Raw genomic sequence first — 56,551 nt, forward strand, 5'->3', positions numbered from 1 at the left:
TTAACGGGGGGTGAACGGTTGGTGTTGGCGTCGCTGGTGGGGGGTGGCGCTGCTAGCATCCGGGCTGTTGGGGCCTGTTCGGATTCGGTTGGGAGTCAAGGGAGAACCATGCTGACGATGCGCGATCACGACGTCGAGGACTACACGGTGCTGGCCGACATGGATGCCACTGATGTTGGTGTGCTCTCGGCGGAGGATCAGGCCTGTCTAGATGAGATCGGCCAGTATCTGGTGGCCACCGACACCTGGCAGCGTTTTGCGATCTGGCTGCTGCACAAGCACTTCGAACCCGCTCCCGGTGAGGTCTTCGTCGAGGCCGCTGTGCACGCCCCGCGTGGCACCCGCACCACCCCGCGTGGACGGGCCGCTGTTGCGGCGGTGCAGCCCACCTCGGTGCGGTTCGACACCGCCGGTGTGGTCGGGATGGAGTTCGCCGATCCCGGCGACTTCGGTGACACCGATCCCTTCGGCGACCAGGACGCCACCGTGCTGGCCGGTATCGCCGAACGGCTGGGCACCCACGGCAAGATCGACCGCTTCGGGGTCCGCCTGATCCGCAACCCCCTGGGCTTGACCGACGCCGAAGTCCTCCACGAAACCTGCGACACCAGCCACCGCACCCTGAACTGCACCGTCGGCAACCGCAGCGAATTTCTGGCTGACGACAACACCATTCAGACCGCATGGCGCTGGAAGGTCGTCGAGGGCAGCACCCAGCCGATGGTCATGCAGGACTGCACGGTCGTGTGCGTGCGCGCCGGCGAAGGACACGACATCCAGCACAACAACACCCCACCCGGCGGCGGGTTCTGACCTCAGGCCGCCTGCTCCAACCGCCAGCCGCCACCGCCGAGCAGTTCCAGGTGGCTCTGGTGGTGGCGGCGCAGTGCCTCATGGTGCGCGACGCTGACGACGATGGTGTCGGGTAGCTCGGCGCGCAGCAGGTTGTAGAGCGCGAGCTCCAGACCTCGGTCCAGTGCCGAGGTGGCCTCGTCGAGGAACACCGCCTTGGGCCGCATCAGCAGGATCCTGGCGAACACGATGCGCTGCTGCTCGCCGGGCGATAGCACCTTGGCCCAATCCCGGCCCTCGTCGAGGGAGTCGCAGAGGTGCGGCAGGAACACGGTGGTGAGCACCTCGCGGAGTTGATCGTCGTCGACCTCACCCGGTAAACCCGGATAGGACACCACGGTTCGCAGATCGCCGAGCGGGACGTACGGCAACTGGGAGGCGAACATCGTCTCGTGGTCTCCTCCGGGCGTCGACCATTGCCCGGCGGTCTTCGGCCACAGCTCGGCGAGGCTCCGTAGCAGCGTCGTCTTCCCGCTGCCCGACGACCCGGCGATCATCAACGAACCGCCCGGGTCCAGCCGCAGGTCCAGGCCCTCGATCAGCGGTGCACCCGACGGCGTGAGGACGTCGACGGACTCCAGGGTGATCGAACCGTCCGGGCTGGGAGCAGTGGCCAGGCTCGGTAGCGCGCGCGCTTGGTCGTTGGCCTCGACCAAGCCGTGCAACCGGATGATCGCGGCGTCGTAGGCCGCAAACTGGGTGTAGGCGTTGCGGAAGAACGAGAGCCCGCTTTGCACCCGCCCGAACGCGGTCGCCGACTGTGTCACGTCGCCGAGCCGGATGCTGCCTGCGAAAAGGCGCGGAGCCTGCAGCAGGAACGGCAACGGGAGGATCGCCTCGGTAGCGGAGTAATTCCATCCGATCAAGCCGATGGTCCGCCGGACGTAGCGGCGGTAGTTGGCGATGATCGCGTCGAACCTCTCCTTGAGCAATGCCCGCTCGGCGCGCTCGCCGCGGTAGAACGCGACGGCCTCGGCCGCATCCCGCAGCCGCACGAGCGCGTAGCGGAACGCGGCGTTGGTCTGCTCGTTGCGGAAGCTCAGCCGGATCAGTGGGTGGCCGATCCAGAACGCCGCGACGGTCGCGACAACCACGTACGCGAGCACGATCCAGAACAGTGCCTTCGGAACGGTCAGGCCGAATATCGTCAGAGTCCCCGCCAGGTTCCACAGGATCACGGTGAAGGAGCACACCGACAGGATCGAGTTCACCGCCCCGAACACCAGGATGCTCTGCGAGTAGTAGGTCGGCACATTCGGACCGGTGCCCACCCCGGTGGTCAAGACGTCGATGTCCTGCTGAATGCGTTGGTCGGGGTTGTCGATCGGATCGTTGAACCGGCACCGGTAATACGCCCGCCCTGCCAGCCAGTCACCGGTGAGGCGATCGGTCAACCAGATTCGCCAGCGGATGATGAAGCGTTGGGCCAGATAGGTGTCGAACACGATCCGCGCGATGTGCAGCGTGGCCAGTATGCAGAAGACGACCATCGCCATCCAGAACCCGTGGACACCCGAGCTGCGCTGCGCCGCATTGTGCCCACCGACGCCTTCGAACGCCATCTGCAGCGCCGAGTAGAGGTCGTTGTTGTAGTAGCTCTGCAGCACCGTGATCCGGACTTCGAGGATGACCGACAACAACATGGTCGCGAACATGCCCCAGACCGGCACGCTGGCCCTTCCGATGAAGTAGCCGCCGGTGACTCGCCAGAACCGGCCGCCCCACGCGGTATAGCGCATCAACGCGCCGCCGACGGCAAGCAGACATGACGCGCTCACCACCCACGCGATGAGGACCCAACTCGCGGATGCGGCAAGCTCATTGCCCCAGTCGATTGAAGGCCTGAACGTCTCCAATGGGCCACCCTCCTCACGCTGTGGCAGCCCACCGGGGGCGCCGTTGTCTGAGTATCGACCGAAGATGTGAACGCCCGCCAAACGTGGACGCGTCCCAGAGGCTCGCGGAATGCCCGACACCTGGGCTACCGTTCGGCTAAATGTGTCCGTCCTAGGAGACGTCGTGCCGCCTCTTCTTCGCGAACTGCTTCGTCCGCGCCGGCGGACGCTCGCGGTCATCGTGACCATGACTCTGGTGCAGATGTTGATGAGTCTGGCCGCACCCTGGCCGCTCAAAGTCATCCTGGACAACGTCGTCGGCAACCATCCACCGCCGCAATGGATTACCTGGCTCCTGCCGGTCATGGGCGGTGCCGGCAGAGTGCATCTGGCCGAGGCAGCCGGCGTTATGACGGTGCTCATCGCCTTGGTCGCCGGTGTCGCGATGTACGTCAGTAGCTACTTCACCGAGAGTTTGAGCCAGAACATCGGAAATGACCTGCGCGTGCGGCTCTATCACCATCTCCAGGAGCTGTCGCTGTCGTACTACGACTCCACCAGAGTCGGCACCATCATGAGCACTCTCACAGGCGATGTCCAGACAATTCAGGGTTTTGCGTCGACATCGACGTTGAACATCTTCACCGATGCCATCACGCTCTTCGGGATGATCGTGGTGATGTTCTGTCTGCGTTGGGATTTCGCCATCATTGCACTGGCCGTTACCCCGATGCTCGCCGTCTTCGTGTTCCGGGTCAACAAGATCATCCGGGTAGCGGTCCGGGAGGTGCGCACGCGGCAATCCGAACTGGTGTCAACGCTTCAGGAAGGCCTGCAGTCTATCGAAGTGGTGCAGGCGTTCTCGCGGGAAGACGCCCAGGAGAGGCAGTTCCGCGAGGCCAGCCTGGGTGCGGTGTACGCGTGGCTCAACGCGCGGCGGTGGTCGTCGTCGCTGGCGCCCGTGGTCAGCTTGGCGATCGCCCTGTGTACCGGGCTGGTGCTTTGGCGGGGTGCACTCCTCATTCTCACCGGGGCGATGACGGTCGGTGCGCTGACGGTGTTCCTGGCGTATCTGGCGAAGTTCTTCCAGCCGGTGCGTGATCTGGCACAGATGACCAACACGATCGCGCAGGTGTCGGTGGCGTTCGAACGGGTCATGGCGGTGTGTGACGCCGACAAGACCATCCCGGAGCGACCCATGCCCATCGATCCGCCGCCGTTTCGGGGTGAGATCGAATTCAAGAACGTCGCCTTCGGCTACGTCCCGGAAAGCCCCGTGCTGCGGGATATCACGCTGTCGATCCAGCCCGGCCAGATGGTCGGTGTCGTCGGTCCGACCGGCAGCGGTAAGTCGACCATGGCGAGCCTGATTCCGCGGTTCCGGGACCGTGACGCCGGCCTCATCACGATCGACGGTGTGGATATCAGCGACTACAAACTGCACGGCCTGCGCATGCAGATCGGGTTCGTGTTGCAGGACACCGTGCTGCTGCGCGGCAGCATCCGCGACAACATCTCCTTCGGCCGACCAGATGCCACCATGGAGGAGATCGTCAACGCCGCCCGGATGGCCAACGCTGACGAGTTCATCGTGAAGATGCCCGACGGGTACGACAGCCTGGTCGGTGATCGTGGGCTGACCTTGTCGGGCGGTCAGCGCCAGCGCATCGGAATCGCACGAGCCTTGATCCGCGACAACCCGATTCTCATCCTCGATGAGCCGACGGCCGCCCTCGACGCGCAGTCCGAGGACTTGGTCATCGAGGCCATGGAGCGGCTGATGAAGGGCCGCACGGTCATTACGATCGCCCATCGCCTGAGCACTCTGCGCCGAGCCGACAAGATCGTCGTGATCGACGACGGCGTGGTGGCCGAGGACGGCACCCATGAGGAGTTGTTGGCACTCGGCGGCATCTACGCGCACCTGCACCAGCTGCAATTCGGTAAGAAATAACCGGCGCAGGATCTTAACGGGGGGTGAACGGTTGGTGTTGGCGTCGCTGGTGGGGGGTGGCGCTGCTAGCATCCGGGCTGTTGGGGCCTGTTCGGATTCGGTTGGGAGTCAAGGGAGAACCATGCTGACGATGCGCGATCACGACGTCGAGGACTACACGGTGCTGGCCGACATGGATGCCACTGATGTTGGTGTGCTCTCGGCGGAGGATCAGGCCTGTCTAGATGAGATCGGCCAGTATCTGGTGGCCACCGACACCTGGCAGCGTTTTGCGATCTGGCTGCTGCACAAGCACTTCGAACCCGCTCCCGGTGAGGTCTTCGTCGAGGCCGCTGTGCACGCCCCGCGTGGCACCCGCACCACCCCGCGTGGACGGGCCGCTGTTGCGGCGGTGCAGCCCACCTCGGTGCGGTTCGACACCGCCGGTGTGGTCGGGATGGAGTTCGCCGATCCCGGCGACTTCGGTGACACCGATCCCTTCGGCGACCAGGACGCCACCGTGCTGGCCGGTATCGCCGAACGGCTGGGCACCCACGGCAAGATCGACCGCTTCGGGGTCCGCCTGATCCGCAACCCCCTGGGCTTGACCGACGCCGAAGTCCTCCACGAAACCTGCGACACCAGCCACCGCACCCTGAACTGCACCGTCGGCAACCGCGAGGAGCTGCTCACCGAGCACCACGCAGTTCAGACCGCATGGCGCTGGAAGCTCATCCACGGCACCACCACGCCTACCGTGATGCAAGAGTGCCAGGCGACCTGCCACAGCGCGGGTGAAGGGCACGATCTCGCCCACGACAGCATTCGTGACGACGAGTTCGGCAACGACTGAGTGTTGTCGCAGTCGGCTGCGCTGGGCCTAGGCGGCTGACTGCGCTGACCGTTTGGCCGGCGTTCGGGACTGCGCGCTGGACGCCGGTTTGATTGCGGCACTGCGAGAATTGCGCGCCATGCGGCGGTCGGCTCGCTGAATCCTGCGGTCGAGGACCCGCAGTTGGCGGTCAGTGAGGGTGAGATTCCGGCGCACCAACAGGTCGAGCTGTTCCCAGCTGAGTCCGTCGAGGTCGCCGTCGGCGTCATGGGTGGCGACGACGATGGCACCGGGCAGCAGGGGCACCGATTTCGCGGTGAATGTGGTTGTCGCCAAGAGCAGTTCGGTGGCGCGCACATTCACTCGGCTCTGGCAGCGGGCGGTGGACGGGCTGAACCAGAAGTCGAACTGCCGGTCGGTACTGGTCAGGCAGTGGAGCTGGTGGTTCTGGACGAGAAGATCGATATCGGCCTTGGTGTAGGCGCGTGTCTCATAAACGGTGCCGCGGGTGCTGAAGTAAAGGACTGTATTCATAGTGGTATTCCATCCGACTCTTTCTTCGCTGGTCAGGGAGGTGTCGACGCGTCAGCACCTGTTACCAAAGTTACCCATGTTGCAAATGGGACAAACCTAGATATCGATGTGGAAACAATGTGTCTTGGCTGACAACGGCTCTACAGCTTGGCGTCGTCGTCCCACAGCAGTAGTTGACGCACCGACTCGCGTGTTCCGTAGGGCCGCAGCATCGAGCTGGCCGGGCGCGGACGCACCCGCAGCGGCCACCAGAACCACCGGCCCAGCAGTGCGGCAATCGAGGGAGTCATGAACGATCGCACGATCAGCGTGTCGAACAGCAGACCAAGACCGATGGTGGTGCCGATCTGGCCGAGCACCAGAAGGTCGCTGAAGATGAACGACGCCATAGTGAAGGCAAAGACCAGGCCGGCAGCGGTGACGACACCGCCGGTGCTGGCCATCGCGCGGATGATGCCGGTATTGAGGCCGGCGCCGATCTCCTCTTTGAACCGCGATATCAGCAGCAGGTTGTAGTCCGATCCCACCGCGAGTAGCAGGATCACCGCCAACGCCAACACAACCCAGTACAGCGGCATGCCGAACAGGTACTGCCAGACCAACACCGACAGCCCGAATGAGGCTCCCAGCGACAGCGCCACCGTGCCGACGATGACCACTGCTGCCACGATGCTGCGCGTGATGAACATCATGATGAGCAGGATCAGGCTCAGGGCGGCGATTCCGGCAATCACCAGGTCGTACTTGGCCATGTCGGCGATGTCTTGATAGGTCGACGCGGTACCGCCGATGTAAATGCGCGACCCCGCCAGCGGTGTGCCCTTGATGGCCTCCTGTGCGGAGTGCCGGATCGCTTGAATATGCGAAAGGCCTTCTGGCGTTGCGGGATCGACGTCGTGGGTAATGATCATCCTGGCGGCTTTGCCGTCTGGGGAGAGGAACAGCTTCAGGCCGCGCTGGAATTCGGAGTTACTGAAGGCTTCCGGCGGGATATAGAACGAGTCGTCGGTCTTCGCAGCGTCGAACGCCGCGCCCAGGGCGGTCGCATTCTCCAGTGCCGCGGCAGTTTGGTCGTAGATGCCCGACTGGGTGGCGTAGTTGGTCATCGTCAGGTCGCGGTTCGTCTGCTGAGTGTCGATGTTCTGCGGGATAAGGGCCAGCAGTTTCGGCTGCAACGCATCCAGCTTGTCCAAACTTGCTGTGACATTGGCCAACTGGTCGGTCAGCGCGTCGATTCCGTCGAGCGCATCGAAGACCGACCGCAGCGCCGCACAGATCGGAATGTCGAAACAGTGCGGCTCCCAATAGAAGTAATTGCGCAGCGGCCGGAAGAAGTCATCGAAGTCGGAGATCTTGTTGCGCAGATCCCGCGCTACTTCGACGGTCTTGTGGAACGCCTCGACCTGCTCGTGAGTGGCGGCAGAGCTCTGCTGCTGCAGGGTGTACTGCTGTCGCAGGATGTTGATCGACTTGTCGATCTCGCCGACCTGCTTGATCAGGTCGGCGGCGCGCGCCTGCTGGAAGGGCAGGTTGTTGATCTGCCCGAGGCTGCCCGCGCTGATCTGGAACGGAATCGAGCTGTGGTCCAACGGGGTTCCCAGTGGGCGGGTGATGGACTGGACCATCGCGATACCCGGCGTGTGGAAGACGGCCTTGGCGACTCTTTCCAACAGGATCATGTCGGTGGGGTTCCGCAGATCGTGATTCGCCTCGATCATCAGCAGTTCGGGATTGAGCCGGGCCTTCGAGAAGTGCCGCTCGGCGGCCGTGTAGCCCACGTTGGACGGCGCATCGTCCGGCATGTAAGCGCCGACGTCGTAACTGGTCTTGTAGCCGGGCAGCGCGAGCAGACCGATCAGGGCGATCGCCAGCGAGACGACGAGAATCGGTCCGGGCCAGCGCACGATCGCCGTGCCGATGCGACGCCAGCCGCGGGTCCTCGTCCGTCGTTTGGGGTCCATCAGCCCGAAGTGGCTGGCGATCGTGAGCATGGCAGGGGCCAGGGTCACCGCGGCGATCAGCGCGATGAGCACACCGATAGCGGCCGGGATGCCGAGGCTCTGAAAGTAGGGGTTCCTGGTGAAATTCAAGCAGTAGACGGCGCCGACGATCGTCAGGCCCGAACCCAGGATGACGTGCGAGGTGCCGCGGTAGGTGTCATAGAACGCGGTCTCGCGATCCACTCCGGTCGCGCGCTCCTCGTGGTAGCGGCCGACGAGGAATATCGCATAGTCCGTGCCGGCGGCGACGACCAAAAGTGTGAGGATGTTCGTCGAGTACGTCGACAGGCCGATGAATCCGGAGTTGGCCAGCCACGCCACTATGCCTCGGGCCGCGGACATTTCGATGAGGACGGTAATCAGCATCAGGATCATGGTGACCAGCGAGCGGTAGACGATCAGCAACATGATCGCGATCACCCCGATGGTCAACAGGGTCACCTTCGTGGTGCCCTTGTCACCGGTCTCGAATTGGTCGGCAACCTGCGCTGCCCCGCCGGTGAGGTACGCCTTGACACCAGGCGGCGCCGGTGTGTGTTCGACGATGTCGCGGACGGCGTCGACGGAGGCCAGCGACAGCGCTTCGCCCTGATTGCCGGCCAGGAACACCTGAACGTAGGCCGCCTTGCCGTCTGGGCTCTGCGAGCCCGCAGCCGTCAGCGGATCGCCCCAGAAGTCCTGGACGTGCTGGACGTGCTTGTGGTCGGCGTCGAGGCGCCGGATCAGCTCGTCGTAGTACTTGTGGGCGTCGGCCCCGAGTGGTTGTTGACCCTCCAGAACGATCATCGCCGCGCTGTCGGAGTCGAACTCGCCGAAGACCTTGCCGATCCGCTGAAACGCCTGCAGCGATGGCGCGTCGGGTGAGCTCAGCCCCACGTTGTGGGCTTCACCAACGACCTCGAGCTGCGGTACCAGAGCGTTGGAGAGGACGGTGATCAGCAGCCAGAACAGCACGATCGGTATGGACAGCCGACGGCACCACCGCGCGGCGCGGTGCGTCCACGTCTCATCGGAGACCTGATGATCGCTCATCCAGACTTATCCAGGCAGTACGTGAAGGCGTTCAACGTGTTGACCGATCTTTCGTCTTTGACCACATCGTCGATCTTGATTCGGCAGCCGAGCGATTCACTGTCGCCCTGGGCGGAGACGTTAACGAAGACGGCCGGCTGGGTGGTGGTGGTGTCGTAGGACCAGGGCAGCGACACGGCGTCGGCGCGCTGCGGTTGGGCGTTGACGTCTGTGTACGTGATGGTCGCGGTGGTGCCCGGCGGTCCGAATACCTCCATGACAACCCGCTTGGGGTTGAACGGGACGATGTCGTTGGCGGAGCCGCTGGGCGTCGCGGTGACATTGTGAGAACCGAACACCCCGTGCAGCCGGAATACCGCGAAACCCGCGGCGGCCACCACTACCACGGCGACCAATATCATCCAGTTCCGCCGGGCCAGCGCTTCGACCGAAATCCTCTGCACCCGTTAGCCTTTCGATATCCGGCGACACGAACACTGGGCGGGGAGAGATCGGTGCCCGGTCAGGCAGGGCTGATCGCTCTAGCCGGTACGGTACGGTACTGGACCCTATGGAGCAAGGCGTCTCCTAACCGATCGGGCGGGTCAGGCTGGGGATGATGACGTTGTCAACGAGGGCCTGCACAGTATGTGCGGTAAGCGGGCGATTGGGGACGATCGACCGGAAGATCAGGTAGCCGGGCAGCAGATCCCACAGTTCTTCACTGACCGCGGCGGCATCGATTTCGCCCCGTTCGACCGCGTGCCGCAGGACCAGATCGATCAGGGCCTTGCGCTGGTCGAGGAACTGGTGCTGCATGGCCTCGCGTAGTGCTGCGTCGCGGGACACCTCGACCATCACTGCCCGGATGGTGGCGGAATGCCTGGTGGCGTGCTCGGTGATCGCTTCTCCGAGCCCCAGCAGATCGCCCCGCAGGCTGCCAGTGTCGGGAACGACGGCCGCCTGGCGGCAGCCCTCGATGAAGGCAGCCAGCACCAGCTCACCCTTCGACGGCCAGCGGCGGTAGACGGTCGCTTTACTCGCTTTGGCCGTGGCCGCGACGGCATCGACGGTCAGCCGCTCGTAACCGTGCTGCTGCAACAGCTGCAACGTGGCAGCGAGCAGCTCCGCTTCGCGCGGCGACCACGGCGAGGCTTCCGCCGCGAAGTCGGCAATACCGGTCACAGGGCCACCATAGAGCCGAGGTGCCGGTACGGTCCAGGACAGTACCGACTCGGCATGGGCACGGGAGGACGTCGCTGTGGAATTCCAGGGGAAGATCGCCGAGGACATCCGGGATTCGATTCCGGACTGGGGGCCCTATCGCGCCGCAACCGCGCCTGCCGACGCGCCGAACGTCCTCTACGTGTTGTGGGACGACACCGGTATCGCGACGTGGGACTGCTTCGGCGGGTTGGTCGACATGCCGAATATGAGGCGCATCGCCGAGCGCGGCATTCGGTTGACGCAGTTCCACACCACGGCGTTGTGCTCACCGACCCGGGCTGCCCTGCTCACCGGGCGCAACCCCACCACCGTCGGGGTGTCCTCGGTGGTGAACATGACCGAGGGATTCCCCGGCCAGAACGGGCGGATTCCCGCTCAGACCGCGCTGATATCCGAAGTCCTGGCCGAGCAGGGCTGGTCGACGTATGCCGTGGGCAAGTGGCACCTGGCCCCACCGGAGGACTGCCACGCCGCGGGATCCCGGCGGTATTGGCCGCTGGGCCGCGGGTTCGACCGGTACTACGGGTTTCTGGACGGCATGACCGACCAGTGGTATCCGAGCCTGGTCAGTGACAGCCGGCCCATCGATCCGCCGGCGAATCCCGAGCAGGGTTATCACCTGTCAAAAGACCTCGCCGACAACGCGATCGGCTTCCTGCGTGACCATCGGGCGTCGGCCCCCGACCGGCCGTGGTTCATGTACCTGTGCCCCGGCGCCGGGCACTCGCCCCACCAGGTCGCCGCCGAGTGGGCCGACAAGTACCGCGGCCGGTTCGATATGGGCTACGAACGCTATCGGGATATTGCGCTGGCCAACCAGAAGGAACTCGGGTTGCTGCCCGAGGACACCGAGCTGTCCCCGATGAATCCGTATGTGCGCTACACCAGCCCGGACGGATATCCGTGGCCTGAGCACGACACCGTCACCCCGTGGGATTCGCTGTCCGACGACCAGAAGCGGGTGTCCAGCCGCATGGCCGAGGTGTTCGCCGGGTTCCTCAGCTACACCGACGCGCAGATCGGCCGGGTGCTCGACTATCTGGAGGACACCGGGCAGCTGGACAACACGATCGTCGTCGCGATGTCGGACAACGGAGCCAGCGGCGAGGGCGGACCCACGGGGACCCTCGACGAGTTCACCCCCATGCGCGGCGGCGTGAACTCGGAGCCGACCATGGCCAGATACGACGAATTCGGTGACCCCGGAACGAAGATGAACTATTCCAACGGCTGGGCGATGGCCTTCAACACGCCCTACAAGCTGTTCAAGCGATACGCGTCCCATGAGGGCGGTATCGCCGACCCGTGCGTGGTGTCCTGGCCGAAGGGCCTGAACTCGCGCGGGGAGATGCGCGACCACTACGTCCATGTCAGCGATATCACTCCAACGGTGTACGACCTGCTCGGAATCGAACCACCCGCACGCGTCAAAGGCATTGTCCAGGGACCGCTGGATGGCACGAGTTGCGCTGCAGCACTGCGCAATTCGGACACCGCCAGCGTCAAGCACACCCAGTTCTACGCCATGATGGGCACCCGCGGCATCTGGCATGACGGTTGGTTCGCCAACACCGTGCATCCGCCGACGGTGGCGACATCAGGACAGCCGGGGTGGTCGAGATTCGGTGAGGATCGGTGGGAGTTGTTCCGCATCGCCGAGGACCGCAGCCAGGTCCGTGATCTCGCCGCCGAGCATCCCGACAAGCTCGACGAGCTCAAGGCGTTGTGGCATGACGAGGCGCTGCGCTGCAACGGATATCCCCTCAACGACCTGAGCGTGTCCGAGCTCATCGCCCGCGATGCGGCCAGAACAGCAGCGGCCCCGCTGCATGCGAGGTTCTATCCGGGCACACCGGCCGGCCATACCCCGATGAGCGGGTTGATCCGCGGGCGCAGCTTCGTACTTCGCGCCCCGGTGATGATCGACAGTGTCGACGCCCACGGGGTGATCTTCTCGCAGGGAAGCCGATCGGGCGGTCACGTCCTCTATATCGCCGGTGGTCGGCTGCACTATGCCGGCAATGTGGGCGGCCAGGAGCAGACCGTCACATCGGACGAGCCGATTTCGCTGGGGCGGTACGTCTTCGGTGTGCGATACACCCCGACCGGCGCAGGGGCAGGGCCACTTGACGTGCTCGGCGACGTGGCGCTGACAATCGACGATCGCGAGGTCGCAACCTATGCCGGCTTGCGGATGCCCGGCCTCGACCCCAAGCAACCCGTCTCGGCCGGCCGCAGTGTCGCGTACTCGGTGACCGCCGGCTACACATCGCCCAACCCATTCAGTGGCGGCGCCATCGACTTCGTCGAGATCGACTTCGGCGAAGCCGGTGCGCACCACCCCGATGCCGTCGTCGAGCTGGGTTTCGCGCGGGACTGACGCTGACCAGAGGCCAATTCGTTACCGGAACCGTTCACAGGTTGCGGTTACGATGAACGCGCTTTCAGCTGAGTCCAACACCCGGGGTGTGCGTGAAACCATTCAGAACAGTGGCCAGGGTCGCAGCGGTGCTGCTGTGCCTGCCGCTCGCGGCGCCCGCCTCAGCCGAACCACCGGCGCAGACCTCCCAGTGGATCGTCGTCGGCGTGCCCGCCGCCAATGCCACCACCGGCACACTGACCGCCTTCCAGCGCGTCGGTCAGGACTGGAAAGCGGTGCTGGGGCCCACGCCGGCCAAGGTGGGTGAGCTCGGCGTGGGCGCGCCCGCCGACGGGGTGTATCGGACTCCCGCTGGCACGTTCGGATTCGACCAGGCTTTCGGGCGCCAACCCGATCCGGGCACCAAGATGCCGTACTTCCAGGCGACCAACCAGGACTGGTGGGACGAGGACGGCAAGTCGGCCACGTACAACACCCATGTGCGCAGCGCGCAACAACCGTCCAGTATCGCCGAGAACCTCTACGACTCCGGCCCCGTCTACGACTACGCCGTCAACATCGCGTCGAATCCCCAACGCATTCCGGGCAAGGTCGCCGGGATCTTCCTGCATGTCACCGACGGCAAACCCACCTGGGGATGTGTGGCGGTCGGTCGCGACGAGATGCGTTCGATCCTGAATTGGCTTGACCCCGCGGCGAATCCGCAGATCACTATCGGTGTCGGGAGCCCGTCGCTCGTCACAGGCCAGTCGTGACGCCAGCCGCTTCACGGCGCGACGTCATCCGGTATGCGTTGACTGCGGCCGCCGGCGCCGCGATGCTTCCTGTTCCGAAGGCGTCCGCCGACGGATTGCGGCTGATCGACTTCGCCGTGCGACAGGTGGCGCCGGACCAGATCAAGGCCGCGGGCTACGACGGGGCGATGGTGTACGTCTCCGAGCTGCGGCCAGGCGCCACTTTCGATTTCAAGCCCGTCACCCGGGAGTACACCGACGGGCTGACCGCGGCGGGCCTGCACGTCGTGAGCTGCTACCAGTTCGGCAAGCCCGGCTGGCCCACGCCGTCGGACTTCACCCGCGGTTACGACGGCGGAGTGGTGGACGCCCAGACCGCACTTCGCCTGCACGGCGCGGCCGGCGGACCGGATTCGGCGCCGATCTTCTTCAGCGTCGATGAGGACATTTCCTCCGACACCTGGAAAAGCACGGCGATCCAATGGTTTCGGGGTATCAACTCGGTGCTCGGCGTCGAGCGCACCGGTATATACGGCGGCGCCCGGCAGTGCGGATGGGCGATCGGCGACGGCGTCGTCGGGCACTCCACGTCACCGGGGTATCGCTGGGCCTGGCAGACAAAGGCCTGGTCGGGTGGTATGCGGGAGCCCGCGGCGGTGCTATTTCAGACCGAGGTGGTCACCGCATCCGACCCGGGGGCGGTGATCGACGGCGTCAGCGTCGACGTCGACGATGTGCTGGCACCCGACTTCGGTCAGTGGGACCTCGCCCGCTGATCAGCTCGCCTTGAAGACGACGGTCTGCCCATCAAGCTGTCGGGTCATCGTTCTCAAGTTACGCTCTGGCCTCATGGACATGAAGCTCGAAGTGGTCGTTCTTCCCGTGTCCGATGTGGACCGGGCCAAGGAGTTCTACGTCTCATTGGGGTGGCGCCTCGACGCCGATATCGCCACCGGCGACGACTTTCGCGTCGTCCAGCTGACGCCGCCGGGGTCAGCGTGCTCGATCATCTTCGGTACCGGCCTCACCGTCACCGGGACCGCGCCCGTGACCGGATTGCATCTGGTGGTCAGCGATATCGATTCAGCGCGGGCCGAACTGGAAGCCGCGGGGGTGGAGGTCAGCGAGATCTTCCACGATTCCGGCGGGGTGTTCCATCATGCCGGTAACACAGCGCGGCTGAGCGGCCCCCACCCCGACCATGCCAGTTATGCATCCTTCGCGTCGTTCACCGACCCCGACGGCAACGGCTGGTGGTTACAGGAGATCACCACTCGCCTACCGGGCCGCTGAATTCGGGGCTCAGTTAGCGCGCCAACGCAGTCGTGCCCAGTACTTCGAGGACGGCATCGGTGTTGGGCGGGTGAAGCGAGCCGGTGCGGACATCGCGGTAGAGCCGCTCGAGCTCGTGCCGCCTGGACACTGCCGATGCGCCCACGACCTGGAGCGCGGAGTCGACGACGTCCCGTGCTGTCGCGGTGACGAACTCCTTCGCGGCCAAGGGGCGAAGCGCGTTCCAGTCACCTGACTGCGGCTGGGTGACGGACTCCAGAAAGGCCGCTGCCGCTTCCAGCTTGATCTCGCTCAGCGCTATCTGATGTTGTACGGCCGGCTTGTCGGCATGCCGGGCGACGTCGGCCCGCAATGAAGTCCGGTCTTGAGCGCCGAGGATGGCGAGATCCAAGGCGCGCCTGGCAACACCGAAGTACACGCCGGACAGCAGTGGGAGATACCAGGCCAGCAGCAGGCCGATGTAGTCAGGGTAAACGGGTCCGACGGGATGGCGGGCAATTGTCTTGTGCTCGTGCGCGACAGCACCGTCGAAGACGGTGTCGTGGCTGGCGGTGGCGCGTACCCCGAGCGCATCCCAGGTCTCCTCGATCCGCACGCCGGGATCGTCGCGGTCGACGAAGGTGTGCACGATCACCGGGTTGTCGGGATCGGAGTCGTCGCGGGCGTGGATTCCGATCTGGTGCCACACCGGGGTCAGTGAGGTGAACACCTTGCGGCCGGTGATCCGGTAGGAGCCGTCCGGCTGCGGGACGGCACGCACCTGAGCGTCATCGAGGCCCACGTCGTTGCCGGGCTCGCCGTGCCCGGCGGCGAATACCTGCCCAGCAGCGATGTCGGCGAGAAGCCACTCTGCATCGACGACTCCCTGCTCGACGGCGGTGGTGGCCGATCCAGCCCAATACAGGTGCATGTTGACCGCCAGTGCGGTGGCCGGTGCCCAGTATCCGAGGTGGCGCTGTTCACGGACCAGCTCGGTCAGCGACAGTCCCGCACCGCCCAGCCGTGACGGCAGGGGTGCCGTGAGGTATCCGGCAGCGACGAGCTCAGCGAAATCGTCTGCGAAGAAGCTGTTTTCGGCGTCATAGCCCGCGGCCCTGGAATGAAACCGTTGGTAGTCGTCATCCGTGAAGAACCGGCTACGGAAGCCGTCGGCTAACGGGCTCGTCCCGCTGACGAGGGTGGCGGTGCGACGTGCGTCGGTGACAGTCATGGGGTGATCCTCCCGGGGTGTTCGGTCAGTAGGACAGCAGGTTGTCCCTGAACAGCGTGTGGTCGTACTGGGTGCGGACCAACCCGCGCCGCTGCAGCTCCGGCACCAGCCCGTCGACCACCTCGATGACGTACTTGCGGGTGAGCCGCATCCCGGGGGCGGTGATCAGGAAGCCGTCGCCGCCCACTTCGGCCATCAACGCCTCCAGCTTGTCGGCGACCGTACTGGGCGATCCGACCAGAGCATCCTCGGTCGACAGGTAGGCCGCGGTGAGTTCCCGCAGTGTCTTACCGCTTCCGCGTTGGATGAAGGCTTCCAGAGATCCCTTCTCGCCGTTGGTCTCCAGGTCATCGGGCAGTGGCTTGTCGAAATCGAACTTGGTGAAGTCGATCTCGACGATCGCGGCGAGATGCGCCAGCGTTCGCTCGATGTAGTAGTCGTTGGTGACGATGCGATTGAGTTTGGCCCGAGCTTCCTCGTCGGTGTCCGCCAGATGCGGCGTGATGAGGAACAGCACCTTGATCGAGTCGGGATCGCGGCCGTATTCGACTGCGCGGGCCCGGATATCGTCGCGGTAGGCGATCATGCCCTGCGGGTCAGCCGCAGTTCCGACGACGGTATCGGCGTACTTCGCGGCGAAGTCCTTACCCTGTGGCGAACCTCCGGCCTGCGCCAGGACCGGGTGATATTGCGGTGAAGGCACGGTGTTCAACGGACCGCGACTGCGGTAGTACTCACCTTGGAAGTCGATGGTGCGCACTTTGGTGTAATCGGCGAACGTGCCCGTCTCGCGATCGCGTACCACCGCGTCGGGTTCCCAGGAGCTCCAGAGCTGCCGGACCAGGTCGACGTACTCGTGGGCACGGGCGTAGCGCTCATCGTGACGGGGCAGATGATCCAGCCCGAAGTTTTGTGCCGAGCGATCTTCTGCCGACGTCACCATGTTCCAGCCGAGGCGCCCCCCGGTCAGGTGATCCAACGTGCTACACAGCCGCGCCAGCAGGAACGGCGGATAGAACGTCGAGGACAGCGTCACGATCAGCCCGAGATGATTGGTGACGTTGCCCAGCAACGGAACCAGCGGCGCGGGGTCGTGCTTGGGGGAGTGCAACGCATGCTTGAGTTCGCGTTCGAAACTCCCGCCGTAGGCATCGGAGACCATCAACTTGTCTTCGAGCAGAAGGTAATCGAACTTCGCGCGCTCGAGATGCTGCACCAACTCGACGTAGAAGCTTCCCGACCAGTCCGCTCCGCCGGTGGAACCCCACTGGTCGTTCCATGCGTCGACACAGAAGTTGGCAAACCAGCCGAGGTGAAACTTTCTCGCATTCGCCACGTGACTGCCCTACTGTCCGTCGAGCAGGCCGTACTCGGCAGCGGGGCGGTGCGCATCCGCTGCGGGTGCCGCCGCCAGTGACTGCAAACCTACGTCGCTCTGCTCGATGGCATCTCGCTCGGCGGCGAGATCAAGATTGCGGGTGACGATGAAGTAGCTCCCCGCGGAAACCACCAGCCCGGCGAGCCAGGAGACGTCTATCCCACCCAGCCATGAGCCCAGTGGTCCAGTGAAAAACGGCAGCACCGCGAAGGGCACCATGGCCGCGAACCCGAGGAAGTAGGCCACCAGCCCACGCCACGACCACCGGCCGTAAACGCCGCTGGGAGTAAACAGTTCGGTGATGGCGTAGTGACCGCGGCGGACGAAGAAATAGTCGGTCAGGTTCACCGCGGTCCACGGCACGAGCAGGAACAGCATGAGCGACAATGCATTCGAGGCCGCATTGATCACGTGGTCGCCAAACCCGAGGCCCACGACAAGGTAGATGACGATGGCGGCAACCGTCACGCCGATGCGAAGCCCCCGCGACGGCTTGATGCGCCTGACGAGGTCGACACCCGTCAGGAATTGCAGCGTCACGCTATACGCGGCGGTGGCGATGCAGACGATCAACGTCGCCGCCGACGCCAGAGCCAGCACGGCGCCGAAACCGTGGAAGACCGCATTTCCCGCATCGTTGAGCGCTACCAGGGCATCGCTGGCGTTGTAGCGAGCGGACAGCCACGCCCCCACTGAGATAAGCCACAGTGCTGAAACACCGGCACCCACATAGACGCTCGCGACCAGCGACCGGGACGAGGTTTTCACCGGAAGGTAGCGGGTGTAGTCCGAGACCACCGGCGCCAGTGCGATGTTGTAGGCCGCCGACACAGCGAACACGGTGAAGAACGCCGACGCGACAAAGCCGCTGTCTGTTGCGGGAGCCGCCGTGCCGCCCGCCTTGCCGATCACGATGGCCACGCTGAACACCGACACCAACGGCACGGTGATGTAGAAGACCCAGCGGGAAACCCGATGCAGGTGATCGTGGCCGGCGACCGCGAACCCGCCGCCGATGACGTTGATGACCAGACCGATCACCACCGGTGACCAACCGAAGATCTGGCTGAGCCCCTGGGCCGTCAAGATGGTGTAGACCACACCGAAAGCCAGATAGCAGGTCAGCGACATGGCCACTACCACGATCACGCCGTAGAACCCGAACTGCGCGCGGGATTGGATGATCTGCGGGAGGCCAAGTCGCGGTCCCTGGGTCGCATGGAACGCCATGAAGAACGTGCCGATGATCAAGCCGAGCGCCGAACTCAGAATGGCCCAGCCGATGCTCAGACCAAGGGCGGGGCCGGTGAAGCCCAGCGCGATCGTGAAGAAACTCCAGTTCGCGATGAAAAACAACGGGCTCACCCGCCATGGGCTGCCACTTCGCTCCAAAGGTGTGATCCAGTCAATCGACCGGGACTCGATGGCGGAGAAGCGTTGCGGATCTGTGGGTTTCGTCGCTTCCCGAACGGTTGGTGCGATCTCAGTTGACACGAAGGTCAATGATCATGGTGCGGCTTTGCGGCGAGTAGCTATTGCGTCGATATGATTTTTTGGGCACTGCGTGGAGCGTTTGGGTTGATGTCGATTTTGGGCGACGCCTCCACCGATAACCCCACGCTCGGCGAAGCCGCTAGGTCATCCAGCGGTCGACCAGGTCGGCCCACCGTCGCGAGATGGCCTTGTCCATCTCATCGCGACGGCGCCGGGTGTTCACATCGTCGGGCTCGATCTCGCCGATCGTCAGCAGCGCCACCTCGTCGACCTGCTCACGCTCCAGACCGAACGTGAGCAGGACGTCGAGATCGGTTTCGGTGTCGAGCTCGTCGGGCAGCGTCGAGCGGGCCAGCAGGACGGCGGCGTTCTCCTCACCCACCTCCAGCAGCATGGCGACCAGGTTGGCCTTCTCGACCTTCACGATCCGGAGTTACACCGGCCGGCGAACCGACAGCCCGATCCCGTTGTCCCGCATGACCTTGCGGCACTGCTCCGGTGTGTAGTCGAAGTTCTCCAGGTCCTTGATGTAGGACGCCGGGTCGGCCAGGCCCTCGACGTGCGGGTAGTCCGAGCCCATGATGAGGTGCTCGACACCGATCAGCTTCAGTAGGCTCGCGAGTTCATCCTCGTAGAACGGTGACACCCAGACGTGCCGTTTGAACGTCTCGCGCGGGTCTTCCTTGTAGATGAACGGGATCTGGCCGTACGACTTCGTCAGCTTCTCGAACAGATGGAACACCCAGGTCGAACCGCTCTCGATACAAGCCATCCGCAGGTTCGGGAACCGCAGGAACAAGCCGTTGTGCAGATGGTTGGCGAAGGTGTCCTGGATTGCGTCTCCGCTGAACAGACTACGGAACCCGAGCAGGGTCTGGAACGACATCATGTAGCCCGACTCACCCCACGCCGGCATGAACTTCTCGTAGTAGGTCTCGCCCGAGTGATAGCACACGGTGACACCGGAATCGTTGGCCAATTGCCAGAATTCGTTGAACATGGGGTCGCCGGGCGGGCGCATACCGACCTCGGTGGTGATCGGTCCAGGAATCATGACGATGAAGCGGGCGTCGCGTTCCAGCGCCCACTCGAGTTCGCGGACCGCGCTCTCAGGGCGGCACAGCGTGATGTAGGGAGCGGTGAAAATCCGCTCCTGATAAGCGAAACCCCAGTCGTCGTCCAGCCAGCGGTTGAAGGCCTTGAACGTCGCCACCGTGGCGTCAAGGTCGGGCAGCAAAGCCTGCTCCATCCCGACCCCGAGAGTCGGCAGCATGATGCAGCCCTGCATCCCTTGGGCGTCCATCGCCGCCAGCCGTGCGTCGCGGTTGCGGTATTCGGGGCGAATCGGCTCCAGCTCGCCGAACAGCGAATTCAAGTCCGCGCCTCTGGGATTGCGGCCACGGAAGTACTCATCGAGCGCACCGGGCTTGCCCACCGGGTCGAACGTCGGGTTCGGAATGAAGCGGTTGACCCTTCCGCCGACCATGAGCCGCTGACGGCCGTCGAGCTGCGCCCACTGGATAGCGCGCTTCTTGAACTTCGGCTCGATGTAGCGGGTGAAGGCGTCCTCGGCCTCGTAGTAGTGGTTGTCACAGTCGAAGAACTTGAACGGAACTGAAGTGGTCATCGGTGCTGTGTCCTTTTCTGCTATTTCCGTGGCAGGCTCAGAATCATCGAGGCGATGATCGTCAGCTGAATCTCTGCCGTGCCGCCGCCGATAAGCTCGGACGGCATGTCGAAGTACGGCTTGATCACCGGGGGATCCGAAACCTCAAGCATCGCAAGGCGTCCGGTGAGACCAAGTGTCGCCGTCGAGGCACGTCGCAGGAGCAGCACCATCGCGTACTTGGCGATGCTCGACGTCGGCCCCGGGCCCTGACCTTGCACCAGGCGCAAGGTCTCCCGCAGGACCATCGCCTTGATCGCGGTGGTGTGTGCCTCGATCCCGCCGAGCGCCTGCAGGACGGAATCGTGATCCGGGCCATCGGCATCGGCCATCCGCCGAAGCGCCTGGGAGCGATCGTTGGTGACGTAATTACCGATCGCCGTGCGCTCGACAGCCATCGTTGCCACGGCGAGATCCCAACCTTGACCGGGTTCGCCGACCACCATGGAGTCGGGGACGAAGACGTCGGTGAGGAAGACTTCGTTGAAATGGGATTCGCCGCTCGCCTGCTTGATCGGGCTGATCTCGATACCGGGAGAGGTCATGTCCACCAGGAAGTAGCTGATGCCGCGGTGTTTCGGTGCATCGGGATCGGTGCGCGCCAGCATTGCCCCGAATTGCGCGGCGTGCGCCGACGATGTCCAGATCTTGTGCCCGTTGACCAGCCAGCCGCCGTCGACCCTGTGGGCCCTGGTGACGAGTGAGGCGAGGTCTGACCCAGCACCTGGCTCGCTGAACAGTTGGCACCACCGCTGTGTGCCGCGCAGGATGGGCCCCGCGAATCGTTCGCGCTGCTCGTCGGTTCCGCTGTTGAGAATCGTCGGCAGGATCCACTCGGCGATGCTGAGGGAGGGCCGAACCATCGCACGCTTGTCGAACTCCTCGGCGATGATCACTTGCTGCACCGCGGAAGCCGCGACGCCCCACGGTGCGGGCAGGTGCGGCGCCACCAGGCCGGCGTCGGCCAGTAGGTCGCGTTGGGACCCGTAGGCTAACCCGGGGGCGCGGAGGTCGTCGGTGGGTGTCTCGTTCTCCAGCTTTGACGCCTCGTCGAGCACTGTGACGATCTTGGCGCGGAATTCCGATTCGACATCGCCGAGATTGATGGCGGTGGAACGCTTCAGTGTCCGGGCCAGCTCACCGGCTTCGCGGCCCCATCGTGTCACCGGGCCCAGCGATGCCGCCAGGCTGGTGGCACGCCGCCAGAACAGGTGAATGTCGTGTTCCCAGGTGTAGCCGATGGCGCCGAACATCAGCAGCGCGTCGAGCGTCAGGTCAGGTCCGGTGCACACGGCCATCAGGGCGGCTGACGCGGCGGCCAGCCGGTGCTGTTCGATGCTTTCGTCGATGGCGCGCACGGCATCCCAGGCCGATGCCGAGGCCAGCTCAGAGTTGACCAGCAGGACCGCGGCCTTGTGCTGCAGCGCCTGGAAGGAACCGACGGGCTTGCCGAACTGCTCGCGGGTGCGGATGTAGTCCACGGCGGTCTCGACGCCCTTGCGTACCGTGCCGGCCGACGCGCAGGCCGTGAGTGCGGCAACGACGCAGCGGGCCCGCTCGGTGTCGATCCCGGATATCGCGGTATCCACCGGATGGTTCTCGAGGGTGAGCACACCGACGTCGGTGCTCAGGTCGGTGCCGCGTTGTTGCTCGACAACCATGCCCGAGCCCGCGGAGCGGGCGTCCAGCGCGAACCACACAACCGCGTCGTCTGCAGCGTGTGCGGCTAGCAAAATCTTTTGTGCGGCAAGAAGACCCAGTGTGCTGCTGATCGAGCCGGACAGCCGCCACCCCGCACCGTCGCGGGCCGCCCGTACCGCGGAGTCCTCCGGCAAGACGACTGCTGCCGTTGCGCCGCCGGCGAGCTCTCCCAGGAGCGCTGTCGCCGAACTGTCGGCGAGTACCGCCACCGCGCTGGCCGTCGCAGTGCTCAGCAGGGGACCGGGCAGTAATGCTGCGGCGGCCGCTTCGATGACGCACGCCGTGTCGGCGAGGGTGCCGCCCTGGCCGCCTGCCTCCTCGGGCAGGTGAACCGCGTGGAAGCCGTGCGCGGTGAACTCTTCCCACCAAGTCGGCAATTCACCGGATGCGATCGAGTCGAGCGCGGCTCTGGTCTTGTCGATCGGGGCGTGCCGTGCCGAGAACTGCGTGACTGCCTCGGCCAGCTGCTCCTGCTCGGTGGTGATTGCCACGCTGGATAGAGTCATGGGGCCTTAACTCTCCAGTCCTAGAATGCGAGCGGCGTTGCCGTAGAGGAACTTCGGCCAGACCTCTTCTTTGAACGGCACCTTGGGAAGGTCGCTGAAGATGCGTTCCAGCGAGAGCCCCATCGGGAAGTAGCCGGCGTAGACGATCTTGTCCGCCCCACGCGTGTTCGCGTAGTCGATGATCTCTTTGGGGTAGTACTTGGGCGCGAACGCCGATGTCGAGTAGTACAGGTTGGGCCACTTGAGCATCAGCTTCACTGCGAGGTCCTGCCACGGCTCGCAGCCGTGGCGGGTGACGAATACCAGGTCGGGGAAGTCGAACATGACGATGTCGATCCGAGACACCTCCTGCGGTGCCATCGGAATTCGAGGTCCGGGCACTCCGGCGCAGCAGAAGATCGGGATGCCGAGCTCAACGCAGGTGGCATAGACGGGGTACATCTTCGGATCGTCGATCGGCACCTGCGGGAAAGTCCCCGACGGGAAGCATGACACCGCGCGGATCCCGTAGGTCTCGTATTCGCGGCGAATGGTGTTCACCGTCCCCATCACGTCATTGGGGTCTGAGACGTTTCCCGACGGGATGAAACGGTCGGGGAACATCTTGAGCGCGAGCTCCGCCGCAGAGCCCTCGCTCACACCGATCAACGACTTCTCGATGCCGAACCGGTCCATCTGCTGCAGCAGCAGCGACACCGGATCGTCGGTGGGCAGGCCTTGGGGCACGTCCTTGAACATGTACTCGACCGGGAAGTCGAAGTCCTCTTTGGACTCGCGGTCCTTGGTCTGCTTGCGGATGAAGTCGTACTGAGCGGTCCCCTCATGGGGAAATCCGATCATTGTGTCGATCACCGGCAGACCAACCGGTCCGGCCATCATGTCCTCCCATCACAAGAGAGCGGGGGATACCGCCGCATACCCCATAGTGAAACACGGTTCTACCTGGTGTCAAGAATCGGATACCGTTTCACCTGGTATAACCCACCTGCCGTGGGGCAAGATGTCGTAGCATCGCAGAAGGACGTTCTCGAAGGAGGTGGCCAAAGTCAACACACCAGCTCCTGATTTGGCGTCCGCCGGACGCGTCTTCGCGCTGTCGGATATGACCAGCGGCCAGCTCGCCCGCCGGGCCAAGATCATCGAAGTAGTGATCGGCCTGATCGGCGAGGTGGGCGCCGATGCTGTGCAGATGCGCGATGTGGCGCAGCGCTCAGGGGTCGCGCTGGCCACCCTCTACCGCTACTTCAGTTCGAAGGAAAATCTGTTGGCCGCCGCCCTGGTGGACTGGCAGAAGCGGCTGACCCGTCGCATCCTGTCCGGCGGCGGTCCGTCGCCGGATAGTGATCCGCTACCCGGGGTCTTGGATTACCTACGGCGCGCCCAGCGTGCGTTCAACCGCAACCCCGAGATGACCGCGCTGATGCTGCAGATGATGCGGTCCACCGACCCGGAGGTGCAGTCGGCGATCGACGAGATGAACCGCACCAACGTCGAGTTGTTCAACCGACTCTTAGCCGGGGTTGCGCCCGAGGTCATCCCGAGGGTGGGTTTCGGTCTCAACGCCGCGCTGAGCGCCGCGCTTGCCGGTTTCTGTGCCCGGCGGTTGACCTTGGAGGAATCGCTGGACCACGTCGAATGGGTGGCCCGCGTTCTGCTGGCGGGGGCACATCCCGATTAGGCTCGGCGGATATGTCGTTGTCCGCTCAGCTCTGGTCCGAGAATGCCGATCTGGCAGCCGATGTGCTGGCCCATCGCTTCGTTCGTGGGATGGCGGATGCAACTCTGCCCAGAGAACGGTTCGCGGCGTACCTGGCCCAAGACGCGTTCTTTCTCGAATCTTTCGCCCGGGCTTACGCTTTGGCGCTGGCGCGGAGCCCGGATATCGCGACGGTGCTGGTACTGGCCGATCTGATCGCCGGCATCCGTGAGGAGCTGGGGCTGCACGCGTCCTACGCCGCGTCGTGGGGCATCGACATGATCGATGTGCAGCCGCTCGCGGCTACGTCGGCCTACACGGAATTTCTGCTGGCGACCGCGGCGACGCAGGACGTCGGCGTCATTTACGCGGCGATGACGCCTTGTATGCGGTTGTACGCGTGGCTCGGCCAGTCACTCGACCCTGAGCGGGCGGGGCCGTACGCGCAATGGGTGCAGACATACGCCGACCCGGACTTCGAGAACATCGCGCGTCTGCTGGAGGGCCTGCTCGACGCTCAAGCCGACGGCACCCCGGCGGTGCGCGGCGCTTACCGTCGGGCGATGCGCCTGGAGCTCGCGTTCTTCGAAGCGGCCTTCACGGCCTAGAAGTCGGCGGGGTCCGGCCGGATGATCGAGCGGGGGGTCAGGCCCAAACCCCGCACATGAAGCGCGATGTCACGTAGCGGCGCCACCCAGACGTCCGAGCAGGACACCACATGCTCGACGAGCTCTTCAAGCGCAGCCGCTCGGGAGGGCCGGCCGGACAGGAACGGGTGGTTGGTCAGCACGAAGCAGCCGCCGACCGACCGCAAACCCTCGAACTCCAGCCGCCAGATCTCGGCGGCCTTGCGGGGGCTTTCGATCAGGCCGCTGCCGGAAATCTCTGGCAGATAGCAGTATTGCTCCCAATCATCGAGCGCCCACTGCACCGGGATCTCAACGAGCTGACCGTGTTCGCCCACGCGCAGTTCGTACGGGTGATCAGCGTCCATCAGGCTGGTGTCATAGAGGAATCCGCGGTCGGCCAGCAGTGTCGGCGAATGCCAGTTGAGCTCCCACATCGGGGCGCGGTAGCCGACCGGGGCCTCGCCGGTGAGGGCGGCCAGTGCCTCGCTGCCGCGGTCCAGAATGCGAGCTTCCTCTTCGGGCGACTTGCCGGTGAGAACCTCGTGCAGATACCCGTGGTGGGCGATCTCATGACCCGCGTCGGCAATGGCCCGAACCACATCGGGATAACGAACCGCGGTGTAACCGGGCACGAAGAACGTCGACCGCACGTCGTGGCGGGCCAGTAGGGTAAGCAGCCGAGGTACGCCGACCAGCGGACCGTAGGCTTGGTGCGACATCACCGACATCCGGTCCCCGTGTGCCGCATCGACGTTCAGGATCGCCGACTCCGCGTCGACGTCGAACGTGAAGCACGCGGCGGCGCGCTTGCCCGACGGCCAGGTGACAGGTTCGGCCGGCGTTGCGTTCATACTCGGCATCGGGTGCTTCCTCCGTTGATCTGGATGGTCTGGCCGATGAGGGCGCCGAGCCGAGCCGCGACCAGAAATGCGACGGTGTCGGCGATTTCGTCCGGCCGCCCGATTCGACGAACGGGGATGTCCGCGGCGTAGCGCGAGTGCATTTCACTCAGGCTGACGCCTTCGTCGTCGGCGTCCACTTCGAGCTGAGGGGTATCGATCACGCCGGGGGCCACGGCGTTGACGACGATGTTCTCAGGCGCCAGTTCCCGGCCGAGTGTCTTGGTCAGTGCGATCAGTCCAGCCTTGGAGGCTGCGTAGGCTGTGGCCCGCGACCAGCCGGTCACTCCCCATTCCGAGGCGATGATCACGATGCGGCCTCCACCGAGCCGGCGCATTCCGGGCAGCACCGACTGGATGGTGTGGAACGTGCCGGTGAGGTTGGTATCGACCACTTTCCACCAGTCGTCGGGATCATGGTCGACGACGGTTGCCATCGACATGTATGCGGCATTGCACACCAGGACGGCGATCGGGCCGCGCTGTTCCTCTATGCCGGTGACGGCCGCGGTGACAGCGTCGGGATCAGAGATGTCCGCCGGCACCGGGAACCCGTCGACCAGCTGCACGACCTCAGCCATCTCAGGGGTCTCCGCAGGCCCGTTGACACCCACCAAATATCCGTCAGCGGCTAACCGCTCGGCGATCGCCCGGCCGATTCCCTGCGTCGCTCCGGTGACCAATGCGATCGGGGGCGTGGACATCAGATCACCGCCCCGCTGTTGGGGGACAACACTTCTCCCGTGCAGTAACCCGGGCCGTCCAGCAAAAAGTGCACCGCGTAGGCGATTTCCTCGGGTGTGCACAGCCGGCCGGCAGGCAAGGTGGCGAGGTAGCTTGGGTCGCGCCAGGGCGAGTCCGCCGCGAGCAGCGGGGTGTCGGTCGGGCCGGGCGCCACCGCATTGACCCGAACACCCTGCGCGGCGACCTCCGCGGCGAGGCTGCGCACGAAACCCACAACGGCGCCTTTGGCGGCCGCATAATGCGCGTCGCCGTCACCGCCGCCGATTGCCAGCTCCGAGGAGATCGCCACGATGGACCCGCTCCCCCGTTCGAGCATCTCGGGCAGTACCGCGTGCACGACGTTGCGCAGTCCGCCGAGGTGGACGCGCAGCATCGTTCGCCACGCCGAGGCGCTGATCTGGGATACCGGCGTCATCTCGTAGTGGCCGGCTGCGGTGACTACTGCGTGAATCGGTCCGAGCCGGCCGCGAATGGCGCGGACCGCGTCATGCACCTGATCGGAGTCCGAGACGTCGACCGCGACTGACGCGGCCAGGTGTGGTGCCGGCCGGAGATCCAGACCTCCCACCGCCCAGCCGCGGTCGGCGAGTTCAGTGCTGACGGCGGCGCCGATTCCGGATGCGGCGCCCGTGACCAACGCGACGCGAGACATTCTCCAGATCATGCGGCACAGCCGGCCCGGCCGCACACCTAGATGAGCCGGCCGTGCGATATCAGCGAGCCTGCCTGCTTGAGCCGCCGAGTCCGCACACGCACGCCGTAGCTCTCGATGTGATCGACGGTGCCGAGCTGCTCGGTGAGATAGCGGTAGAGATCGTCTACATCTCGACCAATCACGACGGCCATCAGATTGTTGGGACCGCTGACCGCGATCACCGAAGCGATTTCGCTGTGGGACAACAGTTGTCGGGCCACGTGAGGCAAGTGGCGCGGCGGCATTTTCATCCACACCATCGCGTGTAGCGGAAAGCCGAGCCGCTCGGGCAATACGTCGACGTCGTAGGTCAGGGTCGTCGAAGCCTCCAATGCGTTGATGCGTCGCTTCACTCGGGCAGGCGACCACCCGGTGCGCTCGGCGAGCTGCGCGTGGGCGGTCCGACCGTCGGCGGCCAAGGCCTCCAGGAGTGGGCGGTCCTCGCTGGCCGGTGGGACGGGATAGGCAGTCGCCGCGGCTGGCTGCTCCGCCAGTGCGGCCGCTTGGCTGCTGCCGAGGGTGTGCCCGTAACCGGTCCACACCGCGCCTGAGGACTCCCCGAACACGTGGAGGACGAGGTCGACGTCCATGCTCAGCACGGAGGATGTGCGCGGCAGGCGATGGAGCAGGCCGTCGCTGCTGTCGCCCAGCGGGGCGCGCACGATGCACACGAGTTCGGTCCAGCCCGACAGCACATTCGCGTGGGTGACCTCCGGGCGGCGCGCCAGTGTCTCGGCAACCCGTGGCAGGTCCTCGGGTTTGGTGTGTACCCGGACGACCCACTGGCACTCGCCGTACACCCGCGGATTGACCAGGCCCACGACGCGCAGCACACCGTCCCGGCGCATCGCGCGATACCGCCGCGCGACCGTCTGCTCGGGCACCCCGATCACCTCGCCGATCCGGCGAAAAGACGCACGCGGCGAGAGCTGCAGCGCGTGCAGAATCTGGCCATCTAGTGGTGCCAGCATGACGAAAACAATACGTATCGGCGACACATGGTGCTGTTTTTTGCCGCATCAGGTGCGTGAGCTCGCCGAACTGGCCAGTCGGGGTTGACGCTGGCAATGGTCAGCGCGGGCAGCGACTTGGAGGATGCGTCATGAAGATCGGCATCGGCTTACCGAACCACGTCGCAGGTGTCAGTGGATCGGCGATGGGTGCGTGGGCTCGTCGTGCCGAAGAACGAGGATTCGAGTCCGTCACCACGATCGACCGACTGATCTACCCGTGCCTGGATTCCCTGGTCGCGTTGTCGGTGGCCGCGGGCGCGACCAGTGAGCTCGGTCTGGTGACGAATGTGCTTCTGACACCGCTGTATTCAACCCCGGTACTAGCCAAGCAACTCGCCACCGTGGCCTCGTGTGCCGGTGACCGACTCACCATCGGTATCGGTGTGGGATCCCGGCCCGACGACTATGCCGCGGTGGGGGTGGACTTCGGCAAGCGGGGTCGAGTCCTCGACGATCAGATCGAGGCAATGCGTCGTGCGTGGTCGGGGCAAACAACGTTATGCTCTGCGCCAGTGCAGATTCCGTTGCTGTTCGGCGGACGGTCCGAGGCCACCATTCGACGCGCCACCACTGTCGGCGACGGATGGGTGGCAGGCGCGCTGCGCGACTTCCCGACGCAGTCGGTGTTCGCCGACCGGGTACGCGCGGGCTGGCAGGCAGCCGGGCGGCCGGGGGAGCCGCAGATTCATGCCTCCGTCAACTTCGCGTTGGGCTCCGACGAGGTGGTCCAAGCCGGTCGCGATCACCTGGCCCGCTACTACGGGTTCAAGCCGGACTACGCAAAACTGAACGTGGACGACATGATTCACTCCGCAGAAGAGGCGCGCCACACCGTCCGCGGCTACCGAGACCTGGGCTTCGATCGGCTGTTGTTCCACCCCGCCGTCGCGTCACTGGATCAGATCGATCGTCTGGCCGACGCCGTGCTCTGACGGCGTACTTCAGCGCAGGCGGGGGATCACCTCGTCACCGAGTCGCTTGACCCAGCCTGCCGGATCGGGGTTACCGGGCAGGGGCCCGGTGTTGATCAGGTCGAAGCCCAACTGGGCGTAACTGTCCAGCGCGCGCAGGTAGGTATCGACGTCAGCGAAGGGATCGTCGAAGTACCCTGCGGTGAGCCGGATTTCACCGAAGTCGCGGCCCACAGCGTCGCAGTGACGGCGCAGCACGTCCAGTTTGTGCGGGAGCTCCTCGATCGCCGATGTGCTGTTCCAGACGTCGGCGTACTGAGCCACCAGTCGCAGGGTCTTCTTCTCGCCGTCGCCGCCGAGCAGAATCGGTGGCCGACGGATCGGTTGCGGCCGGCAGAGGGTCTCGGCGAGCTGGTAGTGCCTGCCTTCGTAGGGCCCGTCATTGTCGCTCCACATCTGCAGGCAGATCTGCAAGGTCTCCTCGAGCATCTCGAATCGCTCGCGCAGCGGCGGGTAGGGGATGCCGAGGCCGTGATGTTCACGGTCGTACCAGGCCGCGCCCAGGCCAAGCATCGTGCGTCCGCCGGCCAGGACGTCCAGCGTCGTCATGGTTTTGGCCAGCACGCCGGGATAGCGATAGGTGACGCCGGTGACCAGCAGGGTCAGTGTGATCCGGTCGGTCTTGCCGGCCAGATAGCCCATCGATGTGTATCCCTCCAAGAACGGGTTCTCGGCGCCGCCCATCGGTTCCATCTGGAAGAAGTGGTCGGCGAGGGTGAACATGTCCACCCCGGCATCGTCGGCCGCCTTGGCAGTCGCCGCCATCATGGGCGCCAACCGCTCCGGCGGTCCGGGCAGGAAGTCGATGTAGTGCACTCCCAATTTCATTGCAGTACCAATCCTTTCAATCATCTAGTCGACCAAGGAGATCGAGCGCCTCGTTGATCACCCGGCGTTCGCTCTCGGTGTAGCGGTCGTGCATGGCCCGCACCAGCCATTCCTCGCTCGCCTTGCGGTCGCTCTCGGCGCGTCGGCGCCCCAGCGCGGTGAGCGTGATGAGCCGGCGTCGACCGTCATGGGGGTCGGGCGTTCGATCGATCAGCCCGTGCCGATCCAGACCTGCCACGGTGGCGGCCATGGACTGCGGGCGAACACGTTCCGCGCCGGCCAATTCGCTGGTCGACGCGGGGCCCTCCTTGAACAGGCGTAGCAGCACCGCCGTCTGCGAGGCAGTGATGTCGTCGGCGGTGGCGACCTCCCGCAGCCGGCGGCGCAACCTGCTGAACATCACCCGCAGTTCTTGGGCGGCCCGGATGGCCGACTCCTCCGATTTAGCCATATAGACAGTCTAAACTGTACAGTTGTAACTGTCGAATTAAGGACAGCACGAAATCAGAGCTCGGATGATGGGGGCCGGCGGGAAACGACATCCCGCCACTTTCAACATATAGCTCACCGGGGGGCTTGCGGCAAGACCCCCGTCATCCCGAAGAATCGCTGCCCTAAGCGAAAACTCACTGCATAAAGGGGATGCGAGTGCGTAATTGTGGACAGGATCGTGCCGTGGTCATCGCCGGGGGTGGACCGACGGGGATGATGCTCGCCGGCGAGCTGGCCCTGGCTGGGGTGGATGTCGCCGTGGTCGAGCGGCGGAAGGACCGGCAGGTGATCGGCCAGCGAGCCGGTGGCCTGCACTGCCGCACCATCGAGGTACTCGATCAGCGGGGCATCGCCGACCGGTTCCTGGCGGCCGGTCAGGCCATGCAGGTCGCCGGCTTCGCTCAGATCCGGCTGGACATCAGCGATTTTCCAACCCCGCACCCCTACGGACTTGCCTTGTGGCAGAACGATATCGAGCGGCTGCTGGCCGACTGGGTCGAGGAGCTCGCCGTACCGGTCCACCGCGCAACGGACGTCACCGGGCTTGTCCAGGACGAGGGCGGTGTGGACGTCGAACTCTCCGACGGCCGGGCGCTGCGCGCCCAGTATCTGGTCGGCTGCGACGGCGGACGCAGTAGGGTCCGCAAGGCGGCTGGTATCGACTTCCCCGGCTGGGATCCGACCACGAGTTATCTGCTCGCCCAGGTTGAGCTGCGCGACGAACCACCGTGGGGCATCCACCGCGACGCCATCGGCATCCACGGCCTGGACAGGCAGAATGACGGCGAACCGGTGCGGGTCATGGTGACTGAGCGCCAGCTCGGGCCGTCGACTGAACCCACCCTGGATGACCTGAGCGAGGCGCTGAAAGCGGTCTACGGTACCGACTTCGGAATACATTGTCCCACTTCGATTTCTCGGTTCACCGATATGACGCGCCAAGCGGCGGCTTACCGCAACCGGCGGGTACTGCTGGCCGGGGACGCCGCTCACGTCCACCATCCGGCCGGCGGCCAAGGTCTCAACACCGGTGTGCAGGACGCGGTGAACCTTGGCTGGAAGCTCGCCGAGGTGGTCAATGGGTATGCGCCTGAGACGCTTCTGGACACCTACCACACTGAACGCCACCCGGTGGCGGCCGGCGTGCTGCACACCACGATGGCACAGATCGCATTGCTGCGCACCGACGACCGTACAAAAGCATTGCACGACAACGTCTCCGACCTACTCAGCATGGACCAACCCCGCAAGCTGTACGCCGCGCGCATGTCCGGCCTGGACATCCATTACGACCTGGGCGACGGGCATCCGCTGCTCGGACGGCGCATGCCTGATCTCGAACTGGTTATCGGCACCGGACCGGTGCGAATGTTCACCCTCCTGCACGACGCCCGGCCGGTGCTGGTCACCTTTGGTGACCTGGACCACGCCGACGCGGCAGGATGGGCGGATCGACTCACGTTGGTGGCGGCCCGTTACGACGGCAACTGGGAGCTTCCGGTGATGGGCGCCGTAAGCGCGCCCAATGCGGTTTTGATTCGCCCCGACGGATATGTGGCGTGGGTGGGCCACGGATCCGCGGACGGCCTCAGAGACGCGCTCACCAGCTGGTTCGGGCCGCCCTCCTTGGCTAACCCGACAGCAAGGTGATCCACACCGCCGTGTCATAGTCTGGAAAGCGCTTCAGACACAGAAGGCGGCAATGAGCGACCACGAAGTCAAGATGATCATCCTGTCGACAGACGACCTGGATGAATCGATCCGGTTCTACGGCGACACCCTGGGTATGGCGCTGAAATTCCGCGACGGCACCCATTTCGCCGCTCTCGACGGAGGTCCGGTCACCTTGGCACTGGCCACCGAGATCGACCATCCGATCCCGGGCCAGGTCGTCGTCGGTATCAAGACCGCTGACGTCGACGCGGCGGCGAGAGCCGTGGAAGCCAGCGGCGGCGGGATCGTGAAGGGCCCGTATGACGATGCGCATGAGCGTCGCGCCGTGGTCTACGACAGCAAGGGCAACGGGCTGGTCTTCTACAGCCCGCTCGCGCCCAAATAAGTCGCAGCTGCGACGAGGTGCTTGCCGAGCGCGTTGATACGGTGCATCGGCAGGGCGACGAACGGGTGTACCCCAAGGATCAGCGCCACCTGGCCCCGGTCGTCGAACACCGGTGCACAGATCGAGGCGATGGGTTGCGGCCTTGGCGCCGAGTCGTTTTCGGGCAGTAGGCCGATAGTGGCGCATTCGACCAACAGCTGATCCAGCATCTCTCGGACGTGCGCGGGGACATCGTCGCGCAATGTGCCGACCAACTGGGTCATCTGGCCCAGCGCGGGTGTGGTCCAGTCGATGTCGAAACCCCGTTCGCGGGTGCGCACCAACACCCGCTCCAACCGTTCGGCGAGTTCGGGATTCGACGATCCGGACCGCGCGATCCACGCTCGCTGCTCCGAGGCGCTGTCCCATGCGGCGAAGGCGACTCCGAACGGGGGCGCGTACGCGATCCGCTCGCCCGGCATCGGGGTGTGGGAGACCCCCTCGCGACCTTCGAACGCGGTGATCACCAGTGCATCGCCGACGCGCTCGACCACCGAAGCCGCGTAGCCGAGCTCGCCGGACACCTGCACGGCCGCCGCGTGTGCGGCATGGGCCAACGGTCGCACCGCGTCGGTGCGTGCTGCGACGACGGCCAGCGCAGGCCCGAGGCGAAATGCCTTGCCCACCGGATCGCGGGTGACCCAGCCGCGATCGCTGAGCGTTTTGAGGATGGAGTGCGCGGTCGCCTGCGTCAGGTCGAGCTCTCGGACGATGTCCGAGAATCGCAGCTGCTCGTTACCGGGCCTGGCGAGTAACTCGATGACGTCCAGGACGCGTTCCGTCGGGGCGGACGTCGTCCCCTTCATCCTTGACTCCAGCCCTGCGTATTTCTACTGTCATTTTGAATGATCGAGATCCTATCTCGGTAATTAGAGAAAGTGAAGCACCGTGCGCGCAGCGGTATTGCGAGACGGCAGGCTCGAGGTACGCGAGACAGCCGACCCACAGCCCGGCCAAGGCGAACTACTGCTACGTACCTTGAGCACCGCGATCTGCGCGTCGGACGTGCACTTCATGGACCACCCGCAGCTGAGCGTGGACGACCCGACCGGGCGCTCCCTGTACGACCCGGAGCGCGACATCGTGCTCGGCCACGAATTCGTCGGCGAGGTGATCGCCCACGGGCCCGGATGCAGTGACGCGTTCCCGGTCGGCTCGCGCGTCACCTCGATTCCTATCCGGCTGGTCAACGGGGGAGCCGACGGGGCGCGCATCATTGGCCAGCACCCGGAGGCGCAGGGCAGTTTCGCCGAGCTCGTGGTGGTCGGCGAAGCGATCGCCAGGGTGGTGGCCGGGGATGTGTCCAGTGACGCGATCGCCGTGGTCGACGCCTTCGCGGTAGGCGAGTTTTACGTCCGGTCGGCGGCGGTGCAGCCAGGTGAGATCCCGATTGTCATCGGGGCGGGCGCGATCGGTCTGTCTGCGGTGGCCGCGCTGGCCGCTCGAGGGATCGAACCGATCGTCGTCTCCGACTACCAACAAGACCGGCGTGATCTTGCGTGCGATGCATTCGGAGCGCACGTGGTGGTCGACCCGGCGCAACATTCCCCGTTCGACGTGTGGCGGCAACTGCGCGTAGAGCGCAATCTGTGGGGGCCGTGCGTCGTCTTCGAGTGCGTCGGCGCCGCGGGGCTGATTCAGAAGCTCGTCGAATCCGCGGATATGGCCACGCGCATCTACTGTGCCGGCGGCTGGTATACCGGCGACACCCTCGACATCACCGCCGCGACACGGCAGGGCGTGACCATCCAATTCGGCGGCGGGCCCATGCCCCAGGACTGGTACGGCACGCTGGACGCGATCGCCGCCAAGCGCCTCGACCCCCTGCCCAGCGTGGGTAGGATCGTGACCCTCGACGAGGTACCCGAAGCTATCGACATGGCCCGCCGATCCGAGGGGCCGCCGCGCATCATCGTTCACCCGAACGGAGAGACTGCATGAGCGAATACCAAGACCGCCAGGATATTTCGGATCTGTTGATACGGTATGCCACCGGCATAGACCGCAGAGATTGGGATCTGTTCCGGACGGTGTTCACCCCCGATTGCCAGCTCGACTACGGCCAGATCGGGTTGTGGGACGGAGTCGACGCGGTCACCGAGTTCATGGATGTCGCGCATGCTGCCGCCGGCTATCTCATGCATCGGATCAGTAACATCGTGATCGATCTTCAGGGTGATACGGCTGTCACCCGCTGTTACGTCGATGCATGGATCATGGCTGCGGACAACAATTCTGGCGTAAATGCCAGAGGATTCTACGACGACGAAATCGTGCGCACCGACGTCGGGTGGCGAATCGCGCGCCGCACGTTCACCACGGTGCAGGTGGTGTACTGATGAGTGCCGAGTTCGCGACCAAGTATGGCCCCTGGGCGCTGATCGCCGGCGCCTCCGACGGCGTGGGTGCGGCCTTCGCCGACGCCCTGGCCGCACGCGGTCTCAACGTCGTGCTTCTCGCCCGGCGTCTCGCGGTGCTCGACGAGGTGGCGACGGGCATCCGTGATCGCCACGGCGTCCAAACCCGAACGCTGGCCGTGGATCTCGCAGGGCCCGGGGCGGCGCTCGCGGTTGCCGAGGAAACCGCGGACCTCGAAGTCGGGTTCCTGGTGTACTGCGCCGGCGCCGACCCGGACTTCAAACCGTTCCTGTCCAACTCCATCGAGTCCGCCGAGGCGATGGTGCAACGCAATTGTGTGGTGCCCATGCAGTTGTGCCATCACTTCGCCCCGCCGATGGTCGAGCGGGGAAGGGGCGGGATCGTGGTGTTCGGTTCCGGCGCAGGCTTTATCGGCGGTCCCAACATGGTCGCCTACGGCGCGACCAAGGCCTTCGACATGGTGTTCGCCGAAGCCCTGTGGAGTGAACTGCACGGCAAGGGCGTCGACGTGATCGGGTTGCTCCTCGGCAAGACCGACACCCCCGCGCTGCGCAAGCTCGAACACCAACGCGGCACTCTCGCTTCCGAAGACGAATCGCCGGCCGACGCGGTACCGGTCAGCGACGTGATCGATGAAGCCTTCGCCAATCTGACCAATGGGCCCACGGTGCTCGTCGGTGAGCAGATGCGGGGCGTCGCACAGCTGCTGGCATCGATGAACCGCAACGACGCAGCCCGGATGATGGCGGAGATGATCTCGACGGTGATGGGCTCGGACTGAGTCGAAAGTCGGCCCAGCTCAAGGCGCCGGATGTTTATCGATCGCGGATCTGGATAGCTATAGCAGTACCAGGCACATAGTTACCAAAGCACGATCGACGCACGATTGGAGCACGAAGCCATGAGGTTGACTCATATTGCTGCTGGAGCCGCTATCGCTGGTGGGTTGGCAGCCAGCGCACTGGGTTTGGGCGCCGCAACTGCGAGTGCTGACCCGGGATGGACTCCGCCCGGACCCGCCCAGCCGGCATTGCCGCCGGCCGCGCCGCAGCCCGCGAGCGCGCCCGCGTGGGCGCCGCCAAAGCCCGTTCAGCCAGCCTGGTCCAACGGCAACCCACAGGTGTGGGACGCGGGCTGGAATCACTGGGGCGTGTGGGTGAACAACGTCTTCGTTCCGACGTTCTGATTTGCGCGTGACGCCGCGGGGTGCCGTCCGATCGCCTGGATGGTGGCACCCCGCGGCGTTCGTGTGCGCGTAGTGCTTATGGTCGAACGGTGACGATCACCTATGACGACGCGTTGCGGGAGCAGATCCGTGACCACCTGGCCGGCCACAGCCGCCGTGAGGTGACCGATCCCACCAAGCGGCACGCTGCCGTCGCCATCGTCCTGGTGGATTCCCAAGCCGGCGAGGACCGGGTGGATCCCGCACCCGTCGATGACTGGATCGCGGGCCGGCCCATGGAGCCAGGCCTCGACGGACGCATGGTGGGCGTCTCTGGTGGCGCGGCGTTTTTGTTGTGCCGCAGAGCGTCCCGCCTGAGTTCTCATCCTGCGCAGTGGGCACTGCCGGGTGGCCGGCTGGATCCAGGGGAGACCGTCGTCGATGCGGCGCTGCGCGAACTCGACGAAGAGATCGGGGTCCGGCTGCCCGACTCGTCGGTGCTGGGTCTGCTCGACGACTATCCGACTCGCTCGGGCTACGTCATCACGCCGGTGGTGATCTGGGGTGGCGGACGCCTGGACCCACGCCCGGCGCCCGACGAAGTCGTCGCGGTCTACCGGGTGGGACTGCATCAGCTGCAGCGGCCGGACTCACCGCGATTCATCACCATCCCAGAAAGCCCCCGGCCGGTGGTCCAGATGCCGCTGGGCAACGACCTCATCCACGCGCCAACGGGTGCCGTGCTGCTGCAACTGCGGTGGCTGTGCCTAGAAGGCCGCCACGACCCGGTCGACGAACTCGAGCAGCCGCTGTTCGCCTGGAAGTAGCCCCCAAAACGCACGTACCGCGCGGCCCGTGGGACCGCGCGGAACGTGGAAAAAAGTTGTCAGGCGGGTGGGTAAACGCCCATGTCCTTGGCCTTCTCGGTCTTCCAGAAGATCTCGGAGATCTTGTCGATGGTCGCGAGCAGCTTCTCAGCCTCGGCGACGTCAGTCGACTTCTTGACCTCGCCGGCACCGTGGATGCCGTCCCAGAACAGCTGGTGCAGTTCTGGGAATTCCTTGAAGTGAGCCGGGCCGAAGAAGTCGGCCCACAGCACCATCAGGTGATGCTTGACCTCTTCGGCGCGCTGCTCCTTGATGATGATGGCGCGCGTCCGGAAGTGGTCATCGTCCGAGTCGTTGTACTTCTTCAGGGTCTTGAGGCAGGACAGCGCCTCGATCTTGGCCTGGGCGGGGTCGTAGACGCCGCAGTACAGGTCGCAATGGGCATGGGCAGGGGTGGCGTTGGCGAAAAGTCTTTGCAGCATGGCCATAACTTACCCTTTCACCATGCGCGGGAACCATGGGCTCTGCCAATGGCCGTTGCGCCGGTTTCTGGTGGTTGAGGACTCCATGCGCCCGACATTTCGCCCTGGTGACGGCGTGTTGTCGGTGCGCGGCGGCACTCCGCGTCGAGGCCAGATCCGGGTCTTTCCCGATCCTCGGTTGTCCTCCCGCTGGCTGGTCAAACGCGTCGGTCAGGTGCGCGGGCACGGGCGCAGCGCGACTTTCGAGGCGTGCTCGGACAATCCCGCCGCGCCGGGCGTCGTCGACTCCCGCGAATTCGGGTGGGTGCCTGCGACGGGCTCCTACCGCGTCGTGTGGACAGTCCGGGGAGCCTAACGACCTGGTGACAGGGGGTGGGGTTTCGGCTCCGCACTCCCGAGGTACCCGCCACCCATGGGTATTTCAGACAAGATCAGCAATAAGGTCGATGACGTCGCCGGAAAGGCCAAGGAGGGCCTCGGCAAGGCGACGGATGACAAGAGCACCGAGAACGAAGGCAAGATCGACCAGGCCAAGGCGAGCCTCAAGGACGCCGGCGAGAAGGTCAAGGACGCTTTCAAGCACTAAAGCGTGGAACTGAGTAACGAGCCACCACCCACCCCGGCGGACGCCAGAAAGGCGACCGAGGAACAGCGCATCCTTCAGCAGGAGTTGGATCACCAGGATGACGATCCCAACGCGCCGGGGCGGGTGGACCGGCATCAGGTCGCCGACGAGACGTAGTCCCGCATGCCACACTGCCGTGTGGCTATCGGATTGATCTGCGCTATTCCTCAGGAACTGGCCCACCTACGCACGCTGCTCGTCGACGCCGTCGCGGTGCGTGCGGCTCACACCGAATTCGTCAGCGGGACGTTGGATGGCTTCGACGTCGTGCTGGCGGGTTCGGGCATGGGGAAGGTGAACAGCGCCCTCGTCGCAACCGTGTTGGCCGATCGATTCGGTTGCGGTGCAATTGTTTTCTCGGGTGTGGCAGGTGGCCTCGACCCGCACCTGGCGGTGGGTGACGTGGTGATCGCCGATCGGGTCATCCAGCACGATGCAGGACTGATCGAAGACGACCGGTTGCAGACTTATCAGCCGGGCCACGTCCCGTTCATCAATCCCACCGAGGTATTCGGCTACCGGGTCGACGACGCTCTGTTGGCGCTAGTCGTCGACCGCCTCGCGGAGTTCACGCTGCCCACGGCGGCTATCCGATTTGGCACGGTGCTGTCCGGCGATCAGTATCTGCACTGCGAGGTGACCCGGCAGCGGCTGCAGCGCGAATTCGGCGGCCTTGCCGTGGAGATGGAGGGCGGCGCTGTGGCGCAGGTCGCCGACGCGTTCGGGGTGCCCTGGTTGGTCATCCGGGCGCTGTCGGATCTGGCCGGGCGCGATTCGCGGTTCGACTTCCTCGCCTTCGTCGACGAAGCCGCGGCGTCATCGGTGGCGATTCTGCGTTGGCTGCTCCCCGTGCTCAGTCCATTCGTCCAGCGTCGATCAACCGGATAACCGCCGCGCCTTCCTCATCAGAAGCCTCCAGGTCCACCTCGACGTCGAACCCCCAGTCGTGGTCGCCGGCCGGGTCGTCGAGGATCTGCCGTACTCGCCAGACTCCCGGCTGCCGGTCGATGATCAGACATGCCGGGCCACGGGCGTCGGCGCCGGTGCCTACGTCGTCGTGCTCGTCAAAGTAGGCGTCGATAACCGCCGCCCACCGCTCGCCAGTCCACCCGGAGCCGCCGTCCAGTACGCCAAGATCATGCCAGCGGCGCCGGGCGAACAACTCCACCCTGCGGAACAGCGCATTGCGGACCATCGAGGTGAACGCCCGCTCGTTGCCGGTCAACGGGCGGTTTGGCACCGAGACGGTGACGTCATGTGGCTGGTCCGGGTTGGTGAGCTGCTCCCATTCGTCGAGCAGACTCGAATCAACCTGGCGGACAAGCTCTCCTAGCCACTCGACGACGTCGGTGAACTCGTCGGTCCGTGCGGCAGCCGGCACGCCGGACCGCAACGCCTTGAAGGCGTCGGACAAGTAGCGGAGGACCGCTCCTTCGGAGCGGGTCAGCCCATAGACGCTGACGAACTCCCGAAAGGTGAACGCGCGCTCCCACATCTCACGCACGACGGCCTTCGGAGACAGGTGCGCGTCGGCGGCCCAGGGATTGCTCTGCAGGTATACGGCGTAGGCGTGCTGCAGCAGTTCGTCGAGCGGCTTGGGGTAGGTCACGTCATCGAGGAGCTCGATGCGTTCGTCGTACTCGATGCCGTCGGCCTTCATTGCCGCTACGGCCTCCCCCCTGGCCTTGTTAAGCTGCGCCGCCAGGATTGCGCGGGGGTCCTCGAGGGTCGCCTCGATCACCGAAACGACATCCAGCGCATAGGTTTCCGACGTCGTGTCCAGCACGTCGAGCGCGGCGAGGGCGAACGTCGACAACGGTTGGTTGAGAGCGAAGTCGGCCGGCAAGTCGACGGTCAAGCGGTAGCGGCGCCCGTCCGGCTCGGGCTGGTCGAGGCGCTCCAATACGCCGGCCTGCAGCAGCGAGCGGGCGATGCCGACCGCCTCGCGGATGTGCTGAAGTTGACGCTTACGTGGCTCGTGGTTGTCGGTGAGCAGCCGTCGCATCGCGAGAAACGGGTCGCCGGGACGGTCGACGACGTCGAGGATCATCGCGGTCGACACCCGCATGTTGCTCGTCAGGGGCTCAGGCGAAGCCAGGACCAACCTATCCAGTGTCGACTCGCTCCACGGCACCGTGCCCTCGGGCGCCTTGCGGCGCACCAGTTTTCGGAGCTTCTTCTTGTCGTCGGCGGCCTTGGCGAACTGTTTGAGGTTCTCCACCTCGTGGTCGGGTGCCTGCACGACGACGGTTCCGGCGGTGTCGTAGCCCGCCCGCCCGGCCCGGCCGGCGATTTGGTGAAACTCGCGCGCGTTGAGCAGCCGGGTGCGGGTGCCGTCGTACTTCGACAACGCCGAGAAGACGACGGTGCGGATCGGCACGTTGATCCCGACGCCCAGGGTGTCGGTGCCGCAGATGACTTTCAGCAGGCCGGCTTGCGCCAGCTGCTCCACCAGCCGCCGATACTTGGGCAGCATGCCTGCGTGGTGGACGCCGATCCCATGCCGGACCAGCCGCGACAACGTCGAACCAAACGTTGTGGAGAAGCGGAAGCCACCGATCAAGTCGGCGATCGCGGCCTTCTCTTCCTTGGTGCTCACGTTGACGCTCATCAGAGCTTGCGCCCGTTCCAGCGCCGATGCTTGGGTGAAGTGGACGACATAGATCGGGGCCTGCTTGGTGTCGAGCAGGTCGCCGATCGTCTCGTGTATCGGCGTGGTCGCGTAGCTGTAATACAGCGGCACCGGCCGTTCGGCGTTGGCGACCAGCGCCGTCGGCCGGCCGGTGCGTCGCGTCAGGTCCTCGCGGAGGAATGTGACGTCGCCGAGCGTGGCCGACATCAGGAGGAACTGGGCGTGCGGCAGCTCGAGTAGCGGCACTTGCCAGGCCCAGCCGCGGTCGGGGTCCCCGTAGTAGTGGAACTCGTCCATCACCACCAAGCCGATGTCCGCGTCGGCGCCCTCGCGCAGCGCGATGTTGGCCAGGATCTCCGCGGTGCAGGCGATGAGCGGAGCGCCGGCGTTGACAGCGGCGTCGCCGGTCAGCATGCCCACATTGGCCGCGCCGAAAATCTCGCAGAGCGCAAAGAACTTCTCGCTGACGAGAGCCTTGATCGGGGCGGTGTAGTAGCTGCGGTTCCCTACCGCCAACCCCGCATAAATCGCACCGGTGGCCACCAGCGACTTGCCTGAGCCGGTCGGCGTCGCCAGCACCACATTCGCGCCGCTGATCAGTTCGATCAGTGCTTCCTCTTGCGCCGGGTAGAGCACGGTGCCGCGGGACTGAGCCCATGCCGCGAACGAGGCGAACACCTCGTCAGGGTCGTCGCGCAGTGCGCGCAGGGCTGACAGATCGCTCGGGCTCGTGGGCATGGCTATGCCCGTCAGGCTACTGGTTGGTCAGCGCCGGATTTTCGCGCACAGCCGGTCCCAGTTGCCCGACGCGATGCTGATCTTGTCGTCGTCACTGAGGTCGGCCTCCTGAAGGAAGCGACGGGCACCGGCGTCGGCGTCGTACCGATAGGGGTAATCGGTCGCGAACATGACCCGTTCGACGCCGACCACCTCCAGAGCCCAGCGCAGATAGCGCGCGCTGAACACTCCGCCGGGTGTGACGTGCACATTGGTGCGGAAGTAGTCCGACACAGGCCGGTCCAGCTTGGCCGCCGCCGAGAGATTGTCGATGCGGTCCAGATAGAACAGCACCATCTCGCCCCAATGGCCGAGGATCACTTGAAGATCGGGAAAGCGGTCGAAGACGCCGGCCAGGATCAGCCGCAACATCTGAACCCCGGTGTCGTAGTGCCAGCCGACACCGAATCGCGCGAAGGCCGAGTCAACGGCATCGCCGAATCCGCTGTAATAGGCCGCGCGCACGGCTGACTCGGGTTCTTGCGGGTGCAGGTACAGCGGTGCGTTCAACGCCGAGGCTGCCTCGAAGATCGGCCAGAAGCGCGACTCGTCCAGGCTGTGATCGCGGGTCCGCGGAAACACCATCGCGCCGTTGAGACCGAGTTCGGTGATCGCACGTTCCAGCTCACGGGCTGCCCGCGTCGGTGCCGAGGTGGCCAATGTGGCGAAGCCCTGGAACCGATCGGGGTGCTCCCGCACCACGTCGGCGATCCGGTCGTTCGTGGCGCCCTGCAGATGGGTTGCCGCATCGGGCTGCAGATCCTGCACGCCCGGCGTGGACACCGACAGCACCTGCACGTCGAGGCCGGTTGCGTCCATCGCGGTGAGGCGGTGATCGTCGAGTTCGATGAGGCGCCGCTGCAGGTCCCGCGGCATCGTCGCTTGCTGCGGTAAATGTTCGAGGAGGTCCGTCGTGAGGAAGTGCTCCTCGAGGCCGATCGTTTTCACGCCGGTGTCCTCTCGTGGTCATGAGGTCCCTGCTGTCGTCTCTACCCCCGAATTCTGGGAGCGCTCTCAGCGACTCACTGCGGGTGGGTCGCCAGGTACTCACCGACCGGGATCGGCGCATCGGCGTCGTAGCCGATCGGCAGGACGATGTCGCCGTCGGTGGTCACGGCGTACACGTCCCAGCGGTAGTAGCCGGCGAACGACGCGGGATCGGCCAGCACGGCCGCATAGTCCTTGACTGCCGCCACGTACTGGTCGGCGTGGTTGTACCGGTAGATCGCGTGGTCGGGATCGGCGCTGAAACCGTTGGCGGCCAGGTACCGGCCGGCGGCCATGATGCTGTCGTGCGGTGAGCGGATGTCGCCGCCGTCGCCGTAGCCGGCGAACGTGGACGGCAGGAACTGCATGGGGCCGTCCGCCCCTGCGGTACTCAAGCCGACGATGCTGCCCAAGCGGGTTTCGACCAAGTTGATCGCGGCCAGGTAGTTCCAGCCGACACCGGTCGCGGCCTCGGCCTCGTGGTAGTAGCCGAGCAGTTCATCGGCCGGGGCGGGCGGCACGATGCGCCACGCCGGCAACGTGTCCCGCACGTGCGCCATGGCCGCGAGCTGCCGCCGGGCGTCGACATTCCGGTCGTAGGCCTCGGTCAGTGTCGCCGGGATCCGCGGCCGGATAACGGCGTCCCATTCAGGGTGACGGCCGATGGCGCGGTAGGCGACCTGCTGGCGGCGTGCGGCGGCCACCAGCGCGTCTTCGGGTGTCGCCGGATCACGAATGGCCAGTTCGTCGGCGACCAGATCGTCGGCCAGCTGAACCGGATCGGATGCCAGCCGGGGTTGCGCACCCGCGGGGTCTGCGGCCGGCTCTGTCGTCGAATCCATGGGGGTCGCGGGCACCGATGCCGCGGGGGAGTGAGCGGTAGACGTGCTCGCCGTGGGGCTGGATGTTGGTGCGCAGGCGGTGACGGCAATCAGGACCGTGGCGGGCACGAGGGTCCAGAGTCGGGTGCGCACCGCGCAAGTCTGTCCTACGGCGGCGGCGCGTGCACCGAATTCGGTCTGGGATGATGGGGAGATCATGCGGATGGACCCCACACTCGCCACGGCCGGAATGCTGGGCCTGGCCACGAGCGCGGCACTGGTACTCGGTGCCGCGGGAGTACCCGCCGAGGCTCCGCGAATCTTGTTGGCCGACAACACTGTCAGCGTCGAACCGCCCGCGGTCGCGCCCGGCGACGGATCGCTGGCCGACGGCCAGACCCTGACCCCGTTCGATGTGCAGAACCCCGCTGTGGGCCGCCTCGATCCGCAGCTGCTCGACGCGATCCAGCAGGCGGCCAATGCGGCAAAGGCCGACGGCATCACCCTGACCATCACCTCCGGATGGCGCTCGCCGGAATTCCAGCAGCGTCTGCTCGACAGCGCGGTGGCCCAATACGGCAGCCTGGCCGCGGCCCGGCAGTACGTGCAGACGCCGGAGGCGTCCAAGCACGTCATCGGCCAGGCGGTCGACGTCGGCGGCGTGGGTGCTGACCAGTGGCTGATCGCCAACGGCGCGCGGTTCGGGCTGTGCCGGATCTATGCCAACGAACTGTGGCATTTCGAGCTGGCCACCGATGCCGCGGGCAATTGTCCGCCGCTGTTGCCCAACGCTGCGGGCTGAGTTCGGCGGGATCGGCCCGATCAGGCCCGGCCGTGAGCCCGGCGTAGTTTGATCGGCAGCATGAGGAGTCTGGACGAGATCCGAGCCGCGCTCGAGGACTGTTACGCGGCGATTGAAGGCCTGTGCGCGGACCTGAGCGCCGCCGAGTGGAAGACGCGGTCGTTGTGCCCGGATTGGGACATGGGCGAGGTGGTGCAGCATGTCGTCAGTATCGAAGCAGTCATGGCCGGGTGGCTGCCAGAGGATGTCAGCACCCCGCCGCCGTTCGGGCGGGCGGCGGAGTTCTTGGCTGGCACCGACGATCCGGCTGTTCTGACCGAGAAAGTGCGCGCCGTCTTCGACGAGCGGCGGCGCGATCTGAGTGCGCTGACACCAGCCGACCTGGCCCGGCCGTCGTGGATGCCGGTGGGCCCGGGCACGTATGGGCGGTTTTTGGAGATCCGCGTCTTCGATTTCTGGGTGCATGTGCGTGACATAGCGATTCCGCTGGGCCGCAGCACCGATGACGGCGGGCTGGCTGCGGAGCTGGCACTGGCTGAGGTGGAGGGTTCCATCGGCTTCATCGCCGGGAAGAAGGTGGGTGTTCCCGATGGCAGCAGCATCGCTTTCCGGTTGACCGGGCCGGTGGTCCGCGAGATCGACGTCGCAGTCGACGGCCGCGCCAAACAGGTTGCGCACCTGGATAATCCGGATGCCGTCCTGACGACGGATTCCACCACGTTCATCATGCTGGCCAGCGGGCGCATCGACCCGCAGGCCCAGATCGATTCGGGTGCGGTCAGCTGGACCGGGGATGCGGAGCTCGGTGAGCGCGCGGCCCGCAATCTGAGGTTCACGATGTGAGCGGGCAGCCGGCGTTTGTCGATTTCCATTTCGATGTCATGTGCCCGTACGCGTATCAGACGTCGCGCTGGATGTGTGATGTGCGGGATCGGACCGGGTTGGTGGTGAACTGGCGGTTCTTCAGCCTCGAGGAGATCAACCGCCACGAAGGCAAAAAGCACCCGTGGGAACGGGAATGGTCCTATGGCTGGTCGATGATGCGGATCGGGGCCCTGCTGCGCCGTCGGTCGATGGCCGACGTCGAGGCCTGGTATCAGCGAGCCGGCCACGCCTTGCACGTGGACGGGCACAAACCCCACGAGCCGGCGGTGGCCCGGCATTTGTTGCAGGAGCTGGGGTTTGATCCTGCTCTGGTCGATGAGGCGATCGCCGACCCCACCACCAGTGACGAGGTGCTGGCCGATCACCGCCGGGTGGTGACCGCTGACGGCTACGGCGTGCCGACGCTGTTCTTTCCCGACGGGCAATGCTTATTCGGGCCGGTGCTCATCGACCCTCCGACCGGGGAGGCGGCGGTGCGGCTATGGGACGCCGTCGTCGCGTGGACGGAGTTCCCGCACCTCTACGAACTCCAGCGGCCCAAAACGGCCGCCGACGGGCAGCTGATCACCGAGACGTTCCGTCCGTATCTGGAAGCGCGCGACTGGGTTTCGATCAACCGCGGCGAGGTCATCAGCTTCGGGGACTAGGCGTGAATTCCGAAGGGGACCAATCTATCCCCAGTTTCGGGTTGATCCCCAGGTTGGGTTTCGAGGTCTCGTTGTGTCGGTGGGGCGGCATATGATTCGAACATGCTTTCGATCGCCGTGGGTGAGGCGTTGGACGCGATCGACGCCGCCCGGACCACCTTGGCCAAGCTGGATTTGAGCGGTTTGACGGTGGCCGAGTTGTTGGAGATCGCCGCCCGGTGTGAGAAGGACGCCCGCCACGACGACGTGATCCGCCACGACCTGAGCCACGAGTTGCATCAGCGCGACGTCAGCGAACTCGGCGGAGCGGCACACAAGGTGCTTGCCGACTGGCTGCGGATCACCCCGGCTGAGGCCAAGCGCCGGGCCCGGGTTACCGAACCGCTGGCCCCGCGGGTGACGTTGACCGGGGAACCGATGGCTCCACACCAGCCCGGTACGGCGGCCGCGTGGCGTGCAGGTGGGCTGGATCGCGAGCATGTCCGCGTCATCCAACGTTTCTTGGGTGATCTGCCGTGGGATGTGCCCGGCCCGGTGCGCGAGAAGAGCGAAGAGTTTCTAGCCGAACACGCCGTGCTGTTGCGGCCCGATCAGCTCGCGCGGTTGGCGGATCGACTGGCGTTGGAGATCAACCCCGATGGCGAGTTCTCCGACGAGGATCGCGCCCGCAAACGCAGTTTCGTGTTGAGTCGACAACGACCTGACGGGATGAGTGAAGCGCGACTGTCTGTGACCCCCGAACTCCGGAGTTATCTGGAGGTGGTGTTGGCCAAATTCGCCAAGCCCGGGATGTGCAACCCCGCCGATCAGACCGCGGTCATCGACGGTGAACCCGTTCCGGCCCAGATCGAGGGCGACACCCGCACCATGGGGCAGCGCCACCACGATGCGTTGACGGCCGTCCTGCGCAGCACGCTGGGGAATCCAAAACTGGGCCAGCACAACGGACTCCCGGTCACCGTCATCGTCTCCACCACAGTGCAGGAACTGCAGAACAAGACCGGCCACGGCATCACCGGCGGCGGCAGCATGCTGCCCATTACCGATGTCATCCGGATGGCCCGCCACAGCTACCACTACCTGGCCCTGTTCGACGGGGTCACCGGTCAAGCCCTGTGGCTGGGCCGCAGCAAACGCATCGCATCGGCGGATCAGCGAATTGTGCTGCACGCCAAAGACCGCGGCTGCACGGCACCGGGCTGCACGGTGCCCGGCTACAACGCCCAAGTCCACCACGCCGCCAAAGACTGGTCCGACGGCGGCGCCACCAACATCGACGACCTCGGCTTTGCCTGCCCCTCCGACAACCAACTCGTCGAAACCGGCGGCTGGACCACGCGCAAGCTCCCCAGCGGCGACACCGAATGGATCCCACCCCCACACCTGCCATTCCTGAGCGGCGGCGTCAACACCTACCACCACCCAGAGCGCTTCCTCCCAAAAGATCCCCAAACATGAGGAAGGCGGCTAGCTCCACACTGTGCAGGGCTGTTGGTCAGCGCGGCCAATGATGTTGGCTAGGAACAATTCTCGGTCACACGCCGGGGCCAACGACAACTACCCCTCAGTGTCGTTGTCGTCATGGTCTTTCGGCGGCTCAGCCAGTGACAGCTGGAAGATCAGCAGCATCAGCCCCATGATCATCACGGTGGAGATGATGTCGAACCATTGGAACGGATAGAAGGCGCCATCGATCGAGAGAACCAGCGTGGTTTCGACCACCCCGAACGCCGCCAGGAATGCGCCCATACGCCAGCGTGACTGGCCGCGGTGCAGTCGGGTACGCCGCAGCTCCACCGCGAGAGTGAGGAGAAGTACCGGAAGTATCTGGGCCAGCGCAGTCGCGGTCTCGGCGTCTACCAACACGATGGGGTGCGCGGCCACTGGGTCCTCCGATCACGCGCTCGGGGTTGCGCCGAGTACCCGCTGCAGATCGCCCTTCATGGCCTGCAGCTGTGCACCCCAGTAACCCCAGCTGTGGGTTCCGCTGGGCGGGAAATTGAACACGGCGTTGTGCCCGCCCGCAGCCAGATATTTGCGCTGGAACTCTTTGTTGGTGTCCAGCGTGATGTTCTCCAGGTAACCCGCGGAGAACAGGCCGCCGGCGTTGACGTCGTCGCCGTCGTCAAGATCGGACGGGGCACCGGTCCCGCAATAGATCCACACCGCGGTGCCGTTAGCCACCAGCCGCGCGATGTTGACCATCGGGTCGTTGCGCTGCCAGGCCGGATCACTGGCCGGACCCCACATGTCGGTGGAGCGATACCCTCCGCCGTCCTTCATGGCGACGCCGATCAGTGTCGGCCACAGGCCCAGTGACGGGTTGAGGAACCCGGACAGCGAAGCGGCGAAGATGAATTGGTCGGGATGCCAGATCGCCAAGGTCAAGGCGGCACTGCCCGACATCGACAAGCCGACGATCGCGTTGTTGATCGGAGTGATCGCTTTGTTGGTGGCCAGCCAGGCCGGCAGCTCCTGGGTGAGGAACGTTTCCCACTTGTAGGTCACGGTCCCGTTGGACCCTGCCGCGGGCCGGTACCAGTCGCTGTAGAAGCTCGATTGACCGCCGACCGGCATCACGATCGACAGGCCTGATTGGTAGTACCACTCGAAGGCGGCAGTGTTGATGTCCCAGCCGTTGGCATCGTCCTGGGCGCGCAGTCCGTCCAACAGGTAGACGGCGTGCGCGCCGCCGCCCTGGAACTGGATGCGGATGTTGCGCCCCATCGACGGGGACGGCACGTCCAGCTGCTCGACGGGCAGGCCCGCGCGCGAGTAACCGGCGGCAGGCGCCGTCTGGCCGGTAAGGCCGGCCATACCGGGACCCAGCAGGACGACAGTCGTGACGACCGCGGCCCGCTGCGCCCAGCGAACCGCACGTTGCACGGAGATCATCACGACCAGCAACGTAACAACGCCGGCGCTCCTGGCCTGGCCTGGCACACCTGCCGTAATGGCTTTGTGATCAAAGGAATTGGGGCCGCTCGATCAGGCGGCTCTGGCGCGCACCCCCAGCACCGGCTGGCGGCTTTCACTATCGCAGAAGTCCGCCGCCCACGGCCAGCGCCCGCGGCCGTCAGCCCAGACCAGTTGCAGTGCGCGAATGGGGCCGTACAAGGCGACCGCGAAACCCATGTGCGCGTCGGGATGGTCGACCTCGACGACCTCCAGCATGGGGCAGCCACACAGGGTGAACTGCTGGCCCGCGGTGAGCTCCACGCCGCGCAGAATGTGTTCGGCCGACCCGTTGAGCACCCGAAGGGCACGTTGCGGCGACACGTTGGTGATCAGCAGCTCGGGTACGTCGTAGTCGCTCAACCCGATCGTGTACGCAAACGGCATCCGCGGGGACTCGACGTATTGCACTGTCCAGCCCCTCCGCAAGATCTTTCCGCGCACCTCGTCGAGGTAGTCGTCGACGGTGCTGCCCGGGTGGTCGCAGATCCAGCACATGGCGCTGCCCCTTTCGGCTGTGTCTTCAGTGCCTCGACAGAAGGCTCACCGACACCATGCACCCAGCGTCCGACAAATTCTCGAACAGACGTTCGCCGACTCAGCGGGAAACCCACGCACCGCCGTGCAGAACGTCAGTCACTGCCAGGTCGTCATCGAGCGCGACCAGGTCGGCGCGCGCACCGGCGACCAGCACCGGACAGGGAAGGCCAAGGGCGCAAGCCGGATTCAGCGACGACTGCCGCACGGCCACTGACAATCCCTCGTCACGGGGCAGTCCGCTGTGGTCGACGGCGAATCGGAACACCCGGTCCATCGTCGCGGTACTACCGGCGATCGTCGACGTGCCGGCCAGAGTCGCCATGCCGCCGGCGACCTCGACGTCCATCCGCCCGATCTGATAGTGCCCATCACCGGCCCCGGCGGCAGCCATCGCGTCGGTGATCAATGACAACCGGTCGGAGCCGGCGGCCCGGCTCACATGCCGGTACAGGGCTGCGTTGACGTGCACGCCGTCGGCGATCAGTTCGACGGTCACCCGCGGGTCTTCCAGCAGGGCGATCACCGGGCCCGGCTCGCGGTGGTGGATCGGTCGCATCGCGTTGAACAGGTGTGTCCCCACCGTTGCGCCCGCTGTGATCGCCGCCCGGGTCTGCTCATAGGTCGCCTCGGTATGACCGACCGCTGCTACCGCACCGGCGTCCACTATCCGTTCGATGGCGGCCATCGAGCCCGTGCGTTCCGGTGCCAGGGTGACCATCCGGATAGTTCCGCCGCCGGCCTTCAGCACGCGGTCGACCTCACCGGCGTCCGGATCGCGCAGAAACACGGGATCGTGTGCCCCACAACGCTTGACAGCCAGCCACGGTCCCTCCAGATGAACCCCGCCGATCAAACCCTCGCGCACGTGCCCGGCCAGCACCTGGACTTGGTGCAGCAGGTCGGCCGGCCCGGCAGAGACCAGCGACGCGATGAGCGTCGTGGTGCCGTGGCGGCGATGGCAATCCACCGCTGCCACCGTGGCGGCCCTGGTTGCCGCTGAGAAATCCGAACCCCCGCCGCCGTGCACGTGGGTGTCGACGAAACCGGGTACCACCGTGCCCAGGTGCCGGTCGGCGGGTCGCGGTGGGTCCCCGGCTCCGAGGGCTGCCACCGTCGCACCGGATACCTCGATCCAGCCCGGCCGCAACAACTCTCGGCCCGTCAGCAGGGTTTCGGCGGTGAGCAGCACTCAGATGCCCTGCCACTTCGGCTTGGACAGGTAGGTCTCCCGGTAGTAGTCGGCCAGCTGCAGCCGACGGGCGGCGGCGCCGTCGAGCAGCACCGTGACGTGGGGATGGTGCTGCAGGACGGTGGCCGGCCACATCGCGCTCACCGGTCCTTCGACGAGTTGGTGCACGGCTTCGGCCTTGGAGCGGCCGGTCGCCACCAGGATCACGTGGCGGGCCGCCATGATGGTGCCCAATCCCTGCGTCAGGCAATGCGTGGGGACGAGGTCGACGTTGCCGCCGAAGAACCGCGCGTTGTCGATACGCGTCTGGCGCGTCAGCGTTTTGATCCGGGTTCGCGACGCCAGCGACGAGCCGGGCTCGTTGAAACCGATGTGGCCGTCGGTGCCGATGCCCAGGATCTGCAGGTCGACACCGCCCGACGCCTCGATCGCCTGCTCGTAGCCGGCGCACGCCGCCGGAATGTCGTCGGCCAGGCCGTCGGGACCGGCCACCGCCTCCGGTGCGAAGTCGACACGCGAGACGAACACCGCGTCGATGACGTTGCGGTAGCGCTCGGGATGGTTGGCGGGCAGCCCGACGTACTCGTCGAGGGTGAAGCCGCGGGCGTGACGAAAGGAGAGGCGCCGCGCCTCGTAGCGGTCGGCCAACTCGTCATAGATCGTCAGTGGTGACGAGCCGGTGGCCAGCCCCAGCACCGCTGTCGGCTTGCCAAGCAGCAGCGCCTCGATGGCCTCGGCGGCGATGATGCCGATCTGCTGCGTGTCCTCTCCGATGACAACTTCCATGTGCTTACTTGCTGGCCGTGAAAAGTGCTGAACCAGAAACGATTTCAGCGCCGTTGACGACGGCGTCGCCGACCACGACGTTGGCCGGTTCGCGCTCGTCCATGACGACGACGGGAACGATGGGATTCAAGCCGGCGGCTACGACTGCCGGCACGTCATAGGTGATCACCGTTTGACCGGCGGCCACGGTATCGCCTTCGGCGACATGGGCGCTGAATCCAACACCCTTCAGTGCCACCGTGTCGAGGCCGAGATGGACCAGAACGCCGACGTTCTCGCTCGTCGTGATGATGTAGGCGTGCGGCATCAGCTTCAGGATCCGACCGCCGACCGGCGCCACGGCGTCGACCACCGTATGTGGGGGATCGACCGCGGCGCCGTAACCCACCATGCCCTGGGAGAAAACGGGATCCGGCACATCGCGCAGCGCGACGGCGCGTCCGGACACCGGTGCGTGGACGGGCGTTGTGCTCACATCGACTCCTTCGGCTGGTGGCATCGAGAATAGAGAGTGGGCGCCTGCAGGCGTGGCGGAAACAGCGTCTCTCGTGCGAAGGTTTGTTTAAGCTTCGGCTGTGCTGCGACAACGGGAGGTCGACCGGCGATGAGCGCGTCCACCAAAGACTCAGGGGCACAGCAAAAGTCGAGACTGAGGATTCCGGGCTTCGCGCAGCTGCAGCGTCTCGGCAAGAGCCTGATGCTTCCGATCGCCGTGCTGCCCGCCGCGGGCATCCTGCTGCGGCTGGGCCAAGACGACCTGCTGGGCCGGATCAAGGCACCGGTGATCGGGCCGTTCTTCCAGGCGATGAGCGCCGCCGGCGGGGCGTTGTTCAACAATCTGGCCCTGCTGTTCGCCGTCGGCGTCGCGATCGGCTTCGCCCGCAAGGCCGACGGCTCGACTGCGCTGTCGGCCGTCGTCGGATATCTGGTGATGCAGGCGGTGTTCAAGACCATGTCGCCGTTCGTACTCGCGGGGCAGCTCGACAAAGCCGGCGAACAGGCACAGATCAACTACAGCGTATTCGGCGGAATCATCATCGGGCTCATCACCGCGTGGCTCTTCGACCGCTACCACACCATCCAGCTACCGGCCTATCTAGGCTTCTTCGGCGGCCGGCGCTTCGTGCCGATCGTGGTGTCGCTGGCGTCCCTGGTGGTCGCCTTCGCAATGAGCTACTTCTACCCGATCTTCGACGCCGGGCTCACCGGGCTGGGCCGCTTCATCGGCGGTGCGGGCGCCCTGGGCGCCTTCGTCTACGGGTTCGCCAACCGCATGCTGATACCACTTGGCCTGCACCACATCCTGAACTCCTACGTGTGGTTCATCTACGGCAGCTACCCGACCGGCGATGGCCACGTCGTCACCGGCGAGCTCACTCGGTTCGCTGCCGGCGACCCCAGCGCGGGCCTCCTGACGTCCGGCTTCTATCCGATCCTGATGTTCGGTCTGCCCGGCGCGGCGCTGGCGATGATCCACGTCGCGAACAAGAAGCAGCGCAAGGTCGCGTTCGGCATCCTGTCGGCCGCCGCGCTGACCGCTTTCCTCACCGGGGTGACCGAGCCGCTGGAGTTCGCCTTCATGTTCGTGGCCTTCCCGCTCTATGTCGTGCACGCCGTGCTGACCGGACTGTCCCTGGCGATCGCGTACCTGCTGGACATCCATCTGGGGTTCTCGTTCTCGGCGGGCCTCATCGACCTGCTGCTGTACGGCACCGCGCCGGCCGCCAAAAACATCCCCTTGCTCGTCGTCATGGGCCTGGTTTTCTTCGCGGTCTACTACCTGCTGTTCCGGTTCGCCATCACGAAATGGAACATGCGTACGCCGGGACGTGAGCCGGAGGCGGAGTTCGATGCCGAGGAGCGGGCCAACCTCAGCGAGGGCGCGGCACCGGCGACGGCAGTCGCTGCCGACGGTGCTGTTTTGACCGCCCAGGTCGCCGTCGACAGCAGGGCCGAGCAACTCATCGCGGCCTTCGGTGGCCGGGAGAACCTGCGCAATGTCGACGCCTGCATCACCCGGTTGCGGATGGAAGTGGCCGACCCGGGCAAGGTCGACCCGGATGGGTTGCGCGGTCTGGGCGCGGCCGGGGTGATCGAAGTGGGCAACAGCGTTCAGGCGGTATTCGGCACTCAGGCCGAGGTGCTGAAGAACGAGATCACCGACGCCCTCTGAGAGCGGCTGCAGTATCGCCGAAATCGGGAAGTGTCGCACCCGCAGCCCACAGAACACGCAGAGGAAACGCATAGGCTTCGAACCTTGATGCTTCCGTGGCCAAACTGTGACTCGAGTAAACCATTGTTACCGAAGTGACATTTGCGGCTCTTGCTACTGAGCCAATCGAGCCAGGGTAGGACCAAATGACCGTTCGCACATTCAGCGCAGAGATCCTCGCCGTCAGCGCCGGCGTGTTGATCGCCGCGACCGCTTTGCCGGCCCCTGCCCAGGCAGACCCAGGCGACCTCAGCGGTGTGCTGGGCACCGTCGGCGTCGGAAACAACGGTCCGATCACTCAGTTGATCGAGCAGATCGGACAACAGATCTGCCCGCTCATAGTGAAGCCGGGCGGCAGCCTGGTGTCCAACGCCACGACCGCGAGCGGCCACGGCGGCCTGGCCTCCCAGGTCACCGGATTCGTGGCGGAGCAAGCCATCCAGTCCCAATGCCCGGCAGTGATGACCCAGCTCGCCAACGGCAACATCACACCGCTCATGCAGATGCTGAGCACCGCCAACCAGGCGTCGAACACGCTCAACACCTTGAGCGGCACGGCGGCGCCTGCCCTGCCATCGGTGCCGTCGATCGCTTTGCCGCAGGCTGGCTAACGCCGGTGGCCGCGCCGCCGATAACGTGATTAGGTTGATGCGGGGTTGGGATCTGACTCCTCAAGGCGTAAGGCGGAACACACATGACTGTGAATCGACGGCTCTTGGTCGGAACGGGTGTGGTCTCGCTGGCCCTCGGATCGGTGGCGGTGGGCTTCGCGTCGCCGGCATCCGCCGACTGCCCCGCGGGCACGGTGCAGACCAGGTTTCCCGGGGTGTGCGTGGCCGGCCAGTCGGGTGGGCAACAGATCCCCCAGGCCATGCCCCCGTCAGACGTAACGTCCAACATCCAGCCCAACCAGATCCCCACGATGAATGGCATCCCCTGCAACCTGAACCATTCGAGCACCTGCTGGGCGATGGCTCAGAACGGCGGTTAGTCCCGCCTCAACGTTGGGCCCGCAGCGCGCTCGGCATTCACCAGCGTCGACGGAGGCTGGGCCGCAACCTGATTCAGCGTCAGCGCGCCGTGGACAAGCCGGCCGCATCCTCGAGCTGTTCGAGAGCGACGTGCAATGCCGCGGTGAACTCGTCGATGTCCGCGGCGATCTCGGGTGTCGTCGAGATCCCGAAATCCAGTGAGTCGCAATAGCTCAGGCAGGTGATGTTCAAGCCGACATCGAGCATCAGCGGGCCCAGCGGCACCAGCGTCTCGACCCGTGCGCCGGCCAGATACAGCGGAAACTCCGGCCCGGGTACGTTCGAGACCACCAGGTTGATCGGCACGACAACGTCGCCCAGGTGAGCCGCGGAGTACGCCCGCACCGCCAGACCGAGCAGCCCCGGCGGCGTGGTCTCGGTGAGGCCGACGAGCTGGTGATCGGACAGTGTCCTGGCCATCTCCTTGGCGCCACGGGAACTGTCGTAGATCGCGGTCAGCCGTTCGGTGGGATCGGCGACGTCGGTGGCCAGACGCACGGTCGTCGACGTCATCTGGTTGCCGGCAGTGGACGCCTCGGTATGGGTGGACACCGGAACCTGCGCCACCAGCGGCCGGTCCGGCAGTTCGCCGCGAGCCAGAAGATACTCCCGTATCGCACCCGAAATGATAGTCAGCACAACATCATTGATCTTCACATCGAAGGCCTGCTTCACGGCCTTGATGCGGTCGAGCGACAGCGTGGTGCAGGCTATCCGGCGCTGCATACTGAGCTTGGTGTTGAATCTGGTCGACGGCGCGTCGAAGAAGTTCGGCGGCTTGTTCGCCACTGACCGCGCGGCCAGCTGCTGGGTCACCGTCTGCTGGATCACCCGGGCCACCCGGTAGGGGGTCATGACGGCGATGTTGTACAGCGCACCCAACGCCCGCCGCTCGACCCGGGGCAGGTGCCCTTCGGAGTCTGGTACGTCGGTGGCCGGAGGTCGGGGTTCCTCGGTGACGTCGAGCAGGATCGAGCTGAGCCCCGCCCCTGACACCCCGTCGATCACGGCGTGGTGAATCTTGGTCAGGTAGGCGACCCGGCCGTCGGCCAGACCCTCGATGTACCACATCTCCCACAGCGGGCGGTCGCGGTCCAGCGAGTAGGACATCAGCCGGCCGACCAACGCCTCGAGCTCGCGCTGGCCGCCCGGTGAGGGCAGGGCCACGTGACGGATGTGGTAGTCGATGTCCAGCTCGACGTCTTCGACGAGCCACGGCCGATCCAGGCCATGGCGGGCACCGGCGACACGATGACGCAGGACGGGCAGCTCGGGCAGCCGGCTTTCGATCAACTTGCGCACCGTCTCGAAACTGAAGCCCGGCACCCCGCTGGGATCGCAGATGCCCAAGGCGCCGATGTGCATCGGGCACTCCTGGGTGTCCGCCCACCAGAACGCCGCATCCAAGCCGGAGAGGCGGTGCATGTGCGCAAGCGTAGAGCGATCCTGTTGCTGCTTCACGTTTTTGTGGCCATGGGTAGCGCACTCTCAGCTGTGCCGAACTGAATTGCGGTGGCGTCCTTGCCAAACCACGTCAACGCTGCGACGGCCACCAGCACCGGAACGATCGTCACGGCAAGCGCGAACGGGTAGCCGTGACCGGCCGCCAGGTGTTCCTGGATAGGCAGGTTGAAGGCGGCCAGCAGATTGCCCAGCTGGTAGGTGACACCTGGGTAGAACCCACGGATCGCGTCGGGCGACATCTCGGTCAGGTGGGCCGGGATGACACCCCACGCACCTTGGACCATCACCTGCATCAGGAAGGCGCCCAGGCACAGCATCGCCGCGGTCTGGGAGAACGCGAACAGCGGCACGATCGGCAGCGCGAGGATTGCGCAGAAGACGATGGTGTAGCGGCGGCCGAACCGCTGGGACAGCGTGCCGAAAACCAGGCCGCCGATGATCGCGCCGATGTTGTAGATCACCGCGATCCACCGCGCCGCCTGGGTGGACAGCCCCGCGCCACCGTTGTGCGTCGCCGACAGGAACGTCGGGTACACGTCCTGCGTGCCGTGGCTCATCCAGTTGAAGGCCGTCATCAGCAGCACGAGATAGATGAACCGGCGCACCACAACCGGGTTGAACAGGACGTCGCGAATCTTGGTGCTGCTGGTGCGCATCCGCGTCTGGGCTGCCTGCCACACCTCCGACTCGGTCAC

General features: G+C 65.4%; 58 protein-coding genes (1 of these 58 cut by a window edge). 27 read left to right on the plus strand and 31 right to left on the minus strand.

The window, feature by feature from the left end; genetic code table 11:
- The first annotated feature begins 108 nt into the window (after positions 1-108).
- Positions 109-813 (plus strand): hypothetical protein, encoded by a 705-nt coding sequence (locus tag CG716_RS24125; RefSeq protein WP_094483660.1) that lies wholly within the window; start codon positions 109-111, stop codon positions 811-813.
- A gap of 2 nt (positions 814-815) precedes the next feature.
- On the opposite strand, the gene CG716_RS24130 is transcribed toward CG716_RS24125, so the two are convergent.
- The gene (locus CG716_RS24130; protein WP_272938287.1) at positions 816-2,708 is read right to left on the minus strand and encodes an ABC transporter ATP-binding protein/permease; all 1,893 of its coding nucleotides are present in this window, start codon (positions 2,706-2,708) and stop codon (positions 816-818) included.
- Between the two features lie 163 nt (positions 2,709-2,871).
- On the opposite strand from CG716_RS24130, the gene CG716_RS24135 reads away from it, so the two are divergent.
- Together CG716_RS24135 and CG716_RS24140 are read left to right on the plus strand one after the other, a co-directional pair.
- The gene (locus CG716_RS24135) at positions 2,872-4,641 is read left to right on the plus strand and encodes an ABC transporter ATP-binding protein (RefSeq protein ID WP_094483662.1); all 1,770 of its coding nucleotides are present in this window, start codon (positions 2,872-2,874) and stop codon (positions 4,639-4,641) included.
- Positions 4,642-4,762: 121 nt separating this feature from the next.
- Positions 4,763-5,473, plus strand: a complete 711-nt coding sequence (locus CG716_RS24140) for a hypothetical protein (protein WP_094483663.1) — start codon at positions 4,763-4,765, stop codon at positions 5,471-5,473.
- 27 nt (positions 5,474-5,500) lie between these two features.
- On the opposite strand, the gene CG716_RS24145 is transcribed toward CG716_RS24140, so the two are convergent.
- The 4 genes from CG716_RS24145 to CG716_RS24160 form a co-directional block, all read right to left on the minus strand.
- A complete protein-coding gene (locus CG716_RS24145; RefSeq protein ID WP_094483664.1) occupies positions 5,501-5,986 on the minus strand; it encodes a hypothetical protein in 486 nt (161 codons plus the stop codon).
- 140 nt (positions 5,987-6,126) lie between these two features.
- Positions 6,127-9,018, minus strand: coding sequence for an MMPL/RND family transporter (locus CG716_RS24150; RefSeq protein ID WP_094483665.1), 2,892 nt, complete (start codon positions 9,016-9,018; stop codon positions 6,127-6,129).
- Positions 9,015-9,419 carry an MmpS family transport accessory protein gene (locus CG716_RS24155; protein WP_094483731.1) on the minus strand — a complete coding sequence of 135 codons (405 nt, stop codon included), beginning with the start codon at positions 9,417-9,419 and terminating at the stop codon, positions 9,015-9,017. The genes CG716_RS24150 and CG716_RS24155 overlap by 4 nt, the downstream gene beginning before the upstream one ends.
- A 166-nt stretch (positions 9,420-9,585) precedes the next feature.
- Positions 9,586-10,182: a TetR-like C-terminal domain-containing protein gene (locus tag CG716_RS24160; RefSeq protein WP_234818007.1), complete on the minus strand. Its 597-nt coding sequence runs from the start codon at positions 10,180-10,182 to the stop codon at positions 9,586-9,588.
- A 76-nt stretch (positions 10,183-10,258) separates the two neighbouring features.
- On the opposite strand from CG716_RS24160, the gene CG716_RS24165 reads away from it, so the two are divergent.
- The 4 genes from CG716_RS24165 to CG716_RS24180 all read left to right on the plus strand — a co-directional run bounded on the left by CG716_RS24165 (position 10,259) and on the right by CG716_RS24180 (position 14,631).
- On the plus strand, positions 10,259-12,604 hold the full coding sequence (locus tag CG716_RS24165; RefSeq protein ID WP_094483667.1) for an arylsulfatase: 2,346 nt from the start codon (positions 10,259-10,261) through the stop codon (positions 12,602-12,604).
- Positions 12,605-12,714: 110 nt separating this feature from the next.
- Entirely contained in the window at positions 12,715-13,359 is a 645-nt protein-coding gene (locus tag CG716_RS24170; RefSeq protein WP_420093220.1) for a L,D-transpeptidase family protein, read from the plus strand.
- Positions 13,360-13,421: 62 nt separating this feature from the next.
- Positions 13,422-14,114 carry a DUF1906 domain-containing protein gene (locus tag CG716_RS24175; protein ID WP_094483733.1) on the plus strand — a complete coding sequence of 231 codons (693 nt, stop codon included), beginning with the start codon at positions 13,422-13,424 and terminating at the stop codon, positions 14,112-14,114.
- A 73-nt stretch (positions 14,115-14,187) separates the two neighbouring features.
- Complete coding sequence (locus CG716_RS24180; protein ID WP_094483668.1) at positions 14,188-14,631, plus strand: VOC family protein; 444 nt, start codon at positions 14,188-14,190, stop codon at positions 14,629-14,631.
- 13 nt (positions 14,632-14,644) lie between these two features.
- On the opposite strand, the gene CG716_RS24185 is transcribed toward CG716_RS24180, so the two are convergent.
- The 7 genes from CG716_RS24185 to CG716_RS24215 all read right to left on the minus strand — a co-directional run bounded on the left by CG716_RS24185 (position 14,645) and on the right by CG716_RS24215 (position 23,462).
- Positions 14,645-15,841, minus strand: a complete 1,197-nt coding sequence (locus CG716_RS24185) for an acyl-CoA dehydrogenase family protein (protein WP_094483669.1) — start codon at positions 15,839-15,841, stop codon at positions 14,645-14,647.
- A 25-nt stretch (positions 15,842-15,866) separates the two neighbouring features.
- Positions 15,867-17,177, minus strand: coding sequence for an NtaA/DmoA family FMN-dependent monooxygenase (locus CG716_RS24190; protein WP_094483670.1), 1,311 nt, complete (start codon positions 17,175-17,177; stop codon positions 15,867-15,869).
- Between the two features lie 9 nt (positions 17,178-17,186).
- Positions 17,187-18,713, minus strand: coding sequence for a purine-cytosine permease family protein (locus CG716_RS24195; RefSeq protein WP_094483671.1), 1,527 nt, complete (start codon positions 18,711-18,713; stop codon positions 17,187-17,189).
- A gap of 139 nt (positions 18,714-18,852) precedes the next feature.
- Positions 18,853-19,137, minus strand: coding sequence for a hypothetical protein (locus CG716_RS24200; protein WP_094483672.1), 285 nt, complete (start codon positions 19,135-19,137; stop codon positions 18,853-18,855).
- Positions 19,138-19,146: 9 nt separating this feature from the next.
- Entirely contained in the window at positions 19,147-20,340 is a 1,194-nt protein-coding gene (locus CG716_RS24205) for an amidohydrolase family protein (RefSeq protein WP_094483673.1), read from the minus strand.
- Positions 20,341-20,360: 20 nt separating this feature from the next.
- On the minus strand, positions 20,361-22,586 hold the full coding sequence (locus tag CG716_RS24210; RefSeq protein ID WP_094483674.1) for an acyl-CoA dehydrogenase family protein: 2,226 nt from the start codon (positions 22,584-22,586) through the stop codon (positions 20,361-20,363).
- Between the two features lie 6 nt (positions 22,587-22,592).
- Entirely contained in the window at positions 22,593-23,462 is an 870-nt protein-coding gene (locus tag CG716_RS24215; protein ID WP_094483734.1) for an amidohydrolase family protein, read from the minus strand.
- 160 nt (positions 23,463-23,622) lie between these two features.
- On the opposite strand from CG716_RS24215, the gene CG716_RS24220 reads away from it, so the two are divergent.
- A complete protein-coding gene (locus CG716_RS24220; RefSeq protein ID WP_234818009.1) occupies positions 23,623-24,264 on the plus strand; it encodes a TetR family transcriptional regulator in 642 nt (213 codons plus the stop codon).
- An 11-nt stretch (positions 24,265-24,275) separates the two neighbouring features.
- Positions 24,276-24,890 carry a TenA family protein gene (locus CG716_RS24225; protein WP_094483675.1) on the plus strand — a complete coding sequence of 205 codons (615 nt, stop codon included), beginning with the start codon at positions 24,276-24,278 and terminating at the stop codon, positions 24,888-24,890.
- Here the strand turns inward: CG716_RS24225 and CG716_RS24230 are convergent.
- From CG716_RS24230 to CG716_RS24245, 4 genes are read right to left on the minus strand one after another with little or no spacing between them, the layout of a single operon-like run.
- Positions 24,887-25,771 (minus strand): polysaccharide deacetylase family protein, encoded by an 885-nt coding sequence (locus tag CG716_RS24230; RefSeq protein WP_234818010.1) that lies wholly within the window; start codon positions 25,769-25,771, stop codon positions 24,887-24,889. The genes CG716_RS24225 and CG716_RS24230 overlap by 4 nt on opposite strands.
- On the minus strand, positions 25,759-26,514 hold the full coding sequence (locus tag CG716_RS24235; protein WP_094483677.1) for an SDR family NAD(P)-dependent oxidoreductase: 756 nt from the start codon (positions 26,512-26,514) through the stop codon (positions 25,759-25,761). Before CG716_RS24235 ends, CG716_RS24230 begins: the two co-directional genes overlap by 13 nt.
- Positions 26,514-27,206 (minus strand): SDR family NAD(P)-dependent oxidoreductase, encoded by a 693-nt coding sequence (locus tag CG716_RS24240; protein WP_094483736.1) that lies wholly within the window; start codon positions 27,204-27,206, stop codon positions 26,514-26,516. Before CG716_RS24240 ends, CG716_RS24235 begins: the two co-directional genes overlap by 1 nt.
- 38 nt (positions 27,207-27,244) lie before the next feature.
- Positions 27,245-28,219 carry an Lrp/AsnC family transcriptional regulator gene (locus tag CG716_RS24245; RefSeq protein WP_094483678.1) on the minus strand — a complete coding sequence of 325 codons (975 nt, stop codon included), beginning with the start codon at positions 28,217-28,219 and terminating at the stop codon, positions 27,245-27,247.
- A 131-nt stretch (positions 28,220-28,350) separates the two neighbouring features.
- Between CG716_RS24245 and CG716_RS24250 the strand changes: the two genes are divergently transcribed.
- On the plus strand, positions 28,351-29,193 hold the full coding sequence (locus tag CG716_RS24250) for an LLM class flavin-dependent oxidoreductase (RefSeq protein ID WP_094483679.1): 843 nt from the start codon (positions 28,351-28,353) through the stop codon (positions 29,191-29,193).
- 9 nt (positions 29,194-29,202) lie between these two features.
- Here CG716_RS24250 and CG716_RS24255 read toward each other — a convergent pair whose 3' ends face one another.
- Positions 29,203-30,060: an LLM class F420-dependent oxidoreductase gene (locus CG716_RS24255; protein WP_094483680.1), complete on the minus strand. Its 858-nt coding sequence runs from the start codon at positions 30,058-30,060 to the stop codon at positions 29,203-29,205.
- 16 nt (positions 30,061-30,076) lie between these two features.
- On the minus strand, positions 30,077-30,511 hold the full coding sequence (locus CG716_RS24260) for a MarR family winged helix-turn-helix transcriptional regulator (protein WP_094483681.1): 435 nt from the start codon (positions 30,509-30,511) through the stop codon (positions 30,077-30,079).
- Positions 30,512-30,702: 191 nt separating this feature from the next.
- On the opposite strand from CG716_RS24260, the gene CG716_RS24265 reads away from it, so the two are divergent.
- Both CG716_RS24265 and CG716_RS24270 read left to right on the plus strand, forming a co-directional pair.
- Positions 30,703-32,202 (plus strand): FAD-dependent monooxygenase, encoded by a 1,500-nt coding sequence (locus CG716_RS24265; RefSeq protein WP_094483682.1) that lies wholly within the window; start codon positions 30,703-30,705, stop codon positions 32,200-32,202.
- A 52-nt stretch (positions 32,203-32,254) separates the two neighbouring features.
- Positions 32,255-32,611, plus strand: coding sequence for a VOC family protein (locus tag CG716_RS24270; protein ID WP_094483683.1), 357 nt, complete (start codon positions 32,255-32,257; stop codon positions 32,609-32,611).
- On the opposite strand, the gene CG716_RS24275 is transcribed toward CG716_RS24270, so the two are convergent.
- Entirely contained in the window at positions 32,587-33,456 is an 870-nt protein-coding gene (locus tag CG716_RS24275) for an IclR family transcriptional regulator (protein ID WP_094483684.1), read from the minus strand. The genes CG716_RS24270 and CG716_RS24275 overlap by 25 nt on opposite strands.
- A gap of 82 nt (positions 33,457-33,538) precedes the next feature.
- Between CG716_RS24275 and CG716_RS24280 the strand changes: the two genes are divergently transcribed.
- The 4 genes from CG716_RS24280 (at position 33,539) to CG716_RS24300 (ending at position 37,021) form a co-directional block, all read left to right on the plus strand.
- A complete protein-coding gene (locus CG716_RS24280) occupies positions 33,539-34,591 on the plus strand; it encodes a zinc-binding dehydrogenase (RefSeq protein WP_094483685.1) in 1,053 nt (350 codons plus the stop codon).
- The gene (locus CG716_RS24285; RefSeq protein WP_094483686.1) at positions 34,588-34,989 is read left to right on the plus strand and encodes a nuclear transport factor 2 family protein; all 402 of its coding nucleotides are present in this window, start codon (positions 34,588-34,590) and stop codon (positions 34,987-34,989) included. The genes CG716_RS24280 and CG716_RS24285 overlap by 4 nt, the downstream gene beginning before the upstream one ends.
- A complete protein-coding gene (locus CG716_RS24290; protein WP_094483687.1) occupies positions 34,989-35,810 on the plus strand; it encodes an SDR family NAD(P)-dependent oxidoreductase in 822 nt (273 codons plus the stop codon). The genes CG716_RS24285 and CG716_RS24290 overlap by 1 nt, the downstream gene beginning before the upstream one ends.
- A 494-nt stretch (positions 35,811-36,304) precedes the next feature.
- Entirely contained in the window at positions 36,305-37,021 is a 717-nt protein-coding gene (locus CG716_RS24300) for an NUDIX hydrolase (RefSeq protein WP_094483689.1), read from the plus strand.
- A gap of 59 nt (positions 37,022-37,080) precedes the next feature.
- Here the strand turns inward: CG716_RS24300 and sodN are convergent, their stop codons facing one another.
- Positions 37,081-37,503 (minus strand): superoxide dismutase, Ni, encoded by a 423-nt coding sequence (gene sodN / locus CG716_RS24305; RefSeq protein ID WP_005142095.1) that lies wholly within the window; start codon positions 37,501-37,503, stop codon positions 37,081-37,083.
- A gap of 22 nt (positions 37,504-37,525) precedes the next feature.
- On the opposite strand from sodN, the gene CG716_RS24310 reads away from it, so the two are divergent.
- Genes CG716_RS24310 through CG716_RS24320 form a run of 4 tightly spaced genes read left to right on the plus strand, consistent with a single transcriptional unit; the run spans position 37,526 to position 39,016 of the window.
- Positions 37,526-37,858, plus strand: coding sequence for a S26 family signal peptidase (locus CG716_RS24310; protein WP_420093221.1), 333 nt, complete (start codon positions 37,526-37,528; stop codon positions 37,856-37,858).
- A gap of 57 nt (positions 37,859-37,915) precedes the next feature.
- Entirely contained in the window at positions 37,916-38,089 is a 174-nt protein-coding gene (locus tag CG716_RS24315; RefSeq protein ID WP_094483690.1) for a CsbD family protein, read from the plus strand.
- Positions 38,090-38,092: 3 nt separating this feature from the next.
- A complete protein-coding gene (locus CG716_RS30340) occupies positions 38,093-38,245 on the plus strand; it encodes a hypothetical protein (protein ID WP_165774286.1) in 153 nt (50 codons plus the stop codon).
- A gap of 21 nt (positions 38,246-38,266) precedes the next feature.
- A complete protein-coding gene (locus tag CG716_RS24320) occupies positions 38,267-39,016 on the plus strand; it encodes a 5'-methylthioadenosine/adenosylhomocysteine nucleosidase (RefSeq protein WP_094483691.1) in 750 nt (249 codons plus the stop codon).
- On the opposite strand, the gene CG716_RS24325 is transcribed toward CG716_RS24320, so the two are convergent.
- From CG716_RS24325 to CG716_RS24335, 3 genes are all read right to left on the minus strand, one after another.
- Positions 38,982-41,498: a DEAD/DEAH box helicase gene (locus CG716_RS24325; protein WP_094483692.1), complete on the minus strand. Its 2,517-nt coding sequence runs from the start codon at positions 41,496-41,498 to the stop codon at positions 38,982-38,984. The two genes, CG716_RS24320 and CG716_RS24325, sit on opposite strands and share 35 nt — an antisense overlap.
- Before the next feature lie 27 nt (positions 41,499-41,525).
- Complete coding sequence (locus tag CG716_RS24330) at positions 41,526-42,485, minus strand: amidohydrolase family protein (RefSeq protein WP_094483693.1); 960 nt, start codon at positions 42,483-42,485, stop codon at positions 41,526-41,528.
- A gap of 74 nt (positions 42,486-42,559) precedes the next feature.
- The gene (locus CG716_RS24335) at positions 42,560-43,498 is read right to left on the minus strand and encodes a lytic transglycosylase domain-containing protein (protein WP_094483694.1); all 939 of its coding nucleotides are present in this window, start codon (positions 43,496-43,498) and stop codon (positions 42,560-42,562) included.
- A 70-nt stretch (positions 43,499-43,568) separates the two neighbouring features.
- Between CG716_RS24335 and CG716_RS24340 the strand changes: the two genes are divergently transcribed.
- The 4 genes from CG716_RS24340 (at position 43,569) to CG716_RS24355 (ending at position 47,137) form a co-directional block, all read left to right on the plus strand.
- Positions 43,569-44,147: a M15 family metallopeptidase gene (locus CG716_RS24340; protein ID WP_420093222.1), complete on the plus strand. Its 579-nt coding sequence runs from the start codon at positions 43,569-43,571 to the stop codon at positions 44,145-44,147.
- Between the two features lie 60 nt (positions 44,148-44,207).
- Positions 44,208-44,990: a maleylpyruvate isomerase family mycothiol-dependent enzyme gene (locus CG716_RS24345; protein WP_094483696.1), complete on the plus strand. Its 783-nt coding sequence runs from the start codon at positions 44,208-44,210 to the stop codon at positions 44,988-44,990.
- Entirely contained in the window at positions 44,987-45,679 is a 693-nt protein-coding gene (locus CG716_RS24350; RefSeq protein WP_094483697.1) for a mycothiol-dependent nitroreductase Rv2466c family protein, read from the plus strand. The genes CG716_RS24345 and CG716_RS24350 overlap by 4 nt, the downstream gene beginning before the upstream one ends.
- Before the next feature lie 102 nt (positions 45,680-45,781).
- Entirely contained in the window at positions 45,782-47,137 is a 1,356-nt protein-coding gene (locus CG716_RS24355) for an HNH endonuclease signature motif containing protein (RefSeq protein WP_094483698.1), read from the plus strand.
- Positions 47,138-47,236: 99 nt separating this feature from the next.
- On the opposite strand, the gene CG716_RS24360 is transcribed toward CG716_RS24355, so the two are convergent.
- The 6 genes from CG716_RS24360 to CG716_RS24385 all read right to left on the minus strand — a co-directional run bounded on the left by CG716_RS24360 (position 47,237) and on the right by CG716_RS24385 (position 51,624).
- Positions 47,237-47,563: a hypothetical protein gene (locus tag CG716_RS24360; protein WP_094483699.1), complete on the minus strand. Its 327-nt coding sequence runs from the start codon at positions 47,561-47,563 to the stop codon at positions 47,237-47,239.
- A 12-nt stretch (positions 47,564-47,575) separates the two neighbouring features.
- A complete protein-coding gene (locus CG716_RS24365; RefSeq protein ID WP_094483738.1) occupies positions 47,576-48,574 on the minus strand; it encodes an esterase family protein in 999 nt (332 codons plus the stop codon).
- A gap of 93 nt (positions 48,575-48,667) precedes the next feature.
- Positions 48,668-49,132, minus strand: coding sequence for a DUF4262 domain-containing protein (locus CG716_RS24370; RefSeq protein WP_094483700.1), 465 nt, complete (start codon positions 49,130-49,132; stop codon positions 48,668-48,670).
- Positions 49,133-49,232: 100 nt separating this feature from the next.
- On the minus strand, positions 49,233-50,363 hold the full coding sequence (gene nagA / locus CG716_RS24375; protein ID WP_094483701.1) for an N-acetylglucosamine-6-phosphate deacetylase: 1,131 nt from the start codon (positions 50,361-50,363) through the stop codon (positions 49,233-49,235).
- Positions 50,364-51,149: a glucosamine-6-phosphate deaminase gene (gene nagB, locus CG716_RS24380; protein ID WP_094483702.1), complete on the minus strand. Its 786-nt coding sequence runs from the start codon at positions 51,147-51,149 to the stop codon at positions 50,364-50,366.
- A gap of 4 nt (positions 51,150-51,153) precedes the next feature.
- Positions 51,154-51,624 carry a PTS sugar transporter subunit IIA gene (locus CG716_RS24385; protein WP_094483703.1) on the minus strand — a complete coding sequence of 157 codons (471 nt, stop codon included), beginning with the start codon at positions 51,622-51,624 and terminating at the stop codon, positions 51,154-51,156.
- Positions 51,625-51,753: 129 nt separating this feature from the next.
- Between CG716_RS24385 and CG716_RS24390 the strand changes: the two genes are divergently transcribed.
- The 3 genes from CG716_RS24390 to CG716_RS24400 all read left to right on the plus strand — a co-directional run bounded on the left by CG716_RS24390 (position 51,754) and on the right by CG716_RS24400 (position 54,352).
- Positions 51,754-53,322, plus strand: a complete 1,569-nt coding sequence (locus CG716_RS24390; protein WP_094483704.1) for a PTS transporter subunit EIIC — start codon at positions 51,754-51,756, stop codon at positions 53,320-53,322.
- 185 nt (positions 53,323-53,507) lie between these two features.
- Entirely contained in the window at positions 53,508-53,972 is a 465-nt protein-coding gene (locus tag CG716_RS24395) for a DUF732 domain-containing protein (protein ID WP_094483705.1), read from the plus strand.
- A gap of 83 nt (positions 53,973-54,055) precedes the next feature.
- Entirely contained in the window at positions 54,056-54,352 is a 297-nt protein-coding gene (locus tag CG716_RS24400) for a hypothetical protein (protein WP_094483706.1), read from the plus strand.
- A gap of 79 nt (positions 54,353-54,431) precedes the next feature.
- On the opposite strand, the gene CG716_RS24405 is transcribed toward CG716_RS24400, so the two are convergent.
- Both CG716_RS24405 and CG716_RS24410 read right to left on the minus strand, forming a co-directional pair.
- Positions 54,432-55,817 carry a WS/DGAT/MGAT family O-acyltransferase gene (locus CG716_RS24405; protein ID WP_094483707.1) on the minus strand — a complete coding sequence of 462 codons (1,386 nt, stop codon included), beginning with the start codon at positions 55,815-55,817 and terminating at the stop codon, positions 54,432-54,434.
- A 32-nt stretch (positions 55,818-55,849) separates the two neighbouring features.
- Positions 55,850-56,551, minus strand: partial view of an MFS transporter gene (locus CG716_RS24410; RefSeq protein ID WP_234818011.1) — the 3' portion only. Its footprint extends 558 nt past the window's final position; the window shows 702 of its 1,260 coding nt (coding positions 559-1,260); the start codon falls outside the window, past its right edge; the stop codon is at positions 55,850-55,852.

It is taken from the genome of Mycolicibacterium sphagni (assembly GCF_002250655.1).
Classification (GTDB): Bacteria; Actinomycetota; Actinomycetes; order Mycobacteriales; family Mycobacteriaceae; genus Mycobacterium; species Mycobacterium sphagni.

Coding starts and splice junctions, on each gene's coding strand:
- CG716_RS24155 (WP_094483731.1), bottom strand. CDS start 9,419: ATGATATTGGTCGCCGTGGTAGTGGTGGCCGCCGCGGGTTTCGCGGTA.
- CG716_RS24365 (WP_094483738.1), bottom strand. CDS start 48,574: ATGATCTCCGTGCAACGTGCGGTTCGCTGGGCGCAGCGGGCCGCGGTC.
- CG716_RS24405 (WP_094483707.1), bottom strand. CDS start 55,817: ATGCACCGCCTCTCCGGCTTGGATGCGGCGTTCTGGTGGGCGGACACC.
- CG716_RS24395 (WP_094483705.1), top strand. CDS start 53,508: ATGACCGTTCGCACATTCAGCGCAGAGATCCTCGCCGTCAGCGCCGGC.
- CG716_RS24175 (WP_094483733.1), top strand. CDS start 13,422: ATGCTTCCTGTTCCGAAGGCGTCCGCCGACGGATTGCGGCTGATCGAC.
- CG716_RS24265 (WP_094483682.1), top strand. CDS start 30,703: ATGCGAGTGCGTAATTGTGGACAGGATCGTGCCGTGGTCATCGCCGGG.
- CG716_RS24150 (WP_094483665.1), bottom strand. CDS start 9,018: ATGAGCGATCATCAGGTCTCCGATGAGACGTGGACGCACCGCGCCGCG.
- CG716_RS24125 (WP_094483660.1), top strand. CDS start 109: ATGCTGACGATGCGCGATCACGACGTCGAGGACTACACGGTGCTGGCC.
- CG716_RS24255 (WP_094483680.1), bottom strand. CDS start 30,060: ATGAAATTGGGAGTGCACTACATCGACTTCCTGCCCGGACCGCCGGAG.
- CG716_RS24315 (WP_094483690.1), top strand. CDS start 37,916: ATGGGTATTTCAGACAAGATCAGCAATAAGGTCGATGACGTCGCCGGA.
- CG716_RS24290 (WP_094483687.1), top strand. CDS start 34,989: ATGAGTGCCGAGTTCGCGACCAAGTATGGCCCCTGGGCGCTGATCGCC.
- CG716_RS24210 (WP_094483674.1), bottom strand. CDS start 22,586: ATGACTCTATCCAGCGTGGCAATCACCACCGAGCAGGAGCAGCTGGCC.
- CG716_RS24230 (WP_234818010.1), bottom strand. CDS start 25,771: ATGCCGAGTATGAACGCAACGCCGGCCGAACCTGTCACCTGGCCGTCG.
- CG716_RS24340 (WP_420093222.1), top strand. CDS start 43,569: ATGGACCCCACACTCGCCACGGCCGGAATGCTGGGCCTGGCCACGAGC.
- CG716_RS24270 (WP_094483683.1), top strand. CDS start 32,255: ATGAGCGACCACGAAGTCAAGATGATCATCCTGTCGACAGACGACCTG.
- CG716_RS24205 (WP_094483673.1), bottom strand. CDS start 20,340: ATGACCACTTCAGTTCCGTTCAAGTTCTTCGACTGTGACAACCACTAC.
- CG716_RS24145 (WP_094483664.1), bottom strand. CDS start 5,986: ATGAATACAGTCCTTTACTTCAGCACCCGCGGCACCGTTTATGAGACA.
- CG716_RS24180 (WP_094483668.1), top strand. CDS start 14,188: ATGGACATGAAGCTCGAAGTGGTCGTTCTTCCCGTGTCCGATGTGGAC.
- CG716_RS24185 (WP_094483669.1), bottom strand. CDS start 15,841: ATGACTGTCACCGACGCACGTCGCACCGCCACCCTCGTCAGCGGGACG.
- CG716_RS24235 (WP_094483677.1), bottom strand. CDS start 26,514: ATGTCCACGCCCCCGATCGCATTGGTCACCGGAGCGACGCAGGGAATC.
- CG716_RS24345 (WP_094483696.1), top strand. CDS start 44,208: ATGAGGAGTCTGGACGAGATCCGAGCCGCGCTCGAGGACTGTTACGCG.
- CG716_RS24275 (WP_094483684.1), bottom strand. CDS start 33,456: ATGAAGGGGACGACGTCCGCCCCGACGGAACGCGTCCTGGACGTCATC.
- CG716_RS24355 (WP_094483698.1), top strand. CDS start 45,782: ATGCTTTCGATCGCCGTGGGTGAGGCGTTGGACGCGATCGACGCCGCC.
- CG716_RS24310 (WP_420093221.1), top strand. CDS start 37,526: ATGCGCGGGAACCATGGGCTCTGCCAATGGCCGTTGCGCCGGTTTCTG.
- nagB (WP_094483702.1), bottom strand. CDS start 51,149: ATGGAAGTTGTCATCGGAGAGGACACGCAGCAGATCGGCATCATCGCC.
- CG716_RS24250 (WP_094483679.1), top strand. CDS start 28,351: ATGAAGATCGGCATCGGCTTACCGAACCACGTCGCAGGTGTCAGTGGA.
- sodN (WP_005142095.1), bottom strand. CDS start 37,503: ATGCTGCAAAGACTTTTCGCCAACGCCACCCCTGCCCATGCCCATTGC.
- CG716_RS24285 (WP_094483686.1), top strand. CDS start 34,588: ATGAGCGAATACCAAGACCGCCAGGATATTTCGGATCTGTTGATACGG.
- CG716_RS24325 (WP_094483692.1), bottom strand. CDS start 41,498: ATGCCCACGAGCCCGAGCGATCTGTCAGCCCTGCGCGCACTGCGCGAC.
- CG716_RS24400 (WP_094483706.1), top strand. CDS start 54,056: ATGACTGTGAATCGACGGCTCTTGGTCGGAACGGGTGTGGTCTCGCTG.
- CG716_RS24370 (WP_094483700.1), bottom strand. CDS start 49,132: ATGTGCTGGATCTGCGACCACCCGGGCAGCACCGTCGACGACTACCTC.
- CG716_RS24240 (WP_094483736.1), bottom strand. CDS start 27,206: ATGTCTCGCGTCGCGTTGGTCACGGGCGCCGCATCCGGAATCGGCGCC.
- CG716_RS24260 (WP_094483681.1), bottom strand. CDS start 30,511: ATGGCTAAATCGGAGGAGTCGGCCATCCGGGCCGCCCAAGAACTGCGG.
- CG716_RS24390 (WP_094483704.1), top strand. CDS start 51,754: ATGAGCGCGTCCACCAAAGACTCAGGGGCACAGCAAAAGTCGAGACTG.
- CG716_RS24245 (WP_094483678.1), bottom strand. CDS start 28,219: ATGCTGGCACCACTAGATGGCCAGATTCTGCACGCGCTGCAGCTCTCG.
- CG716_RS24140 (WP_094483663.1), top strand. CDS start 4,763: ATGCTGACGATGCGCGATCACGACGTCGAGGACTACACGGTGCTGGCC.
- CG716_RS24215 (WP_094483734.1), bottom strand. CDS start 23,462: ATGGCCGGACCGGTTGGTCTGCCGGTGATCGACACAATGATCGGATTT.
- CG716_RS24225 (WP_094483675.1), top strand. CDS start 24,276: ATGTCGTTGTCCGCTCAGCTCTGGTCCGAGAATGCCGATCTGGCAGCC.